This is a genomic window from Shewanella vaxholmensis (assembly GCF_031932135.1).
Taxonomy (GTDB): Bacteria; Pseudomonadota; Gammaproteobacteria; order Enterobacterales; family Shewanellaceae; genus Shewanella; species Shewanella hafniensis.
In genome coordinates, this window is record NZ_JAUOEV010000006.1 from 115,344 (window position 1) to 173,014 (window position 57,671).

General features: G+C 46.5%; 50 protein-coding genes and 4 tRNA genes (1 of these 54 only partly in view). 40 read left to right on the top strand and 14 right to left on the bottom strand.

Annotated features, from left to right (window positions below; genetic code table 11):
* A protein-coding gene (locus tag Q4Q46_RS07760; protein ID WP_011845712.1) for a protein kinase domain-containing protein crosses the window boundary here: on the bottom strand, nt 1-1,652 show its 5' portion. Its footprint begins 157 nt before the window's first position; 1,652 of the gene's 1,809 nt are visible here — the first part of the coding sequence; it begins with the start codon at nt 1,650-1,652; its stop codon lies beyond the left edge, outside the window.
* A 248-nt stretch (nt 1,653-1,900) separates the two neighbouring features.
* Between Q4Q46_RS07760 and Q4Q46_RS07765 the strand changes: the two genes are divergently transcribed.
* Together Q4Q46_RS07765 and Q4Q46_RS07770 are read left to right on the top strand one after the other, a co-directional pair.
* Nucleotides 1,901-2,242, top strand: a complete 342-nt coding sequence (locus Q4Q46_RS07765; protein WP_006080029.1) for a hypothetical protein — start codon at nt 1,901-1,903, stop codon at nt 2,240-2,242.
* A gap of 102 nt (nt 2,243-2,344) precedes the next feature.
* Nucleotides 2,345-3,001, top strand: a complete 657-nt coding sequence (locus Q4Q46_RS07770; protein WP_006080030.1) for a thiopurine S-methyltransferase — start codon at nt 2,345-2,347, stop codon at nt 2,999-3,001.
* Nucleotides 3,002-3,253: 252 nt separating this feature from the next.
* Here the strand turns inward: Q4Q46_RS07770 and Q4Q46_RS07775 are convergent, their stop codons facing one another.
* The gene (locus Q4Q46_RS07775; protein WP_006080031.1) at nt 3,254-3,445 is read right to left on the bottom strand and encodes a bacterioferritin-associated ferredoxin; all 192 of its coding nucleotides are present in this window, start codon (nt 3,443-3,445) and stop codon (nt 3,254-3,256) included.
* A 261-nt stretch (nt 3,446-3,706) separates the two neighbouring features.
* On the opposite strand from Q4Q46_RS07775, the gene Q4Q46_RS07780 reads away from it, so the two are divergent.
* A complete protein-coding gene (locus tag Q4Q46_RS07780) occupies nt 3,707-5,281 on the top strand; it encodes a methyl-accepting chemotaxis protein (RefSeq protein ID WP_311905643.1) in 1,575 nt (524 codons plus the stop codon).
* 123 nt (nt 5,282-5,404) lie between these two features.
* On the opposite strand, the gene Q4Q46_RS07785 is transcribed toward Q4Q46_RS07780, so the two are convergent.
* Nucleotides 5,405-6,340 carry a D-2-hydroxyacid dehydrogenase gene (locus Q4Q46_RS07785; RefSeq protein WP_311905644.1) on the bottom strand — a complete coding sequence of 312 codons (936 nt, stop codon included), beginning with the start codon at nt 6,338-6,340 and terminating at the stop codon, nt 5,405-5,407.
* A 94-nt stretch (nt 6,341-6,434) separates the two neighbouring features.
* Between Q4Q46_RS07785 and Q4Q46_RS07790 the strand changes: the two genes are divergently transcribed.
* On the top strand, nt 6,435-6,767 hold the full coding sequence (locus Q4Q46_RS07790) for a DUF3392 domain-containing protein (protein ID WP_006080036.1): 333 nt from the start codon (nt 6,435-6,437) through the stop codon (nt 6,765-6,767).
* 20 nt (nt 6,768-6,787) lie between these two features.
* Here Q4Q46_RS07790 and Q4Q46_RS07795 read toward each other — a convergent pair whose 3' ends face one another.
* The 5 genes from Q4Q46_RS07795 to rsgA form a co-directional block, all read right to left on the bottom strand.
* Nucleotides 6,788-7,510 carry a glycerophosphodiester phosphodiesterase gene (locus Q4Q46_RS07795; protein ID WP_006084215.1) on the bottom strand — a complete coding sequence of 241 codons (723 nt, stop codon included), beginning with the start codon at nt 7,508-7,510 and terminating at the stop codon, nt 6,788-6,790.
* 14 nt (nt 7,511-7,524) lie between these two features.
* Complete coding sequence (locus tag Q4Q46_RS07800; protein WP_037392785.1) at nt 7,525-10,728, bottom strand: mechanosensitive ion channel domain-containing protein; 3,204 nt, start codon at nt 10,726-10,728, stop codon at nt 7,525-7,527.
* A gap of 68 nt (nt 10,729-10,796) precedes the next feature.
* Entirely contained in the window at nt 10,797-11,678 is an 882-nt protein-coding gene (locus tag Q4Q46_RS07805; RefSeq protein ID WP_311890127.1) for a DMT family transporter, read from the bottom strand.
* Nucleotides 11,679-11,684: 6 nt separating this feature from the next.
* The gene (asd, locus tag Q4Q46_RS07810) at nt 11,685-12,563 is read right to left on the bottom strand and encodes an archaetidylserine decarboxylase (protein ID WP_006080041.1); all 879 of its coding nucleotides are present in this window, start codon (nt 12,561-12,563) and stop codon (nt 11,685-11,687) included.
* 62 nt (nt 12,564-12,625) lie between these two features.
* Nucleotides 12,626-13,690, bottom strand: coding sequence for a small ribosomal subunit biogenesis GTPase RsgA (gene rsgA / locus Q4Q46_RS07815; RefSeq protein ID WP_259585424.1), 1,065 nt, complete (start codon nt 13,688-13,690; stop codon nt 12,626-12,628).
* A 112-nt stretch (nt 13,691-13,802) separates the two neighbouring features.
* Here rsgA and orn point away from each other — a divergent pair, with 112 nt between their 5' ends.
* The 28 genes from orn to Q4Q46_RS07955 all read left to right on the top strand — a co-directional run bounded on the left by orn (nt 13,803) and on the right by Q4Q46_RS07955 (nt 41,230).
* Nucleotides 13,803-14,348, top strand: a complete 546-nt coding sequence (gene orn, locus Q4Q46_RS07820) for an oligoribonuclease (protein WP_311905645.1) — start codon at nt 13,803-13,805, stop codon at nt 14,346-14,348.
* Nucleotides 14,349-14,538: 190 nt separating this feature from the next.
* Nucleotides 14,539-14,614, top strand: a tRNA-Gly gene (locus Q4Q46_RS07825).
* Nucleotides 14,615-14,656: 42 nt separating this feature from the next.
* Nucleotides 14,657-14,732 (top strand) — tRNA-Gly (locus Q4Q46_RS07830).
* 34 nt (nt 14,733-14,766) lie between these two features.
* Nucleotides 14,767-14,842, top strand: a tRNA-Gly gene (locus Q4Q46_RS07835).
* A gap of 42 nt (nt 14,843-14,884) precedes the next feature.
* Nucleotides 14,885-14,960, top strand: a tRNA-Gly gene (locus tag Q4Q46_RS07840).
* A gap of 507 nt (nt 14,961-15,467) precedes the next feature.
* On the top strand, nt 15,468-15,923 hold the full coding sequence (locus Q4Q46_RS07845; protein ID WP_106651690.1) for a hypothetical protein: 456 nt from the start codon (nt 15,468-15,470) through the stop codon (nt 15,921-15,923).
* A 270-nt stretch (nt 15,924-16,193) separates the two neighbouring features.
* Nucleotides 16,194-17,678: an NAD(P)H-hydrate dehydratase gene (locus Q4Q46_RS07850; protein WP_311905646.1), complete on the top strand. Its 1,485-nt coding sequence runs from the start codon at nt 16,194-16,196 to the stop codon at nt 17,676-17,678.
* A gap of 101 nt (nt 17,679-17,779) precedes the next feature.
* Nucleotides 17,780-18,238 (top strand): tRNA (adenosine(37)-N6)-threonylcarbamoyltransferase complex ATPase subunit type 1 TsaE, encoded by a 459-nt coding sequence (tsaE, locus tag Q4Q46_RS07855; protein ID WP_261271818.1) that lies wholly within the window; start codon nt 17,780-17,782, stop codon nt 18,236-18,238.
* A gap of 8 nt (nt 18,239-18,246) precedes the next feature.
* On the top strand, nt 18,247-19,668 hold the full coding sequence (locus Q4Q46_RS07860) for an N-acetylmuramoyl-L-alanine amidase (protein ID WP_107949295.1): 1,422 nt from the start codon (nt 18,247-18,249) through the stop codon (nt 19,666-19,668).
* Nucleotides 19,669-19,681: 13 nt separating this feature from the next.
* Nucleotides 19,682-21,568, top strand: a complete 1,887-nt coding sequence (gene mutL, locus Q4Q46_RS07865) for a DNA mismatch repair endonuclease MutL (RefSeq protein ID WP_371824907.1) — start codon at nt 19,682-19,684, stop codon at nt 21,566-21,568.
* Nucleotides 21,561-22,487, top strand: coding sequence for a tRNA (adenosine(37)-N6)-dimethylallyltransferase MiaA (miaA, locus tag Q4Q46_RS07870; protein WP_006084208.1), 927 nt, complete (start codon nt 21,561-21,563; stop codon nt 22,485-22,487). The genes mutL and miaA overlap by 8 nt, the downstream gene beginning before the upstream one ends.
* 92 nt (nt 22,488-22,579) lie before the next feature.
* A complete protein-coding gene (gene hfq / locus Q4Q46_RS07875) occupies nt 22,580-22,852 on the top strand; it encodes an RNA chaperone Hfq (protein WP_006084207.1) in 273 nt (90 codons plus the stop codon).
* Nucleotides 22,853-22,875: 23 nt separating this feature from the next.
* Nucleotides 22,876-24,183 (top strand): ribosome rescue GTPase HflX, encoded by a 1,308-nt coding sequence (gene hflX, locus Q4Q46_RS07880; RefSeq protein WP_106651684.1) that lies wholly within the window; start codon nt 22,876-22,878, stop codon nt 24,181-24,183.
* Nucleotides 24,184-24,219: 36 nt separating this feature from the next.
* The gene (gene hflK, locus Q4Q46_RS07885) at nt 24,220-25,359 is read left to right on the top strand and encodes an FtsH protease activity modulator HflK (protein WP_311905648.1); all 1,140 of its coding nucleotides are present in this window, start codon (nt 24,220-24,222) and stop codon (nt 25,357-25,359) included.
* 3 nt (nt 25,360-25,362) lie between these two features.
* Nucleotides 25,363-26,256 carry a protease modulator HflC gene (gene hflC, locus Q4Q46_RS07890; RefSeq protein WP_006080058.1) on the top strand — a complete coding sequence of 298 codons (894 nt, stop codon included), beginning with the start codon at nt 25,363-25,365 and terminating at the stop codon, nt 26,254-26,256.
* A 370-nt stretch (nt 26,257-26,626) separates the two neighbouring features.
* Nucleotides 26,627-27,217, top strand: a complete 591-nt coding sequence (petA, locus tag Q4Q46_RS07895; RefSeq protein WP_106651681.1) for a ubiquinol-cytochrome c reductase iron-sulfur subunit — start codon at nt 26,627-26,629, stop codon at nt 27,215-27,217.
* Nucleotides 27,217-28,431 carry a cytochrome b gene (locus Q4Q46_RS07900; RefSeq protein ID WP_006080061.1) on the top strand — a complete coding sequence of 405 codons (1,215 nt, stop codon included), beginning with the start codon at nt 27,217-27,219 and terminating at the stop codon, nt 28,429-28,431. The genes petA and Q4Q46_RS07900 overlap by 1 nt, the downstream gene beginning before the upstream one ends.
* A complete protein-coding gene (locus Q4Q46_RS07905) occupies nt 28,431-29,129 on the top strand; it encodes a cytochrome c1 (RefSeq protein ID WP_063881808.1) in 699 nt (232 codons plus the stop codon). Before Q4Q46_RS07900 ends, Q4Q46_RS07905 begins: the two co-directional genes overlap by 1 nt.
* 96 nt (nt 29,130-29,225) lie before the next feature.
* Nucleotides 29,226-29,855, top strand: coding sequence for a stringent starvation protein SspA (gene sspA / locus Q4Q46_RS07910; RefSeq protein ID WP_006080065.1), 630 nt, complete (start codon nt 29,226-29,228; stop codon nt 29,853-29,855).
* On the top strand, nt 29,855-30,292 hold the full coding sequence (locus tag Q4Q46_RS07915; RefSeq protein ID WP_311905649.1) for a ClpXP protease specificity-enhancing factor: 438 nt from the start codon (nt 29,855-29,857) through the stop codon (nt 30,290-30,292). The genes sspA and Q4Q46_RS07915 overlap by 1 nt, the downstream gene beginning before the upstream one ends.
* A 192-nt stretch (nt 30,293-30,484) precedes the next feature.
* Nucleotides 30,485-31,069 carry an anthranilate synthase component II gene (locus Q4Q46_RS07920; RefSeq protein WP_311905650.1) on the top strand — a complete coding sequence of 195 codons (585 nt, stop codon included), beginning with the start codon at nt 30,485-30,487 and terminating at the stop codon, nt 31,067-31,069.
* Nucleotides 31,070-31,276: 207 nt separating this feature from the next.
* On the top strand, nt 31,277-33,757 hold the full coding sequence (locus Q4Q46_RS07925) for a S9 family peptidase (RefSeq protein ID WP_311905651.1): 2,481 nt from the start codon (nt 31,277-31,279) through the stop codon (nt 33,755-33,757).
* Nucleotides 33,758-33,961: 204 nt separating this feature from the next.
* Entirely contained in the window at nt 33,962-35,107 is a 1,146-nt protein-coding gene (locus Q4Q46_RS07930) for an HDOD domain-containing protein (RefSeq protein ID WP_311905652.1), read from the top strand.
* Between the two features lie 55 nt (nt 35,108-35,162).
* Nucleotides 35,163-36,074, top strand: coding sequence for an alpha/beta hydrolase (locus Q4Q46_RS07935; RefSeq protein WP_259523044.1), 912 nt, complete (start codon nt 35,163-35,165; stop codon nt 36,072-36,074).
* Nucleotides 36,075-36,382: 308 nt separating this feature from the next.
* Complete coding sequence (locus tag Q4Q46_RS07940) at nt 36,383-37,600, top strand: aspartate aminotransferase family protein (protein WP_006080073.1); 1,218 nt, start codon at nt 36,383-36,385, stop codon at nt 37,598-37,600.
* 127 nt (nt 37,601-37,727) lie between these two features.
* Entirely contained in the window at nt 37,728-38,747 is a 1,020-nt protein-coding gene (gene astA, locus Q4Q46_RS07945) for an arginine N-succinyltransferase (protein WP_012197665.1), read from the top strand.
* Nucleotides 38,748-38,756: 9 nt separating this feature from the next.
* On the top strand, nt 38,757-40,217 hold the full coding sequence (astD, locus tag Q4Q46_RS07950; protein ID WP_311905653.1) for a succinylglutamate-semialdehyde dehydrogenase: 1,461 nt from the start codon (nt 38,757-38,759) through the stop codon (nt 40,215-40,217).
* A 209-nt stretch (nt 40,218-40,426) separates the two neighbouring features.
* Entirely contained in the window at nt 40,427-41,230 is an 804-nt protein-coding gene (locus Q4Q46_RS07955) for a DUF1338 domain-containing protein (RefSeq protein ID WP_006080078.1), read from the top strand.
* Between the two features lie 115 nt (nt 41,231-41,345).
* On the opposite strand, the gene Q4Q46_RS07960 is transcribed toward Q4Q46_RS07955, so the two are convergent.
* The 4 genes from Q4Q46_RS07960 to crp form a co-directional block, all read right to left on the bottom strand.
* Nucleotides 41,346-42,674: an ATP-binding protein gene (locus tag Q4Q46_RS07960; protein ID WP_311890138.1), complete on the bottom strand. Its 1,329-nt coding sequence runs from the start codon at nt 42,672-42,674 to the stop codon at nt 41,346-41,348.
* Nucleotides 42,671-43,345, bottom strand: a complete 675-nt coding sequence (locus Q4Q46_RS07965) for a response regulator transcription factor (protein WP_006080080.1) — start codon at nt 43,343-43,345, stop codon at nt 42,671-42,673. Before Q4Q46_RS07965 ends, Q4Q46_RS07960 begins: the two co-directional genes overlap by 4 nt.
* Nucleotides 43,326-43,673, bottom strand: coding sequence for a PepSY domain-containing protein (locus tag Q4Q46_RS07970; RefSeq protein WP_006080081.1), 348 nt, complete (start codon nt 43,671-43,673; stop codon nt 43,326-43,328). The genes Q4Q46_RS07965 and Q4Q46_RS07970 overlap by 20 nt, the downstream gene beginning before the upstream one ends.
* A gap of 82 nt (nt 43,674-43,755) precedes the next feature.
* Entirely contained in the window at nt 43,756-44,391 is a 636-nt protein-coding gene (gene crp, locus Q4Q46_RS07975; RefSeq protein ID WP_006080082.1) for a cAMP-activated global transcriptional regulator CRP, read from the bottom strand.
* 430 nt (nt 44,392-44,821) lie between these two features.
* Between crp and Q4Q46_RS07980 the strand changes: the two genes are divergently transcribed.
* Entirely contained in the window at nt 44,822-45,601 is a 780-nt protein-coding gene (locus Q4Q46_RS07980) for a tetratricopeptide repeat protein (RefSeq protein ID WP_311905654.1), read from the top strand.
* A 122-nt stretch (nt 45,602-45,723) separates the two neighbouring features.
* On the opposite strand, the gene thpR is transcribed toward Q4Q46_RS07980, so the two are convergent.
* Nucleotides 45,724-46,263, bottom strand: a complete 540-nt coding sequence (gene thpR, locus Q4Q46_RS07985; RefSeq protein WP_311905655.1) for an RNA 2',3'-cyclic phosphodiesterase — start codon at nt 46,261-46,263, stop codon at nt 45,724-45,726.
* Nucleotides 46,264-46,462: 199 nt separating this feature from the next.
* On the opposite strand from thpR, the gene Q4Q46_RS07990 reads away from it, so the two are divergent.
* The 7 genes from Q4Q46_RS07990 (at nt 46,463) to Q4Q46_RS08020 (ending at nt 55,944) form a co-directional block, all read left to right on the top strand.
* Nucleotides 46,463-48,682 (top strand): putative bifunctional diguanylate cyclase/phosphodiesterase, encoded by a 2,220-nt coding sequence (locus Q4Q46_RS07990; protein ID WP_311905656.1) that lies wholly within the window; start codon nt 46,463-46,465, stop codon nt 48,680-48,682.
* Between the two features lie 82 nt (nt 48,683-48,764).
* Entirely contained in the window at nt 48,765-51,314 is a 2,550-nt protein-coding gene (gene hrpB, locus Q4Q46_RS07995) for an ATP-dependent helicase HrpB (protein WP_311905657.1), read from the top strand.
* Between the two features lie 90 nt (nt 51,315-51,404).
* Nucleotides 51,405-53,729, top strand: a complete 2,325-nt coding sequence (gene mrcB, locus Q4Q46_RS08000; protein ID WP_311905658.1) for a penicillin-binding protein 1B — start codon at nt 51,405-51,407, stop codon at nt 53,727-53,729.
* A gap of 148 nt (nt 53,730-53,877) precedes the next feature.
* A complete protein-coding gene (locus Q4Q46_RS08005) occupies nt 53,878-54,156 on the top strand; it encodes a peptidylprolyl isomerase (RefSeq protein ID WP_006084190.1) in 279 nt (92 codons plus the stop codon).
* Between the two features lie 90 nt (nt 54,157-54,246).
* Entirely contained in the window at nt 54,247-54,642 is a 396-nt protein-coding gene (locus Q4Q46_RS08010) for a DUF2391 family protein (protein WP_106651668.1), read from the top strand.
* 158 nt (nt 54,643-54,800) lie between these two features.
* On the top strand, nt 54,801-55,031 hold the full coding sequence (locus Q4Q46_RS08015; RefSeq protein ID WP_106651667.1) for a hypothetical protein: 231 nt from the start codon (nt 54,801-54,803) through the stop codon (nt 55,029-55,031).
* A gap of 211 nt (nt 55,032-55,242) precedes the next feature.
* Entirely contained in the window at nt 55,243-55,944 is a 702-nt protein-coding gene (locus Q4Q46_RS08020; protein WP_311905659.1) for a DUF3581 domain-containing protein, read from the top strand.
* 91 nt (nt 55,945-56,035) lie between these two features.
* Here Q4Q46_RS08020 and Q4Q46_RS08025 read toward each other — a convergent pair whose 3' ends face one another.
* Complete coding sequence (locus Q4Q46_RS08025; RefSeq protein ID WP_311905660.1) at nt 56,036-57,334, bottom strand: methyl-accepting chemotaxis protein; 1,299 nt, start codon at nt 57,332-57,334, stop codon at nt 56,036-56,038.
* Nucleotides 57,335-57,671: the final 337 nt, after the last annotated feature.

Genomic DNA, 57,671 nt, shown 5'->3' on the forward strand with positions numbered 1-57,671 from the left:
GCGCGAAATGCCGCTTGCTTACGTGGATTGAGCAGCTTCAAGTAACTGTGGATTTTCAAGTGATTCGGCAGTGCCTCAAAAATGATGCAGCCTGTGTGGTGAATTTGGTTGATGCGGGCTAACTCTTCCATGATCTCCACCGGCAATTCTAGGTTTTCGTCGGGATCTTTACCGTCTTCAAAGTAAGAGTGTAACCGTGACTTATCTTCTAAGGTGGGCACATCACCGACTTCAAAGGGCAATTGCAGATCGGCGCTGGCAACAAACGGCTCGCTGATATCTGTTCGCTCGATATGCAGCGTGTCTTTGGCGTTAAAGAAACAGGCCTTAAATACCCCAATACGTTTAATTCCCCGAGCGAGATCTACCATATTGTTGACCGCAATAATTAAGGCACTTTTTTGTTTTGCATCGTAAATCGCAAGATTGGAGTCGATAAACACGCCGGTTTCTTGCCAGTGGATCGCGAGACCGCCCACGATTGGATATTGCGCTAACCGACCCACTGCGGCGATAAAACCTTTTTCGGTATCGCCCATGCCCGCGAGGAAGTTGCGGTAATATTTTTCGAGCTGAATATCATCCATCTTAGCGATAGGATCTTGGGCGTTATGTTCCTTCAAAAAGGACTTACGCGAGCTGTAGCTGACGGTTTCAACATCTTTGTCGCGGGATTGCACCCACACAGGAATTTCACCCTGTAACTCAGCTTTGGGCAGTTCTGGTAAATGCAGTCTGTGGCTGTGGCGCATACTTTTCAAAAAGTAATCGCCGGCAATGTTGCGCTGCTTAGGATCTGTGCTGAGCATGCCCTCTAAGGTACGGGCTAATTCCATTGGTAAGCCAATGCTGGTGGGCGAGATAACTTGTGCGCCGAAGCGGCTTGCTTGGCCTGAGGCAAGAGCATACAGAGTTGCAGCAACGCCTTGTTCGTCAAAGCGCGGGCTGGAGAGTGCCCCATTGAGTTGCTCTTCGCCGATAAAGTACACATCGCCCATGCGGGCGTTGGTATGTTGTTGATCGCTCGACATTAACGCCATCACATTGTCTTCGACGGGCTTGTTATATTCATCTCGCTGGGCAAACACCGCCGATCCCCAATCGATCAACGATAAGTGTTGCTGTTCAATGTCGTAAACCAGATTAGAAGGTTTGATATCGCCGTGCACTAAGGGCTTGCCCGTGCGCAGGTAATACAAGATATCGGCGAGTTGGCGGGCGATGCTCATGACCATAGCTGTGGGCAGGGCGCCCATACGGCGGCAAAGTTGGTCGAGATCTTCGCCTTTTGCCCGCTCCATCACGAGTATGCCTTGCTTGCCGACTCGCTCAAATTTGATCGCGCCCGGCACATTGGGATGCTTGAGTAAGGACAGCATAAAGGCTTCTTCTTCGAGCCTATCTTGAATATGTTGCGGCAGATTAATCCGCGAGAACTTAAACACATGGGCATCGCCCGCTTGATTGATACCCGCAAACACGAAACCGTAGGCGCCTTTGCCGACCAATTCAATATCGGTATAACCTAACTTGCTCAGCTGCTGTTTACAGAGGCGGATCCACGCCTTGTGTTTACGGGCATCATTGGCTTTGAGCAAGTAAATGGATTGCTCTTCAGAAATATAAAAATGCTGCAGCTGAGGTGTTTGCAAATTGTGCTCCTTGTTTTGTCCATTTAACCAGTAAGCGGGGGCGATAATCAAATAGCGGCTGGCATTATTTTAGGATTCAGAGCGGCATTAGTGATCAGCGTCAGGCGCGGCTTACCTAACCGATCATTTCGTCACTGACTTTGACTTACATCAAGTTAAATCCTCGCGACTATAGGTAATCTTTGGACATGAGATGGAATCAGTTTTTGTTAATTAACCCACAGACAAAGTGCAGCTAAGGAGGGCATATGCCCACCCAATATAAAGCCTTGTTGATCGAGCTATTGGAATATCCGCGTAAGCGAATTTTGCAGTCAATGGAAGTGACCCATTGCCCACATGCGGTATTTTTTAATGATAGCGACGAGCAATGTTTAACTTGTCATCAGGGCATGGAATGTATCTGGATGAATCAGAACGACGAGCTGGTGGCCGTGAACGAAAAATCGATTGCCGAGTTAAAACAGCAGTTGTTGATCGCCGTGGATTTTGTTGACTCATCGTTAAGCCCGCACCATTTATCACGCCGTCAATGTCAGTGTGATAACTGTGTTTGGCTGCGTAAAGTGCAAGCCACGTTAGATCAGTAAGTGAGTCTTTACATTGCTGATTTTGTCGAATGGCAGGGAGCTTTGCATCCGCTTTAAAATGTCATTAGAGTAAGGACAACTTTAGCGAATAGAGATAAACCCATGGAACCCGGTTTTTGGCATGAAAAGTGGCACCAGCAGCAAATAGGTTTTCATCAGCAAGACATCAATCCTTTCCTCGTTAAGTATTGGCAGAAGCTTGGATTACCCGCAGATACACAGGTTTTTGTGCCCTTATGCGGCAAGTCGCTAGACATGTGTTTCTTGGCCGAACAAGGGCATCAGGTCATAGGTTGTGAGTTGAATGAATTGGCGGTTCAGCAATTTTTCAGCGATAACCAACTCGAGATGACGCAAACGACCGTGGGTGAACATCAGCATTATCACACTGAGCAGATCAGTTTGTATCAAGGTGATATCTTCACTTTACCTAAGGCTATCACTCAAGAAGTGACAGCTTTTTATGATCGCGCCGCGTTGATCGCATGGCCAGAGAGCATGCGTGCACAATATGCCAAGCAGCTCGCGAGTTTGTTACCTAGCGGCAGTGTCGGCTTATTAGTGACCTTAGATTATCCGCAGGAAGCCTTAATTGGCCCACCTTTCGCCGTATCCCCAACTTGGGTTGAGCAGCATCTGAGTGATGACTTTGACATTGAAGTATTAGCCTCCCAAGATGTGTTGGCCGACAATCCCCGCTTTATTAAAAAAGCCGTGCCTTGGCTTAATGAAGCCGCCTATTTGTTGAAACGTAAGTAGAATTGACTCGAAAGTGGATCTGCAACCCCATTGAATGATCAGTAGTATTAGAGTTCAGTGGGGACTTGTCATTAAAACATCATATCTAAAGTCTAAACTGGCAAGATTATTTAAGACGAAGTGGCGGGCGGATAGAAAGCTTTGTTTTCGCTGGACTTTTTTGATTGAATTTGCTTGAGTCAGCGTGGTTTTAGCTTGTCGGAAGTGTGTTCGTTAGCGAGTTACCCATTACCACCCTATTCGCGATTCAATTTACGCGACTTCGTAATAATTAGGCTCACGCTCTAATTGATTCTGGATGATCTGTACCGCCATTCTTGCACACTTGCCACATTGATCGGCAACACCTAAGCGCTTTTTCACGTCAGCAAGCGAGCTATCGCCCTGGCTTACTGCATTTTTAATTTGCGTATCGGTGATCGCATGGCAAAGACAAACGTACATATATTAGTCTCCAAAAGAATTGCGCTAATTCTAAATGAAAACGCTTATCAAATGCAATCATGATTTTTGAGTGATTTTCATACATTAACGTTTTTGTTACATGGCGCACGTTTTATCGTCTATGCTAGATGTGTTTTAGCATTACACTGCTAGGCAGTTTTAGAAGTAGGTTCAGGAATATAGAGTCAGGGTGATGATGCCTCACGGATGGATAACTCATGGATGAATAACGAAGAATTAATCAAAGATCCATAAGGTTTCATGAGAACTAATCTACCAGTTACACAGCGAGAATATGATTATCCAGCGGATTGGATTTTATTGTCGACCACGGATACTCAAAGTCATATTACCTACGCCAACCAATCCTTTTGTACCGTTGCCGGTTTTGAACTTGATGCCATGTTAGGCAAGCACCACAACATGGTGCGTCATCCAGATATGCCTCCCCATGCGTTTGAAGATATGTGGCGCTGCATCAAAAAAGGCGAGCCTTGGAAAGGGATAGTGAAAAATCGCTGTGCCAATGGCGATCACTATTGGGTTGATGCCTATGTCTCACCCATCTCAGTTAATGGTAAAGTCGTCGAGTTTCAATCTGTACGCACTAAACCCACCCGCGAGCAGGTTAAGCGTGCAGAAACGGCTTATGCAGAGTTGAACAAAAAGGGCAGTGTCAGCGCGTTAAAACGTACAGTGAGCATGCCCGCCAAATTGCTATTACTAGCCCTACTTGCCATGCTGCCGATGCTTTACCTTGCTCTGCAAATTGGCTTAATGGGCTTTATTGCCCTAGCGATAAGCATCTTAGTGTTGCTGGTGGGCGGTAATCTGGTGCTGAGTCGTTATTACGCGATAGTGGCTAAGGCAAAGCATATCTACGATAACCCCTTGATGGCGCATATTTACAGTGGAAGCTCTGATGATCTTGGCGCGATTGATCTGGCGCTCCAAATGCAGACCTCTGAGCTTAAGTCGATTCTGGGGCGTGCATCGGATTCCTGTTATAACGTGTCTGAACAGGCCAAAATATCTGCCGCAAAGGGCAAACAAATTCAGAGTACCAGTCAGGCTCAATTGTCTGAAATAGAGCAAGTTGCTACGGCGATGCAGGAGATGACCGCCACATTAGGCGATATGTCTTCCAATTGTGCCGATGCCGCCAGTGCCACGCAAATGGCATCCGCTGAAACCATCAATGGTGATAAAACCGTGTCGAGCACCATTAGCTCGATTCAAGCTATGGCGGAGCAATTGCAACAAACGTCAAAGGTTATTACTGAGTTAGAAGCCCACAGTAAAGATATCGGCACTGTGCTAGATGTGATTCAGAGTATTGCGGGTCAGACAAATTTACTGGCATTAAATGCCGCGATTGAAGCGGCGCGTGCAGGTGAGCAAGGCCGTGGCTTTGCCGTTGTTGCTGACGAGGTTAGGGCATTGGCGCAACGTACCCACGATGCCACCAAGGAAATCCAAAGCATGATTAATCTGTTGCAGCAGGGGACTAATAAAGCTGTGGTCAGCATGCAGCAAGGTGTGGTTGCCGCTTCCCAATGTATTTCAACGGCGGATTTAGCAGGCACGGCATTACGTACGATTCGTGAGGCCATTTCGACCATTACCGATATGACGCACCATATTGCCAGCGCGGTTGAAGAACAATCGAGTGTGGCAAATGAGATGAATCGCAGCGTGGTGAATGTGTCGCAATTTACCCATTCTAGCCATCAACTTGGCAGTGAAATGGTCGGCTTGAACGATGAAGTGACTCGCGAGATGGATTCTCACTCAGTCTTGGTTGATCAATTCTTAAAGCGCAGCTTTAGGGTTTAATCACCTAAAACTTAAGATAAAAAGGCAATAGTCTGACTATTGCCTTTGCTTTTTCTGATCCCTGACTCAATTTCAATTCTCTAACTTAATTTCTGCTCTCTGCATCAATTCCTGAGCGCTAACTCAATAGCCCTTACTAAAGTCGATTCGATTCTGCAGTGGCTCACCGCTAATGAAGCGGCGATAGTTTTGGCTAAAAATCTCGACGATTTGTGCGGGATGGCTTGGCGCAGAAATATGCGGCGTAATGATGGCATTTTCCCGCTCCCAAATGGGATGGCTATTGGGCAAAGGTTCTTGAGCAAAAACATCGAGAATCGCTTGTTGGGCAGGTTTAGCGATAAGCTGGATATTGAGCGCATCGAGATCGAGTGCATCACCGCGGCCGACGTTAAACAGCACTGCATCATCTTTTAGTCTGCCTAAGGTATCAGCGTTAAGCAGGCTTTGGGTTGCCGGAGTGCTTGGCAGTAAATTGACCACCACATCGGCTTGCATCAACGTCTGGGCTAAATTGGTCATCGCTTCGATGGCATCAAAACCTTCAACGGTATTACCACTACGATTGATCCCTGTGACATGCATGCCAAAGTGTTTTGCGGTTTGCGCTAGATGCTGGGCAATTGAGCCAGTACCGAGCAAGAGCAATCGCATTCCTTGTAAACTTGAGTGGCGTATGGGGGGTTGAACTTGCCACTGTTTTTGCAGTTGCTGCTGGCGATAAAAACCATGACTACGGATATGCGCGAGTAAATAACCGAACACAAACTCACTCATCAGCGGGCCAAAAATGCCTTTAATATTGGTGAGTTGATAGTCTTTTCTGCCCCTTGGGCTCATCAGAGCATCTATGCCAGCAAAGCTTGATTGTAACCATTGCAGATTTTTAGCATGGGGCAATAGGGGCGCGGCGAGTTTAGGTTCGGCTAACCAAATATCAGCATCAATTATGCCCGCTGGATTATCGTCGAGTATCTCTAAATCAGGGAGTTCCTGCGCCTCAATCAAATCGCGATACTGTTGATTTGCCTTCGTTAGCAAGAGTAACTTGTGCCCCATGGCGTCTCCCTTTATGCTTGGTTATTGTTATTTTTCAATGTGCTGTCGCGGCCACGTCGAGGGATTGTGCAGCATCTTTTTAGGTTGAGTCATTATGGATCAGTTAGTCGCCCTTATTGCCCAGTTGGGTAACATGCTTCGCCCTTGGGCTTTTGATATTGCTACCGCTATGGTGGTGTGTCTTATTTTGGTTTTTTCAGCGGATGTCAATCGTATCCTAAGGCGTCATTTGTTGGGGCATTCTTTTGTGCTGCGAACATTTGTTTTTATTATTGTGAATGCCTTTGGCTATGGCCTATTGATCGTGAAAGCCACGCCTTGGGTGGCAAGACACATAGTGGCTATGCCATCCCATTGGATGTTTCTGTTAATTGTGGCCATGTTTATTTTTATCGGCTATTGGGCTCAGCGAAATAGCCAAGCTTAATATCGATATCAAGGCTGTCGTTATTCAAAGTAACCACAGTAATCGGCCGTGGCCACTTGATCTAAGGCTTGCATGGCACGGTCGGGATAATTGCTGAACACGCCATCGACGCCCATCTGCTTAAGTGCATGAATATCGTCGCTATGATCGACCGTATAAACATAAACCTTAGCGCCTCTGTTGTGGGCGTCATCCACTAAGGCTTGGCTGATAAAGCTGAGATCTAAGTGCAGCGAGTAAGCATTTAGCTCTCCGACCACAGCAGCATTATCAAGTGGAATACTGGCCAGCAGCGGCGCGACTAAAGCCTTGGGCAAAGCTTGTTTAAGTTCGCGCAGATACGGGTGATTAAAAGAAGATATTAGTAACTGCTCCTGGGTAAACCCAAGCTGACTCAAGGCTTTTGGATATAAATCGATTAACGGCGTGACGGTATTAATACCTTTTAATTCAATATTGACTATGCAGCGCCCCGCAATCAGCTCAAGTACTTGCCATAACGTCGGTATGGGCTCGCCTTTCACATTGATGCTCGCCAGATAATCCTTACTTACTAAATGGATCACGCCAGAGCCCGAGCTTTTATTATCAAGCCTTCGGTCGTGGAACACGACTAACTCACCTTCGACATTATGCACATCGAGCTCGACGGCCTGAGCCCCTAATTCTAACGCCTTAGCCATGGCGGCTAAGGTATTTTCGGCCTGATAACCGCTGGCGCCGCGGTGAGCAAAAATAAGCATGTTCTGCGATCCTATTAGCTTCTAATAATGCCTTGTTGCTCTCGACTTTGACCATTCTTAATATGGATTTCCATCTGCGGATAGGCGAGTTCGAGATTGTTTTCTTTGAGTTTTTTAGTCACTCGTTTATGTAAATCATGGCGCAGTGGCCAACGTGCCGACATATCTTTCGCATAGGCGCGCACTTCATAATCTTGGGTGTGTTTACCAAAGCCTGCAAACCAGACTTCAGGTTCTGGGCTGGCAAGTGCATCTTCACATTCTTGCACCGCTTGGTACAGGGTCGCTTCGACTTTGGCGGGATCAGAATCCCGCGCCACCGACACATAAACAATGACCCGCGTAATAGGATCTGACAAAGACCAGTTGATCAGCTGCTCTGTGATAAAGGCCTTGTTCGGGATGATGATTTCTTTTCTATCCCAATCGATAATCGTTGTCGCCCGAATTTGAATTTTACTCACGGTTCCCGTTAAATCGCGAATCGTCACTGTGTCGCCAATCCGCACTGGCTTTTCAAACAAAATGATCAGACCCGAAATAAAGTTGGCGAAAATCTCTTGTAAACCAAAACCTAAACCGAGCGACAGTGCGGCAATCAGCCATTGCAACTTAGACCATTCCATCCCGAGATTAGAGAAGCCGATTAATAGTCCGAGGAAAACCACTAGATAACGACTGACGGTTGTGATCGCAAACCCTGTGCCGGGGGAGAGATCGAGTCTTTGTAGGATCATCAACTCAAGTAAGCCGGGGAGATTGGTAGCAATCATCAGCGAGAAACCGACTACTATCAGGCCAAACATCAAGGACTTCATGGTAATGGGCAATTGTTGTTCTAGGCCATTAACGCTGGTATTGGTCGTCCACAGCGTAATGCCGTCGAGGAAGGAAAACAGCGCCGTATGGGTTTGAGTCCACAGACCAATCAAGCTGGCTAAAAAGGCCAATAACAACAGCGAACGCACTAGGCCGAGGGATTGGCTCGAAATGGTTTCCAGATCGACCACGGGTTCTTCGTAGGTATCGAGTCCATCGGCGGAGAGATGATGGGTTTCACCTTTTTCCCTTTGTGCTAAGCGTTCGGCACGTTTTGCCTTAGCGCGATCGAAGGCGATACGACGACGTTCAATCAACATCCAGCGTTTGATCAGTTGGTATAACAGCAAGAAACCCAGACCAAGTACGATCGACAATTGCAGTTGTAACAGCATTTGGAAAGCGGTGAAGTAGTAACCCCTAAAGGCTAAGCCTGCACTTAAAAGAGGCACAGATATCAACAATGTCCAGAGGATCTTCTGAATGAGTTTTTTGTTTTTACCGTCTTTCTTGGCATCCGAGTTTTTACGGCTAAGAATTAAGATGTCTTTGTATAACAAGAATAAAACGATACAGAAAACAATAAAGGCACCACGGCCTATGCTGTTGCGCACCAGTGAGGTGTCGAGCACTTCGGTAAAGCCCATCAAGCCCAATAATGGACTGGCGACCAGCACAAAGTGTCTAAGCCTTGATTGTCCGGCTTGGATGAGTTTCGAGGGGCGTTTGAAATGGCCCACGAGTACGCCTTTGTCGAGCGTCAGAATAAAGATGAAGCGATACAAGAGGTAGACTAAACCAATCGCCAGTATGCCCATGCCCACAGCTTGCACAAAGTTGCGATCGGATTGATAAAAAATCAATCCCGCCATGATCACAGGGAAAGGTTTTATTAAGGCATAACTGACACTACATGCGAGTGCCTTGAGGGTATAAATAAATTTATCTTGGGTCACATTGCCCACATAAGTGGTGTAATGATTAAGCAAGCGATTGAATTTAGGCGTGATTAAGTCCTGTACGACTAAACACAGTACTAGCAATATGATCCACCAAGACCAATAATCGTTTTGCTCTTCCCACGCTTTACCCAGCTCATCCCACTGCGCTTGCTGCACTAGCCAAACCGCGCTGCGTTCAAGGTCGGTTAACCATAACTTACTGATACTGGCAGCATTAGGCACCCAGAATAAATGCTCGTTTAGGGTGTTTTTAAGGGTGAGATGTTGCTGACTCAGTTGTTGATAGTTGACCTTCAACTTGCCTAATTCACTCAAGTATTGGTCATAGCTTTGCATCAGTTGAGAGATCAAACTTTGCTGCGAGTGCAGTAGCTTAATCTGCTGCTCATTGTATAAGCCGGGCTGTTCTAACTCTTGATCATTGAGGGCTTGTTGCTGCTCTAAATGGTATCTGTCTAAGCGCGCATCGGCGATCAGGGTTTGCAGCTTTTCGTGGTTTGGCGGCTTAGGCAGCGATTGCAACATCTGCAAAAAGCGCTCACCAAAGGCGGAGTTCATTTTGACCCAAGTGATCTGTTCTTGAATATTTGCCAACTGTTTGGCTTGGGATTGATATTGGGTTTCCGACTGCTCTTGTTGCTCGACCACATTGTTGATCTGCAAGGTTAAGGTTTGCAGTTTCTGGCCATAAATCTGGTTAGTGTCGGCAATGTTGCGGGTAATAGGATCGACGACTTTGCCCGTGTTGACTAAGTTTTTGGCTAAAGTGGCATCGGTTTGTTGCTGACGTTGTTTATTGATCGCCTTGTTGATGGTTTCAATCAAGGCTTCTTGCTGCACGAGTTGTTGTCGTACTAGCTGTAATTGTAATTGCGTCAGTTCAATGCGTTTTTGGCTGCTGGCGAGTTCAGCCTCATTGGTCGCAAGGCTTTGTTCAAAGAAGAGTCGTTGAGTTTGTTGTAACTCACCCGTTGGGGTATCAAGTGGGGCGAGTTCAGCCTTTTTGTTTTGGGCGACACTCTGCCTTGCGCTGGCGATCACTGTGGGTAAGTCGTTGTGGCGCTGTAATAAATCGTTTACTTGTCGGCCAAGGGTCGATTCGCTTTCTTTAAGCTCAGACAAACGAATATAGGCCATCGAAGCTTGCTGGCTGAGGTCTGTGCCTTTTTCCAGTGAGAGAGGTTTGTAGGCTTCTTTCAGTGCTTGGTTGGTGCGCTTCTTGTGTTGTTCAAAATCGATCTGCGCTTGTTGGAAACTGGTCGCACTGGCGGCGAGTTTCTCTATGTTAATTTTTAGGTCGTTAATTTGTTCATCAATGCTGAGATTTTGTTGCTGATCTTGCTTGTTCATGCCAAGACGTTTGTCCAACTGCAAAGGCGAATTGGCTAGGACGGAAAATGAGAAAAAAGCAATAACGAACAATAAAATACGTGGCATATGGGCTAAAGACATTTAGGGGCGAAAGACGCTCCATATTAGCCAAATTGCGTTGAGATTGGTATGTTTCAGGCGTTCTTTTTTCGCCGCTGTGACTGGTGCGATTGATGGGTTTCGAAGATGGCGGTCGCGACTATGATAGTGCCGCCGATTATGGTGTTGAGATTGAGCTCTTCACCCAAAATAATCAGCGCTAACATGGCGCCATAGAAGGGCTGTAAGCAAGAGACTAGCCCAACCGTTTTGGCGCTGAGTTGCCTCAGTGCGGAAGTGAATAGCGCATGGGGCGCGGCGGTAAAGACGACGCCGAGTAAAATAATCAATCCCCACACTTCGAGTGAGATGCTATTCAGTTCCGTTTGGTGCCACGGCATTAGGAACACGACGGCGACCAAGGTTTGGTAGAACATGGCATGTGGGCCGCTGTACTGGGAAAAGTAGCGTTTGTGCAATAAGTTACGGGCGGTGAACAAGATGGCGGACACTATGCCGATGGCAATGCCCAGCGTAGTGTCGTTACCTAAATTGGCCTCAGGGATGAGTAATATCACCCCTATCAGCACTAACACGCCGCTGATCATATCGAGTAATTTTATTTTACTGCCTGTCAGCAACGGCTCGGCAATCACTGTCATCACCGGATAGGTGAAAAACGCAATCATGCCAATGGCGACCGACGAGAGCTGCATGGCGGCAAAATACGTGACCCAATGCAGGCTTACGATAACCCCAAGCCCGATGGCGACCAGATAATCTTGTTTGCTGGCCAGCGTTAGCCGTTTACGGCTGAGTTTGACCAGCAAACCTAACACAGTGGCTGCGACGATACAGCGTAGGAAGGTGATGTCGAGGGCACTGAGTGGGATTAATTTAGAAAACAAAGCTGTGCCGCCAAATAGCAGCACAGCCAAATGTAATTCAATTAATCCCGAAGGTTTAGCAGAACTCAAGAAGGGTTAATCCGCTTGCTTAACATCTTTCAGGTTAGCGAAGGCTTGTCCCATACGCGTAACAGCTTCGGCTTCGACACCTTCAGCAAAGGTCGCGATAGCATCTTTAGCAAACAACATCACTACAGTACTGCCTAACTTGAAGCGACCCATTTCCTCACCTTTGTCTAAGGTAATGGCATCTGGACCTTGGGTTGGATATTCCCAAGTGAAGACTTGCTTACCTGTCGGCGGCGTGACTGTGCCTGCCCAGACGGTTTCGATACTGGCAACAATCGTTGCGCCAACCAATACCATGGCCAATGGACCTAATTCGGTTTCGAAAATCGCCACCACACGTTCGTTGCGGGCAAAGAGACCGGGTACGTTTTTGGCCGTTAACGGATTAACCGAAAACAGTTCGCCAGGTACGTAAGTCATTTTTGATAACGTGCCTTTAATCGGCATATGGATACGGTGATAGTCTTTAGGCGCCAGATAGATAGTCGCAAAATCACCGCCTTCGAAGCGTTTAGCATCTTCAGCTTGATCGCCAAGCAGGGTTAAGGATGAATAGTGGTGACCCTTAGCTTGGAAGATGCGGCCGTTTTTAATCGGGCCTAATTGGCTTACTGCGCCATCGACGGGATGCACCATGATATCGGCGTCCATATCTAACGGACGAATACCGGGTTTAAGGGCGCGGGTAAAAAAGGCATTAAAGCTTTTATAGGCTTCAGGCTCACTCTGCGCCGCTTCGCTCATATCAATTTTATATTGCTTGATAAACCACTTGATAGCGGCCGTGGTTAACGCGCCCGCTTCGGCGGCGGCGAGTTTACCCACTAAACGAGATAATAAGTGTTTCGGCAGCATGTACTGCAGCGCAATTTTGACTTTATCCAATTTTAATTCCTTTTCTTACTGCTCAATCTTTGCTGAGACTGTTGTTATTTATCAATAAGTCGCTATTCGTCAGTGGCCGCACGGAAATGGCGGGCATGACGTTGTTCATCTAAGCTGGCGATAATTTTATGGTAATTATTAAAACGATCTGCGCTGATCTTACCTTGGCTCAGGGCTTCTTGCAGTGCACAGCCGGGATCGTCACCGTGTTTACAATCGCGGAACTTACACGCGCCAAGATACTCGCGAAACTCGATAAAACACCAGCCCACACGTTGTGCAGGAAGATGCCATAGGGCGAATTCGCGCACGCCTGGGGAGTCGATTAAATCGCCGCCACTAGGTAAGTGCAACAGTTTGGCTGTGGTGGTGGTGTGCTGACCTAAACCTGAGTTATCGGAAACATCACCAATCACCAGTTCGGCATCGGGTAATAGGGCATTGATGATCGATGACTTACCCACACCAGATTGGCCGGCAAATACGCTGACTTTATCTTTGAGTATGTCTTTGATGGTATCGATACCATCACCTAACTTGCTGCTGACTTTATAAACTGGATAGCCAATATCTTTATAGCGCTGCAGCGCTTCATCGATTGCCTGCGCTTCATCGGGATTGAGCAAGTCAATTTTATTCAAAATGATGATAGGCGGAATATCAGTATCTTCGGCAGCCACTAAATAACGGTCGATGATCTGGGTGGTAAAGCTGGGTAATACCGAGGAGACAATCAAAATCTGGTCGATATTCGATGCGATGATTTTCACGCCATCGTATAAATCTGGGCGTGTAAGCGATGAGCGACGTGGATGAACGGCTTCAACAATACCTGCGATACCGCTATTGGCTTGGCTCTCAATGGCTAAGCGTACGATCACTTTATCGCCAGTCACTAAACTGGTGACGGCACGGCGAATATTACAGCGCACAACTTGGCCGCTTTCGGTTTCTATGTCGGCATGTTGGCCAAAACGAGAAATCACAGTACCGGGCTGTTCTTGCCCCAGTGAACTATCCTGTAACTCTGGCGTATTTTTTTCGCCACTGTCACGATTGAGTCGCTTCTCGTGATTAGCACGCATACGGCGTAATTGACCTTGGCTTAGGGGTTTCTTTTTACTCACTGATTCGTCTTCGTCAATTAGGTGATTTTTTGTGTCGGAAAAAAGCAGTATGATACACGCTCTTGAATAAAAAAGCCTGAATTTAGGCTAACTGACATGATAAGGCTGATTTATGACGGCAGATGTAAATAATCTCATTTGGATCGATTTGGAAATGACAGGGTTAGAGCCCGACGTCGACAGGATCATTGAAATTGCCACTTTAGTGACAGATCAAGAACTCAATATTATCGGTCAAGGTCCGGTTATGGCGATTCATCAATCGGATGACGTGCTGGCCGCTATGGATGATTGGAATCAAAAACACCATGGTGAGTCAGGGTTGATTGACCGCGTTCGTGCTAGCCAAGAAACCGAAGCGCAAGCCGTGGCTAAGACGATTGCCTTCTTAGAACAGTATGTTCCTAAGGGCGCTTCTCCAATGTGTGGTAATAGTATTGGGCAAGATAGACGCTTCTTAAATCGTTATATGCGCGAGCTGGAAGATTATTTCCACTACCGCAATGTGGATGTCAGTACGATTAAAGAGCTAGTGAAGCGTTGGAGCCCAGAAACTATGGCAGGCTTTAAGAAGCAAAACACTCACCAAGCACTGCAGGATATCCAAGAGTCGATCGCTGAATTGCAGTATTATCGCAGCAAAGTATTTAAAATTTGACCGATCAGTAGATAAATATGCAAGAAGGGGTTGCAGCCGCATGAATTTTTCATATAATGCGGCCTCAACTTTTTGATGCGAACAGAGATGTGCGGTCATTTAGATTGAATGCGACATTAGCTCAGTTGATAAAGGTTGATAGACGATACCTTTGTTAATGTTGAAGGCAAATGTAGCAGCGATACAAAAGGCGACATTAGCTCAGTTGGTAGAGCGATACCTTGCCAAGGTATAGGTCATCGGTTCGAACCCGATATGTCGCTCCAAATTAAAATTTAGTGATTTGCCAAATCATTAATACAGATTATGCGACATTAGCTCAGTTGGTAGAGCGATACCTTGCCAAGGTATAGGTCATCGGTTCGAACCCGATATGTCGCTCCAAATTCTAGACTGTCACTGTCTTAAAATGTGAAATGCGACATTAGCTCAGTTGGTAGAGCGATACCTTGCCAAGGTATAGGTCATCGGTTCGAACCCGATATGTCGCTCCAAATTAAAACTTAGTGATTTACCAAATCATTAATACAGATTATGCGACATTAGCTCAGTTGGTAGAGCGATACCTTGCCAAGGTATAGGTCATCGGTTCGAACCCGATATGTCGCTCCAATTTCCTAAATATTCCACTATCACATGACTCAATTGACATTAGAACAGTTGAGAACTTGATATGGCGATACCTTATTTTTTGCCAAGGCATAGGTCATTGATCCAACCACTCCCGATCTAAATCATTTCGCTGTAATTCCGTTAAACTCTCCAACAGCGACTTTTTCACGTCATTCCCTCAATTAGCTCATCTATTCCTTTCTTGACTAACTACTATCCACTGCAAACCCTCTATCTTTGATTTATCATGTACAACCAAAGGCTTACGTTAACCTATTGGGTTAAGTGTTTTGAGATCTCTTTTGGCTTTTCTCTCTTACACAAAACGGTGTGATTGGATTTAGATGCGTGATCTGAAGCGTGTTTCTTCAAGTTTTCCTAAATTAGATAGCTTCGCGAAAGTTAAATTATGACCTTGTTCAAATATTCGTAACGCTTTTGCTCACATAATGAAGCTAGACAAAATTAATAGCGCCAAGTAGTTGGCCTGACAGTGGAGTGCATTATATGCGTATTCAACAATTACGTGATCTACTTGAGTATGTGGCAAATTGCCGCTTAGATATGGCGCAACTCTATGGCCGACTCAATAATCAAGCTGACTCGGCCCGTGTGAAAATGATGCTGGATTATTTTGAGTCACATCAAAAAACCATGGCGGAGAAACTGCGTGATTATATGGAAGAAGCGCCACATCGTATTCTTGATACTTGGTATAAAGACTTCACTTTTGAAGACTTTACCAAGCGTTGCCAAGATATTATGTTGCCCGCAAACATGAATGAAGACGATGTGCTCAACTTGCACTTAGACTTAGAAAATCGTCTGATTGGTTTGTTAGAAAAAACGGTTAACTCAACCACTGCCGAAGATGCGCGTAATGCGTTAGCTAATTTGATCCGCGTGGAAAAAACTCAGCAGCAACGTTTAGTCCATAGTACGATTCGGATGGACGATATCTAAACCGTTATTTCTTCTCGATTCCTAAAGCCAGCCGAGTGCTGGCTTTTGTCTTTGTATTATCTATGTATTGATGACTTTTGCTCTACTTGGCGCCATCTGGACGGGTAACTGCGTCTGAACTGATTTACGTCATAATTATCCGCTCTGATTCTTGCTATTTTCTTACTTTAATTGGCTGATTCTTTATCGGTCTTGCTCAATGCAGCTAAGACTCCTATGGTGAGGTAACTCATGGTGGAATGAAGTCGTTGGCGTCTAAGGAGATCCTTTATGGCACAAGATCTATCGCAATTCCCCAAGGCCTTATTTACCCAAGCACAGGTTCGTGAAGCTGAACTGAGCGCCGTGTCGCAGGGAGCTTCTAGCCTCTATGAATTGGTCGAGCGTGCTGGCGCGGCGGCTTTTGAGTGTTTAGTGAAGCATAACCCCAACGCCTCTTCTGTATTTATCCTCGCTGGCAGCGGTAACAATGGTGCCGATGCCTTAGTGTGCGCCCGTTTAGCCCGTGCCAGTGGTATGGCCGTTTCTGTGATGATGACGTCAGCGGCAGGCACGCCTGAGTGTCAGCAAGCATTGGCCCATTATCTTAAAGACGGCGGAGAGTTACTGCCGAAAGCCGTTGCGCCCATTCTTGCGGCCAAGATTATCGTCGATGGTTTACTCGGTACAGGTGTGCGAGATGCGGTGCGCGACGATATGGCTGAGTATATTAGTGCAATCAATGATAATTCCGCTTGGGTATTGAGCCTTGATCTACCTTCTGGAGTGATTGCCGATACTGGTGCAGTGGCGGGTGTTGCAGTGATGGCGGATGTCACCTTGTGCTTTGGTGGCTGGAAGCAAGGTTTGTTAACGGGTAAGGCGCGGCATTACTGCGGCGAACTTGAATTTGCCGCTTTAGGATTAACGCCATTCTTCCCTGAGGCGAGTGCACAAAGAGTCGGAAAAGAGACGCTTAAAGATTACTTTGACGCCAGAGCGCGCGATAGCCATAAAGGCCAGTCGGGTAAAGTCACTGTTATTGGTGGTGATATGGGTATGGCTGGCGCCGTGCGACTGGCAAGTGAGGCATGTCTGCGTGCCGGTGCTGGGTTAGTCACAGTGATCAGTCGACCAGAGCATCAGTTGACGGTAAATGTCTCCCGTCCTGAATTGATGTTTTGGGGTTGCGATCTAGTCGATATGGAAGTGTATCTGCGCTTAGGTTGGGCGCAGGTTATCGTACTTGGCCCCGGTTTAGGTAAACATGACTGGGGCTATAACTTGTTTAAAGCCGTGGGCTTAAGCGATAAACCCTGTGTTTTGGATGCTGATGCTTTAAATCTACTCAGTAATGAGCCGCGTCGGCAAACCAATTGGGTGCTAACACCGCATCCGGGTGAGGCGGGGCGTTTACTCGGTTGTTCTGTGGCAGAAATTGAGCAGGATAGGTTTGCGGCAGTGCGGGCTATACAGCAAAAGTACGGCGGTGTTGTGTTGCTAAAAGGCGCTGGAACCGTCATTTTTGATGGCAAACAAATGGTTGTTGCGCCTGTTGGTAATCCTGGGCTTGCCAGTGGTGGGTGTGGTGATGTGTTATCTGGTATTATAGGCGCGCTCATGGCTCAAGGAATGGATAACATGCAAGCGACTGTGCTGGGTGTTGTTGTACATGGTTGCGCCGCCGATCTTGCGGCAATACAGGGAGAACGCGGCATGTTAGCGAGTGATTTAATGTCTTTTATTCGCCAATTAGTGAATAGTGATTTACTCTAGGCGGTATGTGAGACTCAAGCGGGGCTGGGCTTTGTTCTGTTCCTGTACCTTTTTAGGCTTGAGTCGCTTCTCCATCAATAATAGCAGTGATATAAGCGGATATGACAGAGTTAACTTTTTTCTTAGACAACGAAGACGACACTATTGCGGTTGGGCAAAAATTAGCCCGCCATGTCCAAGCGCCTTTGACTCTGTATCTTACGGGTGATTTAGGTGCCGGTAAAACGACGCTGAGTCGCGGCTTAATTCAAGGTTTAGGTCATAAAGGAGCCGTTAAAAGCCCGACTTACACTTTAGTTGAACCATATGAGCTGGATGGTGTCGAAGTTTATCATTTTGATTTGTATCGTTTAAACGATCCAGAAGAACTGGAGTTTATGGGGATCCGCGATTATTTCACGGATAAGAGTCTGTGCATTGTTGAATGGCCAGATAAGGGAGAGGGTTTATTGCCCGATGCCGATGTCCATATGCATTTAAGTTATCAAAATAATGGGCGTGAAATACGCATAGAGGCCTTGTCAGAGCTAGGTGAAAAGTTATTAAAAGCGATAAAATAAAAACTAAAATGATAAAAAATAACCCCTATTTTCAAATTATTATTCTTTCTTTATGTTCTTTTTTATCTGTGACGGCCCATGCGGCTAATCAGTTAGAAAGCGTACGTATTTGGGCTGCGCCTGAGTCAACTCGAATCGTGTTTGACCTAAGCGAAGCGCCGGATTACACCTATTTCTCTTTAGATGGTCCTAATCGCTTAGTGGTGGATTTAAAAAAGTCCGCCACTAAAGTTGCGCTTAAAAATCTTGAAAACAACAGTAAGTTAGTCAAGGGCGTGCGAGTCAGTAAGTCGCCGACTAAGGGCGATTTGCGCTTAGTCATAGATTTGGTGAAGCCACTGAATGCGAGCTTGTTTTCGTTGCCCGTAACTGCGCCCTACGGCAATCGTCTCGTGGTTGATTTAGAAGATAAAACCTTAACAACCGCCACCGCAGTTGTGTCATCTACCCCTGTTAAAACGGTTACTCAAGCGGCAAAGTCATCCCGTGATATTGTGATTGCTATCGATGCGGGCCATGGTGGCGACGATCCCGGCTCCATTGGCCCTTCGGGCGTTTATGAAAAAAAGGTGGCCCTAGAAATCGCCAGACGCGTTTCGAGTAAAATCAATGACACGCCCGGCATGCGCGCTGTGATGATCCGTACCGGCGATTATTTTGTGAATCTGAATAAGCGCTCTGAGCTGGCCCGCAACAGTAAAGCCGATCTGCTCATTTCTATCCATGCCGATGCTTTTACATCACCCAATCCGCGCGGGGCCTCTGTGTGGGTATTATCTATGCGTCGTGCTAACAGTGAAATTGGCCGTTGGTTAGAGCAAAAAGAAAAACATTCTGAGTTGCTGGGCGGCGCGGGTGAGATTATCCAAAATACGGATAATGAACAGTATCTTGCAATGACCTTGCTCGATATGTCGATGAATAGTTCGATGGCCATTGGTCATTCAGTTGCGGGCGATATTCTTAAGGATTTAGGCAGCGTGACCGAATTGCATAAGAGTCGCCCAGAATCGGCGAGTCTAGCCGTGCTGAAGTCGCCGGATATTCCTTCAATTTTAGTGGAAACGGGCTTTATCTCGAATCCTAAAGAAGAGCGTTTGTTGTCGAGCAGTCGTCATCAAGAAAGCATTGCCGATGCTATTTACAAAGGTGTGAGTCGTTACTATCACAATAATCCGCCCGCGGATACCTTGCTTGCCCAGCGTGGCGGCGCAAGTTCTAGCAGTGCTAAATCGACAAAAGAGAGAACGCCAACCGCTTATGTGGGAAGTTCAACGGCATCGAATGTCAAACATAAAGTCAGTCGTGGTGAGTCTTTATCAGCCATTGCGCAGCGTTACCGTGTGCCTATGTCTAGCATCAAACAAGCGAATGGGATGAAGTCCGATGTGGTGCAGTTAGGACAAACGTTAGTCATACCCCAGAGTTAAATAGGAAAGCATGATGGGCATTCAGATCCTGCCACCGCAATTAGCCAACCAAATTGCGGCGGGGGAAGTGGTTGAGAGACCCGCTTCCGTAGTCAAAGAATTGGTCGAGAATAGCCTCGACGCAGGAGCGAGCCGAGTCGATATTGAAATCGATAAAGGCGGCAGCAAGCTGATTAAAATTCGCGATAACGGCTCTGGCATACCCAAAGATGAACTCGCATTGGCCTTATCGCGCCATGCGACTTCAAAGTTGCACACCTTAGACGATCTTGAAGCGATCCTCAGTTTTGGTTTCCGTGGTGAAGCGTTAGCCAGTATCAGCTCAGTCTCACGCTTAACGTTGACGTCGCGAACTGCAGATCAAACCGAAGCATGGCAAGCCCATGCCGAAGGTGCCGACATGGCGGTTAAAGTCATGCCCGCCGCGCATCCTGTTGGTTCGACGATTGAAGTGGTGGATTTATTCTTTAATACGCCGGCTCGCAGACGCTTTTTAAAGAGCGATAAAACCGAATTTACCCATATTGATGAATGGTTAAAGCGCATTGCATTAGTGCGCGGCGATATCCATTTTACACTGACCCATAACGGCAAGACGGTACGCAATTATCGTCCCGCCATGAATGAAGCCCAGTATTTACAACGTTTGACGCAAGTAAGTGGTCGCCCATTTGCTGAGCAAGCGCTTAAGATTGAATGTCAACACGATGATTTGCGCCTCAGTGGTTATTTACAGTCACCTTGGTCGCCGGTGATTACTGATACCCATTATTTTTATGTCAACGGACGGCTTATCCGTGACCGCTTAGTCAATCATGCTGTGCGCCAGGCCTTTGCCCAAAAAGCAGAACTGGAGCAACCCGGTTATGTGTTGATGTTGGATATCGATCCCCATCAAGTGGATGTAAACGTGCATCCTGCTAAACATGAGGTACGATTCCATCAGAGTCGCTATGTGCATGATTATATTCTGCAAGCATTGCAATCGGCGCTCGAAGAAGCAGGAGAACTTAACGTCGTTCACTCTAGTTCCTTGGATGAAGTTGAAGATGTGTTTGTGGATGCTCCAACAAGCGCAGTTGGAATAGCTGCCCCTTTTGCACTTGGTGCTGATACATTTGAGTCTGCTCAAGATGCAGTTGCCCCTGCCGTTCAAGTAAAATCTGCCAGCGCAGGACGAGAAGGCGCCAGTTTTAGCACTCAAACCAATGCCTTTGGCAGCATGGCCACGCCAAGGGACAGTAGTCGCAGCAGTTATTCTGCAAGTGAATCTCGGCAACGTACTGAATTACCGTCAAAAGCGGCAATTGCAAGTTATGGTGCTTTACTGCAAACACCTGCTTACAGTGTAAATAATCATGATTATCAGCCATCTCTGCCTATGCCTGCGATTTTAGATAGCCAATATTGGGTAATGGCGACGGCGGATAAATTGAGTCTATTACCAATAAAATCAGTAGCATTGGCGACGCGTTGCCAAGAGATTGAAGCTAAGCTAGCGACCGGATTAATTGGGCAGCCTCTACTGATGCCTGTGTCTGTCGCGGCCGATGCAGATTGGCAGGCTGTGCTCGATGAACATGACACGCTGATCCGCCAATTAGGTTTAGAACTAACAATTCGTTACCAGCAGTTGATTATTAAAAAAGTGCCCCCATATATCAGAGAGAGCCAGTTAGCCAAAGTGATCCCTGAGTGGCTACAATCGCTACGTTTTGAAACACCTGCGCCAAGCGCATTGGCATTTTGGTTGGCAAAACACAGTTTAACGGGATTCGTTTCGGCACCAGAAATCTGGGCAGCATTTTCGCAGTTAGCTGAAGAGAAAAAACAGCTTATTGCCAACAAAGCAATATCATTACCTTGGCAATCGTGGCTAGAAGAGCAAGCAAGTGAATAAAGAATTACAGCCTAAAGTGATATTTTTGATGGGGCCAACTGCCTCAGGCAAGACTGCTTTAGCATTAGAATTAGCCGAAAAGCATAACTGCGAAATCATTTCGGTCGATTCAGCATTAATTTATCGCGGTATGGACATTGGCAGCGCCAAGCCTTCCGCCGACGAACTGGCCCGTGGGCCACACCGATTGATCGACATTCGCGATCCTAGCGAAAGTTATTCGGCAGCCGACTTTAGAGCCGATGCGATAGCCGAGATAGAACAGATTGTCAGCATGGGTAAAACGCCAGTATTAGTTGGCGGAACCATGATGTATTTCAAAGCGTTACTCGAAGGTTTATCACCTTTGCCGAGTGCGGACGAGGCCATTAGAGCCGAGATCCAAGCTGAGGCGGATGAAAAGGGATGGGAAGCACTGCATGACCAATTAAGGGAGATAGATCCCGTGTCGGCAGAAAGAATTCATCCTAATGATCCACAAAGACTTTCAAGAGCGCTGGAAGTCTATAGAATAAGCGGCAAGAGTATGACTGAGCTGACTCAGACCAAATCTGCTCCCTTGCCCTATGACGTAGTGCAGTTTGCTATTGCACCGCGTGAGCGCAAAGTGTTACATGACTTAATTGCGCAACGTTTTGCGATTATGCTCAAGCAGGGCTTTCTTGAGGAAGTCACAGAGCTGAAAGCCCGTGGAGACCTGCATTTAGACTTGCCTTCAATGCGTTGTGTGGGTTATCGACAGTGCTGGCAATATCTCGATGGTGAGTTTGACTATGATACTATGGTCGAAAAAGCGGTTGCTGCTACTAGGCAATTGGCTAAGCGTCAATTAACATGGTTGCGCAGTTGGCCAGAGTTGAATTGGCTCGAAAGTGGTGCTGAGGGGAATTTAGTTACACTTATGCGTCAATGCCGCTAGCTTATTAGCCCTTGCTGTATAATACTAAAACTAAACAAAAAACTATCACTGATATCGATTTATTTTATATAAATTAAAAAGGAAATAATAAAATGGCTAAGGGGCAATCTTTACAAGACCCATTTTTGAACGCATTGCGTCGCGAGCGCGTTCCTGTATCAATTTACTTGGTTAACGGCATTAAACTCCAAGGACAGGTAGAGTCGTTTGATCAATTTGTCATTCTGTTGAAAAACACAGTGAGCCAAATGGTTTATAAACACGCTATTTCTACTGTCGTGCCAGCACGCCCATTCAACGTTACTGGTCACCAAAATGCCCAAGGCGGATATGGTGCTCAAGATGATGCGCCTAGTGGCGAATAAGTTTTATCTAAGGAGTTTACTTCTTGTTTGATCGTTATGAGGCGGGAGAAACTGCGGTTCTTGTCCATATCGACTTTTCCGATGAGGAACGCCGAGAAGATTTAGTCGAGCTGCAGCTATTAGTAGAATCAGCTGGAGCCCGATCAGTCGGGGTGATTACTGGAAGTCGACGTTCGCCGGATCGCAAATTTTTTGTGGGTTCTGGTAAAGCTGAAGAGTTAGCCGCATTAGTGGCGGCGACCGAAGCCAATGTGGTGATTTTTAATCATGCATTGAGTCCAGCCCAAGAGCGTAATCTTGAGCAAGTGTGTCAATGTCGAGTACTCGACCGTACGACGCTTATTCTCGATATTTTTGCTCAAAGAGCGCGAACTCACGAAGGTAAGTTGCAGGTGGAGCTAGCGCAATTGCGCCATATGTCGACTCGCCTGATCCGTGGTTGGACGCATCTTGAAAGGCAAAAAGGTGGTATTGGTTTACGTGGTCCAGGGGAAACCCAGCTCGAAACCGATAGACGTTTGCTCAGAGGACGGATTAAAAATATCAACAAACGCTTAGAGCGAGTTGATAAACAACGTGAACAGAGTAGACGTGCACGTAAGCGCAGTGATTTGTCGACAGTATCATTAGTCGGCTACACCAACGCCGGTAAATCAACGCTGTTTAATGCCTTAACATCTTCCGATGTTTATGCAGCAGATCAGCTGTTTGCCACACTCGATCCCACGTTAAGAAAGTTAGATTTACCCGATGGTGCCGTGATACTCGCGGATACAGTAGGTTTTATTCGTCATTTGCCCCATGATCTCGTTGCTGCATTTAAGGCGACTTTACAAGAGACAAGGCAAGCTGAGTTACTACTGCACATTGTTGATTGTGCAGATGAAAACATGGCGGATAATTTTGATCAGGTTCAATCTGTACTGAAAGACATCGAAGCCGATGAAGTCATGCAACTCGTGGTATGTAACAAAATCGATTTACTCGAGGATGTAACCCCAAGAATTGAATATAACGACATAGGCAAACCCGTTCGAGTTTGGGTTTCAGCACAGAAGCGTTTGGGATTTGATTTGCTATTGAAAGCCATCACTGAGCTTATCGGTGAGGTGATTAAAGAGCTAACACTAAGAATTCCGGCAACTGCTGGACATTATCTTGGCCAGTTTTATCGACTGGATGCGATACAGCAGAAAGAGTACGACGATCTGGGGAACTGTATTTTGTCTGTTCGTTTATCGGACGCCGATTGGCGCCGATTAGCTAAACAGAGTCAGGGTGAGTTAGAAACCTTCATCTACGAAGATTCGATAGATGAGGCTGTTTGTTAATAATCTAATTTATTTCATCCACTTATGGAGTGCTAAATGGCTTGGAACGAGCCCGGTAACAAGGGTAATGATCCTTGGGGAAATAAAGGTGGTAACGACAAAGGACCACCGGACCTTGACGAGGTTTTTCGTAATCTTTCAAAGCGCTTTGGCGGCAAAGGAAATGGCTCAGGCCAATCTTTTAGTTCGTTTAGCCTAATCATCATTCTTGCTGTTGCTTTGGTTGTTTGGGGACTTTCGGGTTTTTATACAATTAAAGAAGCGGAGCGTGGTGTGGCACTGCGATTTGGTCAACATAATGGCGAAATAGGACCAGGTCTTCATTGGAAAGCGACTTTCATTGACCAAATTTATCCCGTTGACATTCAATCGGTTCGCTCTATTCCTGCGTCTGGTAGCATGCTGACATCCGATGAAAACGTCGTGAAAGTTGAGCTTGATGTTCAGTATCGTATTTTAGATGCTTACTCATATCTATTTAGTGCCGTCGATGCGAACGCTAGTTTGCGTGAAGCGACTGACAGTGCACTGCGTTATGTCATTGGACATAATAAGATGGATGATATTCTGACTACCGGCCGTGATGCTATTCGTCGCGATACGTGGAAAGAGTTAGAGCGCATTCTTGAACCGTACAAATTGGGTCTTGCTGTTGTTGACGTCAACTTCTTACCGGCGCGTCCGCCTGAAGAAGTGAAAGATGCCTTCGATGACGCGATTTCTGCCCAAGAAGATGAACAACGTTTTATTCGTGAAGCTGAAGCCTATGCCCGTGAAATTGAACCAAAAGCTCGTGGTGAAGTTGAACGTATGGCACAACAAGCGAATGCTTATAAAGAGCGTGAAGTCTTAGAAGCTCGCGGTAAAGTGGCTCGTTTTGAGCTGTTATTACCTGAGTACCAGGCCGCGCCTGACGTGACTCGCAAGCGTTTGTATCTCGATACAATGCAGCAAGTGATGACAGATACGAATAAAGTGCTGATTGATGCCAAGAACAACGGCAACTTAATGTACCTACCGCTAGATAAGTTAATTCAGCAGAAGCCTGCGACAACTGAGCTGGAAGCTAAGCCACAGCAAAATGTCAATTCTTCATCTGTATCAACGACTCGCGCGAATGAGCCTTTGAGTGGACGTCCATCCCGCGATGATCGTACTCGCCAAGGGAGGGAGTAATCCATGGGTAGATTAAGCGTTATTCTTATCGCCGTACTCTTAGGTATTGGTTTGTCATCTTTAATGGTGGTGAATGAAGGCGAGCGCGCAATTGTGGCGCGTTTCGGGGAAATTTTAAAAGACAACGTTGACGGTAATCGAGTCACCCGCGTCTACGGTCCAGGTCTGCACATTAAAGTGCCTGTGATCGATAAAGTAAAATTACTCGATGCCCGTATTCAAACACTCGATGGTGCTGCTGATCGTTTTGTGACTTCAGAGAAGAAAGACCTTATGGTCGATTCCTATGTGAAGTGGCGTATTGCAGATTTCGAAAAATATTACCTGTCTACAAACGGTGGTATTAAGTCGAATGCAGAATCGCTATTACAACGTAAGATCAACAACGATTTACGTACTGAGTTTGGTCGTCGCACTATCAGAGAGATTGTGTCTGGTAAGCGTGATGAATTGCAAAATGACGCGTTAGAAAACGCCTCAGAAAGCGCCAAAGACTTAGGTATTGAAGTTGTCGATGTGCGTGTAAAGCAAATCAATTTACCTGCTAACGTCAGTAACAGTATTTACCAACGTATGCGTGCCGAGCGTCAAGCTGTGGCAAAAGAGCATAGAGCACAAGGTAAAGAGCAATCTGAAATCATTCGTGCAACGATTGATGCCAATGTAACAGTGAAGATTGCTGAAGCTGAGCGTAAAGCCTTAACCATTCGTGGTGAAGGTGATGCATTAGCCGCGAAGATATATTCTGATGCTTACAGCAAAGATGCTGAGTTCTTCGGCTTTGTTCGTAGCTTAGAAGCCTATCGTGCCAGCTTCTCAGGCAAGTCCGATATCATGGTGTTAGAGCCTGATAGCGAGTTCTTCAAGTATATGAAGAGTACTGCACCTAAGAAGTAATACGTTAAAAGTATTGATCTAATAGGCCCTGTTACCCAGGGCCTATTTTTTTATCTGGCGATTGTTAAATTAGATATAAAAGTTAAGGCTAATTTATATTAGCGATGCATGCTTTATGCCGATGTCACAGACAAGATGCTCAAAAAACCTTCCAAATGGATTAAAACGGCTTAATAGTTGGGGATTTTTTCGACTTTTTTCAAAAAACACGCAATCTCCCTAACTTACTTGCGTGTTTTCACTATGATCTGCTTCTAATTTTTAGCTATAATGAGCCCCGCTTCAAACTTCGATTTTTGACCCTAGTGATGACTAAGGGCCGAAAGTCTTTGAAATATAAAAATTCCAACACCCTCTGGGAGATAAGTGGATGAGCAATGCGCCAGTCGATACCGGACGTCGCAGATTCCTGACAGCCGCAACCGCCGTAGTAGGTGGTGCTGGTGCCGTCGCTGTAGCGGTTCCTTTCATCAAGTCATGGAATCCGAGTGCCAAAGCGAAAGCTGCAGGTGCACCGGTCGAAGTAAATATCAGTAAAGTAGAGCCAGGTCAGCTGATCCGTGTTGAGTGGCGTGGAAAACCTGTATGGGTTGTCCGTCGCACAGATGCTGTGATCAATGAACTGCCAACACATGATGATAAGTTAAGAGATCCTGCTTCTGCTGAAATGCAGCAGCCTGAATATGCAACAAATCCTTTGCGCTCAATTAAGCCAGAGTATTTTATTGCTGTCGGTATTTGTACCCACCTCGGATGTTCACCTACTTATTTACCAGATTCATTTGGTGAGCAAGTTGAAGGTGTCACTTCTGGTTTCTTCTGTCCATGTCATGGCTCTAAGTTCGATATGGCTGGCCGCGTCTTCCAAGGCGTACCTGCTCCATTGAACCTAGTTATCCCTCCACATCAATACGTTGATGATGGCACCGTGATTATCGGTGTAGATAAAGGAGTGGCGTAATGGTTAAGAATTTAATTAATTGGATTGATGCGCGTATCCCTATGACGGCGACTTATAACCGTCACGTGGGTCAGTATGCAACGCCAACTAACTTTAACTTTTGGTACTTTTTCGGTTCGCTAGCGATGTTGGTATTGGTTAACCAATTACTGACGGGTATCTGGTTGACGATGAACTATGTACCAACAGCAGAAGGCGCATTCGCTTCTGTTGAGTACATAATGCGTGACGTTGAATACGGTTGGTTGCTGCGTTATATGCACTCTACCGGTGCTTCAGCGTTCTTCGTAGTGATCTATCTGCATATGTTCCGTGGTCTGATTTACGGTTCATATCAGAAGCCTAGAGAACTACTGTGGTTGTTCGGTATGCTGATTTTCCTCGTGCTGATGGCTGAAGCCTTTATGGGTTACTTGCTGCCATGGGGACAAATGTCGTACTGGGGCGCGCAGGTAATTATTTCTCTGTTTGGTGCTATTCCTGTTATTGGTGACGATTTAACCCTGTGGATCCGTGGCGATTACGTGATCTCTGGTGCAACATTGAACCGATTCTTCGCACTGCACGTGATCGCACTGCCGTTAGTATTAGTGGTACTCGTGTTCTTACACTTAATTGCGCTACACGAAGTGGGTTCAAACAACCCTGACGGTATCGAGATTAAGAAGAACAAAGACGAGAATGGCTGGCCAGTTGATGGTATTCCATTCCACCCATACTACACAGTTAAAGACATCATGGGCGTTGCAGGCTTCCTGATTGTGTTTTGTTATGTGTTGTTCTTCATTCCTGAAGGCGGCGGTTACTTCCTTGAGAAGCCAAACTTTGAAGCGGCTAACCCGATGAAGACACCTGAACACATTGCACCTGTATGGTACTTCACACCTTTCTACGCCATTTTACGTGCCATTCCTGATAAATTAGCAGGCGTAATAATGATGGGGCTATCGATTGCTGTACTGTTCGTATTGCCTTGGTTAGATCGTTGTAAAGTTAAATCAGTTCGCTACCGTAGCACACTGCACAAGTTGAACATTGCTCAATTCGCAATTTCTTTCATAGTGTTAGGTTACTTAGGTGTAGTTCCTGCTACGCCGACGCTGACGATAGTTGCACAGGTGTTTACTTTTACTTACTTTGGTTTCTTTGTGGCGCTGTGGGTATACAGCAAGAATGAAAAAACTAAACCTGTTCCAGCGAGGTTGACACACTAATGAAAAAATTACTGATTGCATTAGTCACCTTGTTGCCGACGCTGGCTATGGCCGCAAGCGGGCATAAAATACATTTAGAAGACGCTAATGTTGACCTGCATGATAAAGCTTCTTTAGAGCGTGGTGTGGACCTGTTCCAACATTATTGTTCTGGTTGCCATAGCACTCAGTATCAGCGTTATGAACGTGTCGCTACTGATCTCGGTATCTCTATTGATGACATGCGTAACAAGTATATGTTCACCGATGCCAAAATTGGTGAGCTTATGCAAAACGCGATTCCGCATAAAGATGCTGCTAAATGGTTTGGTGCTACACCGCCTGATTTAACATTAGTTGCACGCGTTCGTGGCGAAGATTGGGTTTATTCCTATCTAAAAGGCTTCTATAAAGATCCTAGTCGCCCATTTGGTGTGAATAACACAGTGTTCCCATCTGTTGGTATGCCACATGTACTCGAAGAGTTGCAAGGCACACCAGTTAAACAAGAAGATGGCACTATTGTGGTGACTGGCGGTAAATTAAATGCGGAAGAATATGATCAAGCGGTTCGTGATATCACGGGTTTCTTAGTCTATTCGGCTGAACCTGTTAAGCTAGAGCGTCAAGCTATGGGTTGGTGGGTACTCGGATTCCTGTTTATATTCTTTATTGTGGCCTACCTCTTGAAGAAAGAGTATTGGAAAGATGTACACTAGGCACCAATAACGGGTAAAATGTAATATCCGCATAGTGTAAACGGGGGGCTTAGCCCCTCGTTTACTTTTGTTTTATTTCGATTCTGGAGGGTATCAATGGCTGTTGCTGCCAACAAACGCTCTATCATGACACTGTTTTCAGGTGCTGATGATCTGTATAGCCATCAAGTACGTATCGTGTTAGCTGAGAAAGGGGTTACTGTTGATGTTTTACAGGTCGACCCTAACGAAATGCCTGAGGATTTGCTCGAAGTAAATCCATATAACTCAGTGCCAACTTTGGTAGATCGTGAACTCGTTTTATACGAGTCACGCATTATCATGGAATATTTGGATGAGCGTTTTCCTCATCCGCCTTTGATGCCAGTTTATCCAGTATCTCGCGGCCAAAGCCGTTTGATGATGCACCGCATAGATACAGACTGGTATTCGCTAGTTGACCGTATCCGTAAGGGTGATCGTGTTGAAGCCGCTCGTAAAGAGCTGACTGAAAGCCTGATCGCTATTGCGCCTATCTTCGGTGAAGTGCCTTACTTCATGAGCGAAGAATTTGGTCTAGCGGATTGCTACCTTGGCCCATTGTTGTGGCGCTTACCTGTATTAGGTATTGAGCTAGATAGCCGTGTAGCTAAAGATATCAAAGCGTACATGACACGTATTTTTGAGCGTGAATCGTTTAAAGCTTCTCTAACTGAAGCTGAACGCGAAATGCGCATGGGTATGTAATGAAACCTTTGACTCCAAATCGTCCTTATTTACTAAGGGCTTACTATGATTGGTTGATGGACAACCAATTGACTCCTCACGTTGTGGTGGATGCCTTTGTTGAAGGCACTCAAGTACCGCAGCAATACGTGAAGGATGGCCAGATAGTGTTGAATATCGCTGCTGGCGCAGTGGGCAATTTGCAAATTAGCAATGAGTTTGTGGAGTTCAATGCGCGTTTCGGTGGTGTTCCCCAGCAGGTCATCTTGCCAATGGCGTCGATTGTCGCTATTTATGCCCGTGAAAACGGTGCTGGCACTGTCTTCGATATTGAAGATGCTTACCTAGTGGATGATGAAGTCGATTCATCTTTATCGGTTGTTGAAACAAACGATAAAGCGCCTGAACCGACTGATGAACCGCCTAAGCGTCGCAGCCATTTAACCGTCGTAAAATAACGACCGCTAAATAGCTGTGGTGAAATGCCCAAGTTGTTTTAAAACTAAGCCAGTCCTATGACTGGCTTTTTTGTCGCTGTATTTTATCGCCGTAATTGGCTAAACCTTGAGGATAAGGTGTGGTAGCATTTGCGCCCGCATTCATCCGTCGGATATGCGTTACCTTTACCCATTTAGGCCAATGGATCTTGTATGTTGCTAATGATCGATAATTACGACTCTTTTACCTTTAACTTAGTGCAGTATTTTCAGCAGCTAGGGCAAGAGATAGTGGTTAAACGTAATGACGAAATTAGCATCGCCGAAATCGAGGCGCTTGCGCCTACTCATCTGGTGATTTCGCCCGGCCCTTGCACTCCCAATGAGGCGGGGATTTCCCTTGCGGCGATTAAACATTTTGCCACGCGCATGCCGATCCTAGGTGTGTGTTTAGGGCATCAGGCGATGGCGCAGGTTTTTGGTGCCAATGTGGTGCGTGCCTCGCGGGTAATGCACGGCAAGGTCAGCGCCATTGCGCATACTGGCCAGCGGTTATTTGAGGGATTAAATCAGCCCTTAACCGTCACACGTTATCACTCGTTATTGGTGGATGCAGTGCCTGAAGGTTTTGTTCTCGATGCTTGGTTTGATGATCCAATTCACGGCCGAGAAATTATGGCCATGAGCCATCAAGACTTACCGCTGTATGGGGTTCAATTTCATCCCGAATCGATTCTTACCGAGCAAGGTCTCGAACTGTTAGCTAATTTTTTAGCGCAATCGGCTATGCCAGTATAATTTCCTCGCCCTGAAAACTCCTCGTCCTAAAAACTCTCCGCACTATATTCGTACTATCAATTTCTGTTACAAGATTTATCCTTTTTTTAAGCAAGTTTAGCGATTAACTATGCTATAACTGCGGCAAAACTACGCGAATAGGCAAAACCAGCAGATAAACTAGACTGGGTCATGTAGCCGTTGCGATAACAATAAAAGGAAGGACAAATGAGAAGCGTAATGCGAAATTTGGGTTTAAGTGCGTTAGCGGTTGCCGTGTTGGCAGGTTGCGCTGCGACATCGACTGAAACAGCAGTTCCTGCATCATCCCCGCAAGCATTCCAAGTTCCCTTAGCCCAACCGCCACAGGTTTCACAGGCGCTTACGCTTAATCAAATTATGGCAAATCCCGATTGGATGGGCGTTTTCGCCAAAGAGGCATACTGGAGCGACGATAGCCAAAGTGTGCTGTTTGCCCGCCAAGCGAGTGCTTCACCTCTGCGTAGCTATTATCAGCAAGGCATTAATGACAGTCGCGCCGTCGAGCTAGCGCTTGATAAATTACACGCGGCAGATCAGCAGTTTGGTGTGTTTGATCGCACTAAGTCCCACAAGGCTTATCTGTATCAGGGCAATATTTTTGTTAAGCAATTAAGCACAGGTAAAATCAGCCAGCTGACTCGCCAGCGCAGTGCCATCGATGGCGTGCGTTATCTCAATAATGGCGATATCGCCTATTGGCAGGGCGACAATGTTTTCCAAATTCATCAAGACTTAGGCTTAGTCGAGCAACTTGCTGAAATTAAAATGGCGAAAGCCCCAGAAGGTGTAAAAGAGCCAACGTCTTACATTGCTAAGCAACAGCACAGATTAATTAAGTATGTGGCGCTGCAGCAAGAGAACGCTAAAGCCAAAGCACAGTACAAAGATGAATTGCAAAAAAGCGACCCAACGCTTGCCGCCAGCACTTGGTATTTAGGCGATAGCGAAGTCGTGTCAGAGCTTAGCCTGTCACCGGATGGCCGCTATATTTTACTTGCTCTGACCGACAAGAATTACACCGGCAGCAGTGAACACGACATCATGCCTAACTACTTAGGCAGCGATGGTTATATTGATCCTGTACCCGTGCGTGCACGTGTGGCTGAAGATACGCCGCCAGGGCAACGCTTTGTAGTGCTTGATTTAAACCAGCATAAACAAGTCGATATCACTATCGAGGGCCTGACGGGTTTTGATGAAGATGTGCTCGCCAAAGTGAAAGCTGAGAATGCTAAAGCGAAAGGCGAAACTTACCAAAGCACTAAAGCGCCACGCAAAATTCAGCTGATGCAAGATTGGGGCTGGACCCAGAGTGCGATTCAGTGGCATGAATCGGAAGATAAATTGGCTCTGATGCTAGAAGCTACCGATAACAAAGATCGCTGGATCGCCAGTGTCGATCTCGCTAAAGGTAAATTCACCACAGAACATCGTTTGCATGATGATGCATGGGTGAATTATGACTACAACCAATTCGGTTGGTTGCCGGGGACGGATTCTCTGTACTATTTGTCGGAAGAATCAGGTTATTCGCAGCTCTATGTGAAAGGACTCGGTGAAAAGCCGCGCGCCTTAACCCAAGGCAAGTTTGTTGTGAGCGACATTACGCTGTCACCGGACGCGAATTATATCTACTACAAAGCTAACCAAACTCACCCTGGTATGTATAACGTTCACAGGGTGAACTTAGCCACAGGTAAAAATGAGCAATTAACGCAGTGGGATGGCAACTTAGATTACAGCCTAAGTCCTGATGGCACTCAGCTATTACTTAATGCCTCACGCCGTACTCAGCCCAATGAGCTGTATGTTCAACCCATTGGCGGTGAGTTAAAGCAGCTGACGTCTTACACCAGCGATGCCTTTAAAAATTACCCATGGCAAGCGCCAGAAGTGGTAGCAGTACCTTCAAATCATGGCGCCGGCAAGGTGTACGCCCGCGTTTATTTGCCACAAGGCTATGATAAGTCCCGCGCCGAGAAATACCCTGCGGTGATTTTCAACCACGGCGCAGGTTATCTGCAAAATGCTGACTACGGCTTTAGTGGATACTTTCGCGAGTTTATGTTCCACAACCTGCTGACTCAACAAGGTTATGTGGTAATGGACATGGATTACCGTGGCTCTAAAGGTTATGGCCGAGATTGGCGCACTGCGATTTATCGCAATATGGGTCATCCAGAAGTCGAAGACTTAAAGGATGGCGTTAGCTGGATGGGAGCCAATACGAATGTCGATACGCAGCGTGTCGGGACCTATGGTGGTTCCTACGGCGGATTCTTAACCTTTATGTCATTGTTCACTGCACCAGATCTGTTCCAAGCAGGAGCCGCACTGCGTCCTGTGGCGGACTGGGCACATTATAATGCGCCTTATACCTCTAACATTTTAAATACGCCTGATGTCGATCCTATCGCCTATGAGCGCAGCTCTCCGATTGAGCATGCTCAAGGATTAACGAAACCACTGCTTATTATGAGTGGAGTTATGGACGACAACGTCTTCTTCCAAGACAGCGTGCGCATGGTGCAGCATTTGATTGAACTGGAAAAACCGACCTTTGAAATGGCGATTTATCCTGTCGAGCCCCATGGTTTCCGTCAGCCTTCTAGCTGGTTAGACGAATACCGCCGTATCTATAAGTTATTCGAACAAGAACTCAAATAACTCAGCTCGATTTCCTGTAAAGGCCTCTATGTGAGGCCTTTTTATTGGGTAACTGAGTAGGAAATATCCGATATAACACTATGTTTGTGTTCTGCGACTTTGCGTTATTGCTAAGATTAAGTGTATGTGCTGAAATTGTAATGATTTTGAGAGTTTGATTGTTTTGACGTCACTCAGGCATTAGCGATATAGGAAAGATTTATAGTGGCGATTTCGGTTGCGGGCGGTGTAAGACCCGGCAAAATTATAGAGATAGAGCACAGACTCTACCAACAGTTGATCCTCGGAAAGCATAAAGCGAGCCCGACTCTTTTGGATGACCTCGACCTTGAATTAGAGGCCGATGCGAATAAGTTAGATGTTGAGCGCGAAGCGATTTTGGCACGTTTGATGAAACAAATTAAAGCCAAAGAAGTGTTCGAAGCCGTGTCGAGCCAGCTGCATGAAACGGTCAATAACGCCATCGAGCATCAACTCGCGTCCCCCGAACTGGTTCTGGCTAAGTCAGAGATCAATGAATCGCAAATTCTGTTGCTGGAATTACTGCTGGCAAAAAATCTTGATGCGACGCGATTAAGACCGCTTATCAGCAACTTAAGTTGGTTGTGCCGCGACTTAACCAATATGGTCAACAGCCCGTCTTTTCGCGCTCGCCGGCCTCAGAGTTCAGATGTGCGAGTCACTGATATTAAATTGGTGATGAATTACATCGGCATCGAAAACCTGCGAACGATTATCCCTTATTTTTGCCTGCGTAATTGGCTGCCGAGCGCCAATGCTAAGTTGTTGTGGACTACCCGTAAATTGTGGCGCTACAGCATAGTCAGTGGTATCGCGGCCAATGCGTTGGCTCAGCTTCATAATACTGACTCAGCCTTAGTTTATAGTAGTGCCTTGCTCAATCAATTAGGCACCTCGGTTGTGCTGAGTTTGAGTGCCCGCTTATTCGATCAAACTTGGGGCTCTTGGATAAGGGAAGCCAGCAGCAGCCGTGACAAGGAAGTGTATGATGCTGTGATTGCCACTGAGTTTCCGGCCAATGCTGTGTTTGAACAAGTGTTAAGCCATGGTCATAAACTTAACTGGCAGCTATTAGAGTTACTTAAGTTTGAAGCTAGCCCTTTGACTGGGTTATTGAAGGAGTTAGACCTGACCTTAAGCTATCGAGAATTGTCACCGCAGGCTGCATTAGTCGCGCGGGCAAACTGTTATGCTAAGGTGGTGTTGCTCGAAGAAATGCGTCAAATCGATCCCCAAGAAAAGCGTTTAATGTTCGATTATTACGAGTTAACTGAGCAAGAAGTGCTGCGCTTAAAAGCACAGAATTATAGGAAGTTAGATCTGCTGTAATCCACGACCTGCGACTTGAGCGTCGGGATGGCGGCGTTTAAGTAGAGGAAGGGATATGCCAAGCTGGCAAGCATCTGTACTGAATACTATTTTATCTTATGTTGCTAGGCCATCCATCAGTCGCGGCAAGGCCAAAGTCCCCCTAGCGCAAGTGCGTAAAAAGTTGTTTGATCTCGATAAACGTTGGCTTCCTTGGCCGGATAAGTTAGTCAGTGCCACCATCCCTTTGCAACACTCTAGCTTGCTGCATTATGTGCTTCTTGATCAACAAACTCGCATTGGCAATCTGTTTTATATCCGTGGCGGAGGTTTTTGTTTTAAAACGCCCCATGCCCACGCAAGACTGATCGCGGATATCAGCCAACGTTGTAAATTGGATGCCTATATTCCTGATTATCGTCTCGCACCTGAGCATCCTTTTCCTGCGCCATTTGATGATGTGCTTGAAGCCTATAAGCGATTAATCGCGCTTAGGGGGGCTGAGAATGTGATCCTCATGGGCGACTCTGCTGGCGGCAATTTAGCCCTGAGTTTGTTGCTGGAATTAAAGCGTTTAGCCCTGCCATTACCGACGGCCTGTATCTTGTTATCGCCCGCGTTGGATTTAGCACTAACCGGAGATACTGAGCTGATACTCGCAGCTGACGATCCCTTCTTCACCATCGAAGCTTTGCTGCGTTTACGTGGCGCCTATCTTGGGGGGGCCGACCCCATGTCAGCAAAAGTTTCACCCTTGCAGGGGGACTTGGCAGATCTGCCGCCTATCTTAGTGATTGCGGGTACGCGGGAGCTGTTATTGCAGGATTCTGAGCGCTTAGTCGCTCAAGTCAAAGCCAGCGGTGGCGAGATAACGGGCTGTTTTTACCCTAACATGCCCCATGTGTTTCCCTTGTTCAATTTATTGCCCGAAGCCCTTGAAGTGAGGTCGAAAATTAGCCATTTTGTGCTTTCACACTTGATTCGTTAAAATGGTGTAGTTATTCACATTCAGTGAATAGCTAGCAAAATGAGGGGTAAATAACTTTTTTTCTGACTAATTATGCTGAAAGCCACGGTCATAAACGCTTGTATAGTTCTTAAACTGCAATCTTTATGCACTTTGGGTGGAAGTGCGAGGATTGATGTTTGTGAAAAACTGGTATTTTGATCACATTTTCGCTAATAATGGTTATTAATAGACACAAGCAATCCCAGTATCACTAACTCTAGATAAAGATACCTATGGGACTCTGACGGTGCAAGGCGCCGTTAAACAAACACAAAGGACGAAGAAGAATGAGCGTTGATATGAAGTTAGATCGTGCCCAGTTTGACGCAGTGATGGTGCCTAATTATGCGCCTGCTGCTGTGATCCCTGTTCGTGGCGAAGGAAGCCGAGTTTGGGACCAAGAGGGTAACGAGTTTATCGATTTTGCTGGCGGTATTGCGGTAAATTGCTTAGGTCACTGTCATCCAGCCCTTGTGAATGCCCTTAAAACACAAGGCGAAAAATTATGGCATCTGTCAAACGTAATGACGAACGAGCCTGCCTTAGAATTAGCGACTAAATTAGTCAACAGCACGTTTGCCGACAAAGTGTATTTTGCCAACTCTGGCGCCGAAGCCAACGAAGCCGCATTGAAACTTGCCCGTCGTTACGCCTTAGAAAAGCACGGCGTTGAGAAAGACGAAATCATAGCGTTTGATAAAGCCTTCCACGGCCGTACATTCTTCACCGTTAGCGTTGGTGGACAAGCTGCCTATTCCGATGGTTTTGGTCCTAAGCCACAGAGCATTACTCACCTGCCATTTAACGATGTTGCTGCATTAGAAGCTGCAGTAACGGACAGAACCTGTGCCATCATGCTTGAGCCGCTGCAGGGCGAGGGCGGTATTATCGATGCCGATCCTGCATTCCTAAAAGCCGTGCGTGAACTGGCTAACAAGCACAATGCGCTAGTGATTTTTGATGAAGTGCAAACAGGTGTGGGTCGTACTGGCGAACTGTACGCTTACATGGGTACTGAAATCGTGCCTGACATTTTAACTACAGCTAAAGCACTCGGCGGTGGTTTCCCTATCGCAGCTATGCTGACAACGGCTGAGATTGCTGAACATCTAAAAGTGGGCACTCACGGTTCTACCTATGGCGGTAACCCATTAGCCTGCGCTATCGGTAATGCTGTGTTAGACGTAGTGAATACCCCTGAAGTGTTAGACGGCGTTAAACATCGCGAGCAGTTATTGCGCGATGGTTTGAACAAAATTAATGAAAAATATCATGTATTTTCAGAAGTACGCGGTAAAGGTTTGCTGTTAGGGGCTGTTCTTAATGAACAATACCAAGGCCGTTCACGCGACTTCTTGGTAGCCTCTGTCGCTGAAGGCTTAATGAGCCTGATGGCGGGTGCTAACGTGGTGCGTTTTGCTCCTTCTCTGGTGATCCCTGAGGCAGATATTGCTGAAGGTCTAGCTCGTTTTGAACGTGCTGTGGCGAGCATAGCTGCCGCCTAAATGACCAAAGGAGTGCTGAATTTATTCGCACTCCTTTTTTGTCAGGGAATACTTACGTGCATCATTACCTGTCTTTTTGAAGAGAGGCGCCTTGATGCACGGCAAGCCAAAGTGAGGAGACACTAAGATGTTAATCATACGTCCTATTCAGGCTGGCGATTTTGAAGCCTTATATCAAATTGCCGAAGAGTCTGGTCATGGTTTTACGTCATTACCCGTGAATGCCGATTTGCTCAGACATAAAATTGCGCGAGCAGAAGCCTCATTCGTCAAAACCGTCGATGCGCCCTTCGATGAAGGTTATCTGATGGTGCTGGAAGATACCGACACCCGTGAAGTGGTGGGGACGTGCGCTATCGAAGCGGCCGTGGGAATGGAAGATGCTTTCTACCATTATCGACTCGGTACTGAAGTCTATCATTCCGAACAAATTGACGTGCGTAACGAGGTCGAAACCCTCACCCTTTGCCATGATTACACTGGCGCCGCCGAAATGTGCACCCTGTTTTTGCGTGAAGCGTATCGCAAGGGCAACAATGGCCGCATGTTATCCCGCAGTCGCTTTCTGTTTTTAGCGCAACATGCAAAGCGTTTTGGCGAAACTGTAATTGCCGAAATGCGCGGTGTGAGCGATGCCGATGGTCATTCACCTTTCTATGGCTGGCTGCAAAAACACTTTTTAGGCATTGATTTTATTCAGGCGGATTATCTTTCTGGTTTGGGTAAAAAGGCATTTATGGCCGAAATGATGCCACGAAATCCGGTATATGTTTGTCTATTGCCGGAAGAAGCGCAGAAAGTGATTGGCGAGGTGCATACCAATACCCGTCCCGCATTAAGTCTGCTGCAGGCCGAAGGCTTTCGATGCCGCGGTTACGTGGATATTTTTGATGGTGGTCCAACGGTTGAGTGTCGTTTATCGGACATTCGCGGCGTGCGTGAAAGCCGTTTATTAACCGTCGATATTGGTGACATGGTCGAAGCCGACACTCAATTTATTATCTCAAATACTCAATTAGCCAATTATCGAGCGACGTCTGCCGCACTGGCTGTGGACGATAAATCCGAACACATCATTATCAGCCCTGAGCTGGCAGCGGGTTTGTTACTCGCAAAAGGCGATCAAATCCGTATTTTGGCAATGTAGGAATAGCAAATGACACATTATATTCAAGGTCAGTGGCATGATGGCAAAGGTCATGACGTGGCCTCAATTAACCCAGCCAATGCTCAAACTATTTGGACAGGTAAAACGGCTACAGCAGAACAAGTTAACGCCGCCGTTGATGCCGCGCGCGCCGCGCAGTTTGATTGGTTTATGTTAGGTTTCGATGCACGCTTAGCCATAGTCGAAGCGTATCGCAGCCAACTTGAAGCCAACAAAGCGGAACTGGCTGAAACGATTGCCCAAGAAACGGGTAAACCTCAGTGGGAAACGGCGACCGAAGTCGGCGCTATGATAGGCAAAATTGCACTATCGGCCGCGGCTTACAATAAACGTACGGGCACTGAAGCCAACGATACGCCAGCGGGACGCGCGGTTATCCGTCACAAACCCCACGGTGTTGTGGCGGTGTTCGGTCCTTACAACTTCCCCGGTCATTTGCCGAACGGTCACATAGTGCCTGCGCTGCTGGCGGGGAATACGGTCATTTTTAAACCTTCTGAATTGACGCCTAAAGTTGCTGAGCTGATGGTTAGCCTATGGGATAAAGCGGGTCTGCCTGCTGGCGTGCTCAACTTAGTCCAAGGTGAAGTGGATACGGGTAAAGCACTGGCTTCTCACCCGCAGCTCGATGGTCTGTTCTTTACTGGCAGCTCACGCACAGGTCATTTTTTACATCAACAATATGCCGGTCATCCGGGCAAGATTTTAGCACTTGAGATGGGTGGCAATAACCCACTGATCATTAAAGGTGTGCAGGATATCAAAGCTGCCGTGCACGATATTTTGCAGTCGGCTTATATCTCCTCTGGCCAACGTTGTACTTGTGCGCGCCGTCTATATGTAGAGCAAGGCGAGCAGGGCGATGCCTTGATTGCCATGTTAGCCGCTGCGGTCAAACAGATTAAAGTTGGCCCTTGGAACGCGCAGCCACAACCTTTTATGGGCTCAATGATTTCTGAAACTGCCGCCAAAGGTATGGTTGCGGCGCAGACAAATCTGCAGAATTTGGGTGGCGTATCGTTAGTCGAGTTAACCCATTTAGAAGCGGGTACGGGCTTAGTCTCTCCTGGCCTTATCGATGTGACGGCTATTGATGTCTTGCCGGATGAAGAATACTTCGGACCTCTGCTACAGCTGGTGCGTTATAGCGATTTCGATCAGGCAATCAAACTGGCTAACCAAACGCGTTATGGTTTGTCAGCGGGTTTACTGGCCGATAGCCGTGAAGATTATGACTATTTCCTTGCGCGCATTCGTGCAGGGATTGTTAACTGGAATAAACAAATCACTGGCGCATCGGGCGCGGCACCTTTTGGTGGCGTAGGTGCATCGGGTAATCACAGAGCGAGCGCTTTCTATGCCGCCGATTACTGTGCTTATCCCGTCGCTTCGGTCGAGGCCGATGCGGTGAGCTTACCTGCGACATTAAGCCCAGGTTTGAGCTTGTAAGCGGGTAGAGATTTGACTTTAATGTGGTAAAGAGTACGTGGTAAAGAGGAGGAAGGACGAATGTTCTTCCTTTTTAATAACAAGCAGTAACGTAACTTGAGCTTCTACTGTGGGTATGTGTGACGCTGCAACAGTGGCATTTAGGTCGTTACATTTAGTGTTCGCGGCAAAATAACAGCAATAACCGCAGCACAATAAAAGGAGTTTTTATGCATACCGACATCAACGCGTTATTTGCCGCCCTGTGGCAAGACTATATTCAAATGACCCCTTCTGCGGCAAAAGTGCACGCGCTGCTGGGCCATGGTAAGCCAATCATCAACGATCATATTGCCTTGCGTACTTTCAACATCGCTAAGGTGAATTTGGATGTGCTCGCTAAGCATTTCACTTCGTTAGGTTATGTACCTTGCGGTGATTATAAGTTTGAACAGAAAAAACTGATCGCTAAGCATTTTGAACACCCAGATTCGACTCAGCCTAAAGTGTTTATCTCTGAACTGTTAGTTGAAGAATTTAGCCCAGCGCTGCAAGACACCATTCGAGGCTTAATCGCCCAAGTAGATGTTGCGGCGACAACGGCGGACAACTTTATTTACTCGGGTCGCCATTGGTCTTTAGATTCTAAAACCTATCAGGATTTATTAACTGAGAGCGAATATGCGGCTTGGGTAGCGGCTTTTGGTTATCGCGCTAACCATTTCACTGTGTCTATCAATCACCTCGACGGTTTTGAAACCTTAGAGTCAGTGAATGATGCCCTGAAGCAAGCGGGCTTTGTGCTCAATGGCTCAGGCGGCGAGATCAAAGGTTCGCCAGAAGTGTTATTAGAGCAATCGTCGACTATGGCCGATAAGATTGGCCTTGAATTCACCGATGCGACAGTGGAAATCCCAAGTTGTTTCTATGAGTTTGCGCTGCGTTATCCTATGGCCAATGGTGAGCTGTATACTGGCTTTGTGGCTGCGTCTGCCGACAAGATTTTTGAAAGTACTAACGTGAATAAGGCTTAACGTGAATAAAGCCTAACGTCATCAGACATTAAGCATAAAAAACGCCATCAATTCGATGGCGTTTTTTTATGAGTATTTTAAAGAGAGCATTTAACGCTGAGCATGTTAAGCGAGACTAACTGAAGGTCAGTTCTATCCTCAGTCCACCTAAGCGAGTGCTGTGGTTAAACTTAAGCCCAATCTCATATTGTTCGGCAATTTCCTTCACTATCGACAAGCCTAAGCCGTGACCCATGACAGACTCATCTAATCGAGTGCCCCTTTGGGTGAGCTTATCGAGTTCATCATCGGCAACCCCTGGACCATCATCATCGATACAAAGGCAGAGACGCTCCTGTTGGCGTGATAACTGAATGCTGACTCGGCTCTGGGCCCATTTAAAGGCGTTGTCCAGCAGATTGCCTAGGAGCTCCATGCCATCTTCCCTGTGGATCGGCAGCCTGAGAATATTAGGGTCGAGTTCGAAATCACATTCGATGGTTTTATTGCGGTGAACCTTGTTTAAGGTGTTGGCTAGGCTGTGTAAATCCCTTGGGATCACCAATTGCGCCGCAGGAAGCATATCGCCTGTGATCCTTGCCGCCGCCAGTTTGCGCTCGACCATCTTGTGGATAGAATCCAGCTGTTGCTGCAAGGCAATGGCGGTTTCAGGATCTTTAAGACCAAGGGCTTCGACCTGTTGCTGCATCACGGCCAGCGGGGTTTTAAGCCCATGGCTTAAGTTACCTAAGTTATTGCGGCTACGCTCAATTTGCTTGGCTGTGTACTCGAGTAACTCGTTGTAAGTCTTCGCTAATGGTTGCACTTCGGGGGGAATGTTATTCAGCTCCAGCGCGTTAATTTCGCCTTCTCTTAGCCGAGAAAGCGCGTGCTGAATATGTTTAACTGGCTTAAAGGATTGGCGCAGGATCAGGAAGATCCCCGCGATCATAGCAACCAACATCGCCAGATTGATCCCAAGCTTAGTGCCATAGACTTCGCTAAACACGCGTCTGCCGATACTCAAATCTTGGGCAACGGTTAAGGTGGCACTGACATTGGCGCTACTGGAATTTAATCCCAGTGATAACAGCTGCATATCGTTATTTTTTGGCCCTTTAGCTTGCCAGACACGGGTTTTATTTGGCGCGAGTGGCTCGATATCTAACTGCATATCCCACAGGGAGCGCGAGCGAATGACTTCATTGGGCAGGTTAAGCTGGAAATAACGGCCTGAATAGGCGGGCTTGTAGAAACTGGAAAGCTGGCTTTGATCTATGCTGATATCCCCATCGTGGATATGGGTTGCCAACATAATATGTTCGAGATCTTCTTCTAAGCGATTGATAATAGAGTCATGGAAGGCCTGACGCAGCATGGACTCAAATAATATGAGCCCAATGACTGTGCCTATTACCAGTAAGCCCGTTAACCATAAACTGAGCTTAGTGCGGATCGAGATCATTCAATAATGCCGTGGAAAATATAACCTTGGCCGCGACGGGTTTCAATAGCGGTTTTGCCTAATTTTTTACGTAAGTGGGTCACATAAACTTCGACCACATTACTCTCTTTCTCATCGTCAAACTGATACAGCTTATCGGTGAGCTGTGTCTTAGATAACAGCTTCTTAGGCGACATCAGGAAGATTTTTAACAGTCTGAATTCCATCGCCGTTAGCTCAAACAATTGGTCTGCCACTTTTACCGTTTGCTCGGCTTCATCTAAAATCACGCCGCCATAGCTCAATTGCTTGCTAGAAGTATTTAAACGGCCATGGGCACGGTGGATAAGGGCTTGAATACGGGCCAGTAATTCCTGTGCGTGGAAAGGCTTGCCTAAGTAATCGTCGGCGCCAGCATTAAAGCCTTCGACTTTTTCATGCCATTGGCTGCGTGCGGTCAGCATGATGACAGGAGTGCTGATCCCTTGATTACGCCAGCCTTCGAGTAGTTCGAGGCCGTTGCCGTCGGGCAAGCCGATATCTAAGATCACGCAATCGTATTGGGTTTCTTTGATCAGATAATCGGCTTCAAGCGCTTTGTCTGTAATATCGGTCACATAGCCAGCGAGTTTGAGTTGTTTCTCCAGCTCGGTGACTAGCATTGGGTTATCTTCAACGAGTAACAGTTTCATGTTTTCGACATTCGCTCGGTAATGCTATTGAGTGATCGGCTTGGCCATTGGTTGCATCAATACTGAGATTGACGATTTGGCCACGCTGAACTTTGATTTGCAAATCATAGCGCCATTTATGATCTTCTTGATAGAGATGAGCATCAATTAGTTCACCTTGGCAAAACTGATTAACTACGGCGAGTGTACCGTTTAAGGACAGTATTTGCCCAGAGTTGACGAGTGCCTTGGCTTGATAGTGTTCTAATTCAATAGGTTCGGCATTCAATTGCATTGGATGCGCCAGCGTGAACAGGCTGAAAAAACAGATTAAAAACAGCCGTTTCATTTGAGCTCTCCAATAAAAAATGGCCTAGAATTTATTCTAGGCCACTTTAATAAGGCAGGCTTAAATCAAGCTGAAGACTAACTTAACGGGTACCGTATACCACGATGGTCTTACCATGAGCTTGGATCAAATTCTGTTCTTCTAACATCTTCAAGATACGACCCACAGTTTCCCGTGAACAGCCAACGATTTGGCCTATCTCTTGACGAGTGATCTTAATCTGCATGCCATCAGGATGCGTCATAGCATCAGGCTGTTTCGCCAGATGTAACAGCGTTTGGGCAATGCGGCCAGCCACGTCTAAGAATGCGAGATTACCCACTTTCTGGCTGGTGCTTTGAAGGCGATAGGCCATTTGCGCAGACAGTTTCATCAGAATTTCAGGGTTAACTTGAATTAACTGTCTGAATTTCTTATATGAAATCTCAGCGATTTCACAAGCTTGCTTAGCACGAACCCATGCAGTACGTTCGGCTTGCTCTTCAAACAAACCTAGTTCACCGATAAAGTCACCTTGATTCAGATAAGAAAGGATCATCTCCTTACCTTCTTCATCTTTAATCAATACCGCTACAGAACCTTTTACTATGTAATAAAGAGTATCTGAATCTTCACCAGCATGAATAAGAGTGCTCTTTGCAGGGTACTTATGAATGTGACAGTGTGATAAAAACCATTCCAAAGTTGGATCAGGTTTTGGCTTACCAATCAGAGCCATGTTGGTGTTCCTCGATTGATTAAAACGAAAGTAAGAGTATTCTAAATAAGCATTTTACGTCAATTAAACTAACAAAAACTTGATGGAAGTCTTACTTTAGAATAAGTGAATAAATGCAATTAACCATCTAAAATTAGAGCTTATTTTGCTACTTTAGTGATTTAAGTCAACTAAATCGGCGTGAAACTCGCTGGATTCACTTAACTCTGTCGAGTTAATCACATCTTACCAGTCTAATTAAGCCGTTTTATTATAGATTATGGATAAAACAGGCCCCTAAATTACAGTATAAGATGTTTCACTTTTTAAATTCGGCGCTTATTTGCTTCAACTTCCCCCATTATCCTGAGGTTTGTGTGTATTTAGGCTCGACTTATGGGGTTAATTCTGGCTAACTTTGTGGGCAGTCGCTTTCAAGAGAGGTAAGCAAGTGAAATACAGATTATGGGTTTTAGGTGCAGGTTTAAGCTTAACAATCGGGCTGAGCTCTGCGACGCACGCATTTTCTATCCCGCAGCCTGCTGCCGAACTCGCGGCCAGTAAGTTTGTGCATATACAGGTGACGGCAGAGCAAGGCGACGCCGATGCCCAATTTTTGCTGGGATTAATGTACCTTTCTGGCCGTTTTGTGGCGCAAGAAGTGCCCTCTGGTTTGCACTGGATTTCACTTGCCGCCGAGCAGCAACATGAAAAAGCCCAGCAAACCTTAGCCGACCTATCTTTTGAAGGCCAATTGATCAAGCGTGACTTATCCGTGGCCGAGCATTGGTATCGAGCCTTGAGTGAGCAGGGAAGTCGTTGGGCACAATTCCGTTTAGGTTTTATTTATGCTTCTGGCGGCGATGGTGTGCAACGTAATTGTGGTAAAGCGGTCGAGCAATTTTCCCAAGTGGGTGATGATGTTGCCTTAGGTAATGTGGCGTGGATTTTAGCGACTTGCCCCGAAGCTGAGTATCGCGATGGCAATAAAGCGGTCGAGTTATCCTTAAAGTTACTCAAAGTGAATGAGAACGATCCGACAAATTTAGATAATCTGGCGGCGGCTTATGCCGAAGTCGGCGATTTTGGTGCGGCAATTTCGACGCAGCAAAAAGCGATAGAAGCGTTAAAGATGAGTGCCGAAATGACCAAGACAGATGAGTTTATGCAGCGCTTACAAACCTACGAGCAAAAGCGTGCGTATCGCGAAACCTTACGCTTACTCGAATAAGGCATTGGTTATTGGAGCCCTTAAAGTAAGCCCTGTTGGTTTATTCGCGCTTTAGTTGATGCATATAATGATAAATTGGAAAGCCTGAGTTAATACTCGGGCTTTTTTGTTTTTAATTCACGCTAACCGAGCGTCCAAGAATCTAGGATGTGGTATTCCACACCCGTGCTTGTGCTTTTTGAATGATATAAATGCAAATGTTCGGGCGTTAGCGTATTCATCTCCTTGAGTTGCAATAAAGCCGGCTCATCTCGTGTCCATTGTTTGGCCTTCCTAAATAAACTAATGTGCGGGCAAAAGTGGTGTTCACTGCTATGTAATTGCAGGCGGCCTGCTATTGCTTGCGTCTGCTTAGCTAATTGCGCTAACGGCGGATCAACTTCATCGGCTTTTAAGCAACAGACTTGGGCATTAGGCCATAAATCGAACTGGTTAAGTTGAACACTGAATCTTGGCTTAGCTAAGCGGTCAAGCGCATCAAGGAGGGAGATACGTTGATCGTCGTCCACTTGCCCTAGAAAGCAGAGCGTTAAATGCATATTGTTGACACTCACTGCTTTCGCCTCAGGATTAAGGTGGCAAAGCAGTTGTTGCTGTAAATCACTCAGCCTTGCTTTTTGTGTAGTCGTAGGCGCGAAGCCGAGAAATAGCCTTTGTTGCATCGGTTTATCGTCCTTTGTGGGGCTCAACACGGATTATCTCAGGGAACACTTTGACGGTTAGCGTCTTTGAGCGTTAATCTAGTTGTTGAATTTATCGGCTAATTTACGACTCAAGCAGACGTTTAATTCACTGTGAGCCTATACTCAATATACGTCGATAATACCTTAAATGGATTTTTAGGTAAGGAAGTCACTTTTCATGTCAGTAGGTTTAGCAAATCCACTCCAACAGGCCTTAGTGAGTATTTTTAGTGAGTCTCCACTAGAAACCTTAGAGCAAAATGTTGACCGAGCACTTGAGACCATCACATTGCAACTGCATTGTGATGGGGTATTTGTATTGACGGGCAGCCAGTCTCTGGATCGTTTACGCACGCGTAATTTGTATCTAAAACCCCAATTTGCTAAAGGCCAGCAAACTCGAGTTTGGCCCTTAGCGCGCATGCCATTCTTTCGCTCACTCGTTCGCACCCCAAGACTATTAAATCTGCCCGATGTGAATACCTTACCCGCCGATGCACAGGCCGAGCGAACGCTATTAAGAGATTGGGACGTCAAAAGTTTATTGGTATTGCCACCTGTGGTATTTGGCGAAACGCGTATCGCGTTGGGCGCGGTGAATTGCTCTGAGTGTTGCGAATGGAGCGAAGAGTTTATTCAGGAATTTAATCACGCCGCTGTGATGATTGGCTCGGCGATGGAGCTGACGCGTATCGCCCTGAGTATGCTCGCCAGTGAGCATAAATATTGTGAAGTCTTTAATCAGTTGCCCTTAGCCTGTGCCTTGCTAGATAAGCATGATCAATTGACTATGCTCAATAAAGTCGCCCTGCAAACGCTACCAATCCAACATGGTTATGACTTATTCGACATGGTACGTGAGGAAGAGCATGCCATGCTCACCGATACCTTACATGTGGTACGTGAAGGTGTACTCGGTCACGCTTGGTGTGAGTTACCCTTAAAATCTATCCATCAATTGGCTTGGTTGAAACTCAGCTTTAGCCAGATCAGTGGCGATAAAGATACCTTAGTCATGATTGCCGAAGATGTCAGTGAAAAGTATCGCCTAGCCGATGAGCTGTCATTCCATGCCAATTATGATGCGCTCACAGGATTGCCCAATCGGTTACATTTCGAAGCCCTATTAGAAAATCTGCTGCACGCCCACGACGACATGCCAATATGTGTGGCGTTTCTCGATTTAGACCAATTCCAAGTCATCAACAATATCAGTGGCCATCAGGCAGGCGATAAGCTGCTGTGCCAAGTGGCATTGCGCTTAAAACAGCTCGTGCGTAAGGGCGATATTGTTGCCCGTTTAGGAGGCGATGAATTTGGTATCTTAATGCATTACTGCAATGTGGAATCGGCGAAACAAATTGCTAAACGTATCTGTACCCAATTGGCGAAGCATGAGTTTATTTGGGAAAGCCGTAGTCACAATGTCAGTGTCAGTATGGGGATTGCCAAGTTAGATAAAAAAGCCGCCGACATTTATACCGTAATGAGTCAGGCCGATGCTGCGTGTCGCTTGGCGAAGGATCAAGGTCGCAATGGTTGGCATTTATACAGCGCGAGCGATCCTAAAATGAACCGTCTCTATACCGAGATGATGGCGTCTGTGGATATCGTTGGCGCACTCGCGTTAAATCAATTTGAGCTTTATTTTCAAAGCATAGTGCCATTAAACCGTGAGGCGTCAGGTCTGCATTTAGAGATCTTACTGCGCATGGTGCAGGCTAACGGCACTATTGTGTCTCCCGCCATTTTCTTACCCGCCGCCGAGCGATACAACTTAGCTTCTAAGGTCGACTTGTGGGTGATCGATAATTTACTCAAGTGGGGCGGTTGCCATTTAGATATCTGGCAGCAATTGGACCTAGTGTCGGTGAATTTGTCGGCGACGTCTTTGGGCGACCATGAGTTTATGAACTGGCTAGAAATGCGTTTAATGGCCGAACCTGAGCTGGTGGACAAGCTTTGCATCGAAATCACTGAAACCGCAGCCGTGAGTCAGCTCGATCAAGCGACAAAGTTACTCGATATATTGCGCCCGCTCAATTGCAAGTTAGCCCTCGATGACTTTGGGGCTGGTTTTTCTAGCTTTGCCTACCTTAAGCGCCTCAATGTGGACATTGTGAAGGTAGATGGTCAATTTGTAGTGAACATCTGCGAAGACAGTGCGGATCAGGCGATTGTTAAGTCGATTTGCCAACTCGGCCAAGATATGGGCTTTGATGTGGTTGCCGAATTTGTCGAATCCCAAGATATTGGCCGAAAACTGCAAGCTTTAGGCGTCGACTATGCCCAAGGTTACGCCATCAATAAACCGATACGGTTAGCTGAATTGCAGTCTGGACTCAGTCAGCCTTGGCTCGAAAAACGTGAGACCTTTGCGGCCTATCCCCTACTATAGTGTTTGGTACACTTATCTACTGAGCTGGATTATGTTGCAGTGAAATGGTACTCACCGTCGATTGTTAGTACACTGACGGCCTGTGTTGGCCGCTGATGTCTTTTTCTTGAACTCTCTACCTATTCATAGCTTATTAGCACCGCTGCGTGCGGCTTTTTCTAGTCACGCTCAAGTGATCCTCGAGGCACCGACAGGTGCGGGTAAATCTACCGCGTTACCTTTGGCTATGTTGGATTGGCCAGAAATCAGCGGACGCATTTTAATGCTCGAACCGCGGCGTGTCGCGGCGCGCAGTGTGGCGCACTATATTGCCCATTGCCGCCAGCAAAAGGTGGGGCAAGAAGTGGGCTATCGCGTGCGCGGTGAAGCTAAAGTCAGCGCTAATACCCGCTTAGAGATTGTCACCGAAGGCATACTCACGCGGATGATCCAGCAAGATCCCGAATTAACTGGGATTGAGATGATCATCTTCGATGAGATCCATGAACGCCACCTCACTACCGATTTAGGCCTCGCCTTAGCACTCGAAGTGCAAGCTTCACTGCGGGACGATTTAAAAATATTGGCCATGTCGGCAACCTTATCTGGTCTTGCCTTGGGCGAATTGATGCCAGAGGCCGTGACCTTACACAGTGAAGGCCGTAGTTTTCCCGTTGAGGTTGAATATCGCCCTGTGCCGACGCAGCAGCATTGGATCGATCACCTTGGCCGCTGCGTACTCGATCTAGTCTCGGCCAGTAGTGTCAGTGTTGATAAAACGGCTAGCAATAATGCCGTGCTCGTTTTCTTACCTGGAAAAGGCGAAATCTCACGACTGCAGCAGTTTCTGCGTGAGCGCTTAGCCCAAGATGCCTTTCTGATTTGCCCCCTTTATGGTGAGCTTTCAGGCGCTGAGCAAGATAGCGCGATTGCGGCAACTACAGATGGCAGGCGCAAAATCGTGCTAGCGACTAACGTGGCGGAATCGAGCTTAACTATTGAAGAAATAGGGTTTGTCATCGACAGCGGCTATAAACGTCAGGCCAGTTTTAACCCTAAAACTGGCGTCACTCGTTTAGGCTTAAAACGTATTAGCCAAGCTTCGGCAACTCAGCGCAGTGGCCGCGCCGGACGTTTATCTGCGGGCGTGTGCGTGCGTTTGTGGAGCCAAGAAGAACATGGCCGCATGCTCAGGGCCGATGAACCCGAGATCAGCCAAGCGGATCTGGTGGCTATGGCCCACGATTGTGCTTACTGGGGCGCAAAATCCTTCAGCGACTTGATGTTGTTAACGCCGCCACCGAGTGTGAATGAGGCGCTGGCGTGGAAATTATTGCAGCGCTTAGGCATGGTCGATGGTGACAATAAACTCACTTCCCACGGTAAAGCGGCCTATGAGCTGGGGTGTCACCCCAGGCTTGCCCATATGCTATTGGGCGCGAAAAGCTTAGGCGCTAATTATGAGCAAACTGGGCAATTGGGCAGTTTGGCCTGTTTGCTGTCGGGGATTGTAGAGGCGCGCGGTTTGCCTAAAAAGGGCGCCGATATCATGAATTACCTGCACTTTGCCTGTCAGGGGCAAGCGGGACAGCAGGCAAAACAGTGGCAGAAAAAGCTCGGTTTAACTGCTGACTTAGTGAAGGTCGCGACCCATGCTCACCACAGCGATGTGGGATTATTGCTGGCGCTGGCGTATCCAGATCGCATCGCCAAAGCGCGCGGCGTTGAGGGCTATCAATTAGCCAATGGCACTGGTGTGGTGCTGACGGCCGAAGATGCCTTGTCGCAAACGCCTTGGATGGTGGTGGCGGATTTCCAAGAAACCGAAGGCCGAAACGCCGGACGGATTTACTTGGCGAGTCAGTTTCAGCCGAGCTTGTTCGATAGCGAGCTAAAAGACTTGCTGGAAATCCACGAGATTTGTGGTTGGGATGAGGGCAAAGGCCGAGTCATTGCCGAGCGCCAATACAAGGTCGGACAAATTTTAGTGAAAACCGAGACGATTGCTAAGCCTGAGCGCAAGCAAATTGTCGCGGCCTTACTGGCTTATATTCGCCAGCAAGGATTACAAATTCTCAATTGGAACGCTAACTTAGAGCAGTTTCAATACAGGCTTAAACTCGCGACTGAGTTCGACGCGGGCAGCGGCTGGCCCAAGGTCGATGATGGGGCGTTATTAGCGAGCCTAGAAACTTGGCTGGCGCCTTACCTCGAAAATGTGAATAATCTGCCGCAATTAGTTAAGCTCGATTGCTTTGGTTTTGTGGCAAACTGTTTGAGCTGGCAGCAGAAACAGCGACTGGACGAGTTATTGCCAACCTCTTGGCCGTTAGTCACCGGCACCTCTGCGCCAATCTTATACGATGAGTCTGGGCGTGCGCTGCTGCGGGTGCGTCTGCAAGAAACCTTTGGCATGGCGCAGAGCCCTATGCTGGCGCAGGGCAAGCTAAAGGTGACGATGGAATTACTTTCTCCCGCCCAGCGTCCATTGGCTTTGACGGCGGATTTAGCCAGTTTCTGGCAGGGACCTTATGTGGAAGTGAAAAAGGAAATGCGCGGCCGATATCCAAAACATCTGTGGCCGGACGATCCTGTGAATACACTACCGACAAAATTTACCAAGAAGAAAACCTTGGGTTTAGCTCAGCCATAGCGCAGTAGCGCTGGTTTTTAAATCGCGTGATAACACGCCTTGATTCGCACCTCGCTCACTGTTGTGCCTGTGGCTGATGTCTTTAAATGCATGAATGATGAAGTAGATATGACGACTAAGACGACAAAAAAAACACCCGCTTCCCGTAGGGCCAACAATGGCCGCGGTTTATTTCGACGAATGTGGTCAATCACTTGGAAATTAGCCTTAGCCGGATTAGCTGTAGTGACGTTCTACAGCATTTATCTCGATCAAATTATTGCGCAAAAATTTGAAGGCCAAAAATGGCACTTGCCCGCGCAGGTGTTTAGCCGTTCTATGGCGCTGTATCCCGGCGCGGCGGTCAGTCATCCGCAAATGATGGCTGAGCTTAAGTTGCTCGGCTATCGCAAAGTCGCTAACCCACGCCAAGTGGGAGAGTTTTCGGCATCGAGCACTCGTATCGAATTGTGGCGTCGACCGTTCTTGCATCCAGAAGGCGATCAAGTCGAACAAAGAGTCATGATAAGCTTCGACAGCAATGGCGTCAGTTCGGTCACCCGAGTGTCGGACAAACGCCAGCTTGCTGTGTTCCATCTTGAGCCTGTGTTGCTCGATCGCATTATTACTGGCGACGGCGAAGACAGGTTGTTTGTGCCGACCGAAGAAATGCCTAAGTCGATTGTGCAGGCGTTACTGCTGGTGGAAGACCGTAGCTTTTACGAACATCATGGGGTGAATCCTTTCGCGATTGCTCGCGCGGCTTTTGTGAACATTAGCGCCGGTCGCACTGTGCAAGGCGGCTCGACGTTAACCCAGCAGTTAGCGAAAAACTTTTTCCTATCCAGTGAGCGTTCATTACTCCGTAAAGTGCGCGAAGCCTTGATGGCAGTGATTATCGATTTTCGTTACAGCAAGGATGAAATCCTCGAAGCCTATCTTAACGAAGTGTATATGGGGCAGGATAAATCCCGCGCCGTTCATGGTATGGGTTTGGCTTCACGTTTCTATTTCGGCCGTCCTATCAGTGAGTTGACTATCGCTCAGCAGGCATTTTTAGTGGCGACGATTAAGGGACCGTCTTACTACAATCCATGGCGATATCCGGAGCGCATTCAAGAGCGTCGCGATCTGGTATTGCGTTTACTCATGGATGCCGGCGATTTAACCACGGCCGAGTATAAGGCGGCGGTAGAGTCACCTCTGGCTATCCGTAATCTGAATAAACCCGCACATCAAAAATTGCCTTCTTTCTTCGCTCTAGTAAAACAGGAGGTGAACGAGCGTTATGGTGATGCGTTACTGAAGCAATCTGGGGTAAAAATTTATACCACGCTGGATCCTATGGCCCAAGAAGCGGCAGAAAAAGCGGTCACTCAAACCCTTAAGAGTTTAGATAAGAGTAATAAGTCATTACAGGTGGGCATGGTAGTGACCGACAAATACACGGGCGGTATCGCGGCAATGGTCGGCGATAAAACCCCTGGATTTGATGGCTTTAACCGTGCGGTTGAAATTCGTCGTCCGATTGGCTCGTTAATTAAGCCCTTTGTGTACGCCACTGCACTGGCACCCAATAGCCAATTTACCTTAGCTACTCCCCTTAAAGATCAGCCTATTACCTTAAAAAGTGAGCAAGGTAAGACATGGTCACCGCAAAACTTCGATAAGAAGTTCAGCGGCCAAGTGCCTTTGTTAACGGCGCTGAAAAAGTCGATGAACGTCCCGACAGTAAATCTTGGGATTGCGGTGGGCGTGGATGCGGTTGCGACAACCTTAGCTAAGTCGGGCTGGCAGGAGCCGTTAAACGAGTATCCTTCTATGTTACTTGGCGCCGTCAATGGCTCGCCATTAATGGTGGCGCAGGTGTACCAAACCTTAGCCGATAGCGGGGTTTACCGTAAATTAACCACAGTGACGGCTGTGTTGGATGCTGATAAAAATCCATTGCCCGTGACGCGATTGCCTAAAGAGCAGGCCATCTCACCCGATACTGACTTTTTGATCCAGTACGCTATGCAGCAAGTGGTTAATACGGGCACAGCGACGCGCTTAGGCAATGCCTTCCCAGGCGTTGGGCTGGCGGGGAAAACAGGTACAAGTAACGATAGCCGCGACTCTTGGTTTGCGGGCTTTGATGAGCGTAACGTCGCCGCTATTTGGGTGGGGCGTGATGATAACGGCAAAACCAGCTTGTATGGCAGCAGTGGCGCCATGGCCGTGTATCTTGCCTTCTTGAAAGAACGTCCACCTATTAGTCTGCGCTCTATCCCAGTGAATGGCGTCGTGAAGGGCTTTTTTGACCGAGATACCGGAGTGGCCAAAGAATCGGATTGCAGCAATGTTGATGCGCTTCCGGCATTAACCGCAACTTATCGTCCGGTGAATAATTGCGGCGAGCCTTTGCAATGGTGGCAGAAAATACTCGGCCAATAGGCTCGAGAATCGACCAATCACGCATTTGTGCGTTGAATATAAAATCTTAAGTAGTAGAACCTATGCGAATGGAAATGGCGTTATCGAGAGTACACGCGTGACGCCATCTTCCCTTAGCCTAGGTCGTTAACCCAAAGTGAGAAATAACATGTTTAAAACCGCTGCCGCCGTGCATATTTTAGTGAAACACAAAGAGCAGGCTGAGGATATCGTTAAGCAGCTGAATAATGGCGCTAATTTTGCGGTACTCGCCAAGCGTTTTTCATCTTGCCCTTCGGCCAAAAAAGGCGGTGATTTAGGCGAGTTTAAAAAAGGCCAAATGGTGCCACAGTTTGATAAAGTCGCTTTCTCGGGCGAGTTATTAGTGCCGCACATAGTTAAAACTAAGTTTGGCTGGCATGTGGTTAAAGTGCTGTATCGCACTTAATACCGCAGCAATAAGTCGCAATGTAGCGTCTTATAGCCGCACGTCATTTTCGGCTAATTAAATGGATTGGAATATTAAGGAGCGATGGGCATGACCTTTAGTTTTAATACCGAAGATGCGAGCCAAGTTTGCGTGGGAGCATTTGCGCTGGCGGTGCCCGTGGCGTTTTCAGAGGAAGCCTGGCACCTCGGCGAAACCTTGCCTGTGCTCAATATCGCCATGCTCTTTAGTTTATCTTTGTTATTTCTAGGGGTTTTTACTTACCACAGCGTGTTCCAACAGAATATTCGTGCCCGAGTCCCTGTGTTTATTTTCCGCATCATGGTGGCGTATTTGCTCACCGCGCTGGTGGTTTTCCTCGTCTTGCTGTGTCTCGATAAAGTGCCATTTTTTGAAGACCCACTAACCTCGATCAAACGGATCATCGTCATCACTATGCCTGCCTCCATGGGCGCTATTGTTGTGGATAGCTTCGATAAGGAATGATGCGCCTTAGCTAAACCTCATGACTTTTGTCACTGGTGGATAAGCGTTATTTTGCGCATACTCATTGCCATATTCTGACTTTGAGCTATATCTAGAGTCGAAATAAGCCTGATTTTTTAGCCTGATAACAATAGCGCCAATCGATAAAGGAAATGACTATGAATACCGGAGCCCTCGCTTTACTTATCCCGATCCTCGCCATTGTTGGCGGATATGTGGTGGCGATTATGAAAATTCGCGACAAGCAAGGGGTGTCCAGCCGAGCGCAAGAGGCTGAAAATCAAGCCATGCGGGCCGAGTTAGCCACACTGCGTCAACGCGTCGAAGTGCTAGAACAACTTGTTACTGACGATAGTTTTCAATTGAAGCGAGAATTTAAACAAGTCTAACTATTTGTTCCTTATCCAATGGAAGACGTTAGCCTGTTAACCTAAGTTAATACCATTGTAATGTGTTTGGCTTTACAAATGTGGTCATGGTGTTACTTTGTACGTCTTCCGTGGGATCAAGTCATCGGGTGAGTTAAATACCTAATTTAAGGTAGACTCGTGATAATTTTGTTATCCATCCCTGTATTGAGTTATTACAAATAGAGTTTATATGTTTCTAGCGCCTTATTTTTCCGAGCAAAATCAAGCTATTTCCGTATCCGCACAACAAGCCAGCGACTTCGCGAAGAAAATTGCGCAGGACTTTAATCCCATACACGATGTGGGCGCAAAACGCTTTTGTGTGCCGGGAGATTTACTGTTTGCCTTAGTATTGACTCAATATGGCCTGAGTCAGAGCATGAAATTTAGCTTTGCGGGTATGGTGGGCGATAGCGTCGAACTGCAATTCCCAGAACAAGTGAGCGAGAGTTTTTCGATTCGCGATAGTCGTGAAAAAACCTATCTTAATGTCAGCCGTCATGGCGATGTGAGTTGTTGCGATGCGCAGACCGAATCCTTTATTCGTCAATATGTTGCTTTCTCTGGGCATAACTTTATCGATATTCTGATCCCTTTGATGAAACAACATCAAGTGATGATCAACCCAGAACGGCCTTTAGTGATTTACGAAAGTATGTCGTTTGACTTAACCACCCTCGATTTTGTACAAGTGACCTTATCACTCATTGGCCAAGATTTAAAAATCGACGGTAAACGTGGCGATGTGACATTGCACTTTGAATTACACAGTGGCGACACTTTAGTTGGCACAGGTATAAAAACCTTAGTGATGAGCGGATTACGTGCTTACGATGAGGTTCTTGTACAGCAAATGCGCGCCACCTATGAAGGTCGTAAAACTGATTATTGATTGACGTAAAAGCAATAGGTTGGCGTTTTGTCTTTTAGATAAAGCGCCATGCAATCCTTGATAGCGCGACGAAATAGCTTACATATTACTGTTAATCAATCGACAGTTGAGAGACTGTTTTTGAAACGTTTTCTGCTCCGTTGCGTATTTCTCCCATCACCAAAGTTACCTCGGCTAATTGCTTTTTCCCCTCCTGAGCAATAGATTCAACTTCATTCATCATGTTAGTTGCGCTTGTCGTCAGTTGGCTATTCTTAGTGACGACGGTAGCTATTTCACTGGTTGACTTACTGGTTCTCGCCGCAAGTTGTCTTACTTCATCGGCGACAACCGCAAAGCCTCGGCCTTGTTCCCCCGCACGTGCGGCCTCAATTGCGGCATTTAATGCCAGTAAATTAGTTTGATCGGCAATCGAGCTAATGGTCGCGACTATGGCTTGAATACTTTGAGATTGTTCATTGAGTTTTGCCATAGACTCGGTGGTTTTATGGGTCTGTTCTGCGATAGCATTTGAGGTATTGACCGTAGCATCGAGTAACTTAACACCTTGTCTGGCTTGCGTAAGAGTTTGTAGTGAAGTTGTCAGTGCTATGTTAGCGGCCTCTTGGACTGCTTGGTTTTGTAAGATCCGTGCACTTACATCACTAGCAAATTTGATGACTTTTCTGACATGGCCATTTTCATCAAGGATGGGGTTATAAGCGGCTTCTAACCAAATGGAGTTGCCATAGGCATTCTTTCGCTCAAAGAGGCCGCTTTTAAACTGTCCTTGTTTTAGAGCATCCCAGAAATGAGGCTGTTGTTGATAGAAATTATCAAAACAGAAAATACTATGGTGCTTACCTACGACCTGTTCTTTACTGTAATTCATCACACTTAAGAAATTTGCATTCGCGTGAGTGATAACCCCTTCAGGGGTGAATTCAATAATCGCTTGTGAGCGATTCAACGCGTTAAAAATGGCTTCTTGGTCATCAAGTTGCAGCTTATCTTTAGTTATGTCTGCAGCGATTTTCATTATTTTGATCACTTTCCCATGCTTTTTTATTGGGAAATAAGTCGCTTTAAGCCATATCTCTTTGCCATCCTTACGAATACGACAGAAATTACCTTCTTGAAGGTTTCCAGATTTGAGATTAACCCAAAATTGGCGATATGTCGGAGCATTGGAATATTCTGGCTTACAGAACATTTTATGGCTTCGGCCAACAATTTCGACTAACGAATACCCAATGATATTTAAGAATAATTTATTAGCATTTAAGATTTCGCCTTCAGGTGAGAATTCTATGGTAGCTACACTATTATCAATAGAATCGACCAGAGACTCGGACTCTAGTAATTTAGCCTCGTTTGCTTCAAGGCTTCTCCGCAATGATGAATTAAACACTAGATGCACCTCAACTAAGTTGTTACTTGGTTCAAATCTTGGTGAAGACTTGATGGTATTGTGCCAATTGGGTTATCGGCGATGAAAACTCTGCAATAACTATAGCAGTGTTCTATTTTAGTTTTTGAAAAGTGAGATTTGCCGAGAAGAGATAAAGTGTAATCAATCGAGATCGTCAGTATCTAAAATATTATTCACTTAAGTGCTTAGAGTTGGGTTTTGGGGTATATGCATGATGAATCCAATACGTTCATTCGCTAATAATGGTTCATTTTAGATAAAAAAAGAGCTGCAGTTGGCTAATGCCATTCACTTAAGAAAACCTTATAAAATAAAG

What these genes read in the sequence shown, in the direction of transcription:
- Q4Q46_RS07765 (WP_006080029.1), top strand. Translation starts at nt 1,901, where the DNA reads ATGCCCACCCAATATAAAGCCTTGTTGATCGAGCTATTGGAATATCCG.
- Q4Q46_RS07770 (WP_006080030.1), top strand. Translation starts at nt 2,345, where the DNA reads ATGGAACCCGGTTTTTGGCATGAAAAGTGGCACCAGCAGCAAATAGGT.
- Q4Q46_RS07775 (WP_006080031.1), bottom strand. Translation starts at nt 3,445, where the DNA reads ATGTACGTTTGTCTTTGCCATGCGATCACCGATACGCAAATTAAAAAT.
- Q4Q46_RS07780 (WP_311905643.1), top strand. Translation starts at nt 3,707, where the DNA reads ATGAGAACTAATCTACCAGTTACACAGCGAGAATATGATTATCCAGCG.
- Q4Q46_RS07785 (WP_311905644.1), bottom strand. Translation starts at nt 6,340, where the DNA reads ATGGGGCACAAGTTACTCTTGCTAACGAAGGCAAATCAACAGTATCGC.
- Q4Q46_RS07790 (WP_006080036.1), top strand. Translation starts at nt 6,435, where the DNA reads ATGGATCAGTTAGTCGCCCTTATTGCCCAGTTGGGTAACATGCTTCGC.
- Q4Q46_RS07795 (WP_006084215.1), bottom strand. Translation starts at nt 7,510, where the DNA reads ATGCTTATTTTTGCTCACCGCGGCGCCAGCGGTTATCAGGCCGAAAAT.
- Q4Q46_RS07800 (WP_037392785.1), bottom strand. Translation starts at nt 10,728, where the DNA reads ATGCCACGTATTTTATTGTTCGTTATTGCTTTTTTCTCATTTTCCGTC.
- orn (WP_311905645.1), top strand. Translation starts at nt 13,803, where the DNA reads ATGACGGCAGATGTAAATAATCTCATTTGGATCGATTTGGAAATGACA.
- Q4Q46_RS07845 (WP_106651690.1), top strand. Translation starts at nt 15,468, where the DNA reads ATGCGTATTCAACAATTACGTGATCTACTTGAGTATGTGGCAAATTGC.
- Q4Q46_RS07850 (WP_311905646.1), top strand. Translation starts at nt 16,194, where the DNA reads ATGGCACAAGATCTATCGCAATTCCCCAAGGCCTTATTTACCCAAGCA.
- tsaE (WP_261271818.1), top strand. Translation starts at nt 17,780, where the DNA reads ATGACAGAGTTAACTTTTTTCTTAGACAACGAAGACGACACTATTGCG.
- Q4Q46_RS07860 (WP_107949295.1), top strand. Translation starts at nt 18,247, where the DNA reads ATGATAAAAAATAACCCCTATTTTCAAATTATTATTCTTTCTTTATGT.
- mutL (WP_371824907.1), top strand. Translation starts at nt 19,682, where the DNA reads ATGGGCATTCAGATCCTGCCACCGCAATTAGCCAACCAAATTGCGGCG.
- hfq (WP_006084207.1), top strand. Translation starts at nt 22,580, where the DNA reads ATGGCTAAGGGGCAATCTTTACAAGACCCATTTTTGAACGCATTGCGT.
- hflK (WP_311905648.1), top strand. Translation starts at nt 24,220, where the DNA reads ATGGCTTGGAACGAGCCCGGTAACAAGGGTAATGATCCTTGGGGAAAT.
- hflC (WP_006080058.1), top strand. Translation starts at nt 25,363, where the DNA reads ATGGGTAGATTAAGCGTTATTCTTATCGCCGTACTCTTAGGTATTGGT.
- petA (WP_106651681.1), top strand. Translation starts at nt 26,627, where the DNA reads ATGAGCAATGCGCCAGTCGATACCGGACGTCGCAGATTCCTGACAGCC.
- Q4Q46_RS07900 (WP_006080061.1), top strand. Translation starts at nt 27,217, where the DNA reads ATGGTTAAGAATTTAATTAATTGGATTGATGCGCGTATCCCTATGACG.
- Q4Q46_RS07905 (WP_063881808.1), top strand. Translation starts at nt 28,431, where the DNA reads ATGAAAAAATTACTGATTGCATTAGTCACCTTGTTGCCGACGCTGGCT.
- sspA (WP_006080065.1), top strand. Translation starts at nt 29,226, where the DNA reads ATGGCTGTTGCTGCCAACAAACGCTCTATCATGACACTGTTTTCAGGT.
- Q4Q46_RS07915 (WP_311905649.1), top strand. Translation starts at nt 29,855, where the DNA reads ATGAAACCTTTGACTCCAAATCGTCCTTATTTACTAAGGGCTTACTAT.
- Q4Q46_RS07920 (WP_311905650.1), top strand. Translation starts at nt 30,485, where the DNA reads ATGTTGCTAATGATCGATAATTACGACTCTTTTACCTTTAACTTAGTG.
- Q4Q46_RS07925 (WP_311905651.1), top strand. Translation starts at nt 31,277, where the DNA reads ATGAGAAGCGTAATGCGAAATTTGGGTTTAAGTGCGTTAGCGGTTGCC.
- Q4Q46_RS07935 (WP_259523044.1), top strand. Translation starts at nt 35,163, where the DNA reads ATGCCAAGCTGGCAAGCATCTGTACTGAATACTATTTTATCTTATGTT.
- Q4Q46_RS07940 (WP_006080073.1), top strand. Translation starts at nt 36,383, where the DNA reads ATGAGCGTTGATATGAAGTTAGATCGTGCCCAGTTTGACGCAGTGATG.
- astA (WP_012197665.1), top strand. Translation starts at nt 37,728, where the DNA reads ATGTTAATCATACGTCCTATTCAGGCTGGCGATTTTGAAGCCTTATAT.
- astD (WP_311905653.1), top strand. Translation starts at nt 38,757, where the DNA reads ATGACACATTATATTCAAGGTCAGTGGCATGATGGCAAAGGTCATGAC.
- Q4Q46_RS07955 (WP_006080078.1), top strand. Translation starts at nt 40,427, where the DNA reads ATGCATACCGACATCAACGCGTTATTTGCCGCCCTGTGGCAAGACTAT.
- Q4Q46_RS07960 (WP_311890138.1), bottom strand. Translation starts at nt 42,674, where the DNA reads ATGATCTCGATCCGCACTAAGCTCAGTTTATGGTTAACGGGCTTACTG.
- Q4Q46_RS07965 (WP_006080080.1), bottom strand. Translation starts at nt 43,345, where the DNA reads ATGAAACTGTTACTCGTTGAAGATAACCCAATGCTAGTCACCGAGCTG.
- Q4Q46_RS07970 (WP_006080081.1), bottom strand. Translation starts at nt 43,673, where the DNA reads ATGAAACGGCTGTTTTTAATCTGTTTTTTCAGCCTGTTCACGCTGGCG.
- crp (WP_006080082.1), bottom strand. Translation starts at nt 44,391, where the DNA reads ATGGCTCTGATTGGTAAGCCAAAACCTGATCCAACTTTGGAATGGTTT.
- thpR (WP_311905655.1), bottom strand. Translation starts at nt 46,263, where the DNA reads ATGCAACAAAGGCTATTTCTCGGCTTCGCGCCTACGACTACACAAAAA.
- Q4Q46_RS07990 (WP_311905656.1), top strand. Translation starts at nt 46,463, where the DNA reads ATGTCAGTAGGTTTAGCAAATCCACTCCAACAGGCCTTAGTGAGTATT.
- mrcB (WP_311905658.1), top strand. Translation starts at nt 51,405, where the DNA reads ATGAATGATGAAGTAGATATGACGACTAAGACGACAAAAAAAACACCC.
- Q4Q46_RS08005 (WP_006084190.1), top strand. Translation starts at nt 53,878, where the DNA reads ATGTTTAAAACCGCTGCCGCCGTGCATATTTTAGTGAAACACAAAGAG.
- Q4Q46_RS08010 (WP_106651668.1), top strand. Translation starts at nt 54,247, where the DNA reads ATGACCTTTAGTTTTAATACCGAAGATGCGAGCCAAGTTTGCGTGGGA.
- Q4Q46_RS08015 (WP_106651667.1), top strand. Translation starts at nt 54,801, where the DNA reads ATGAATACCGGAGCCCTCGCTTTACTTATCCCGATCCTCGCCATTGTT.
- Q4Q46_RS08020 (WP_311905659.1), top strand. Translation starts at nt 55,243, where the DNA reads ATGTTTCTAGCGCCTTATTTTTCCGAGCAAAATCAAGCTATTTCCGTA.